Below are 57,489 nucleotides of genomic sequence, written 5' to 3'. Positions count from 1 at the left end.
GGACTTACCTACGTTCATCGCCTTTGCAGCTTCGATGATGCTATGGTTTTTATCGAGGACTAATTGGGCTGCTTCAAGTTTGAATTCAGCACTAAATGTTTTTCTGGTTGTCGATCTCATGTGTTCACCTAAGGTCATCTATGAGGCAATAATATCACCTCTATTTAGGTGGCCAAAATTAGTGTGCCACTACATACCAACTCCTTGCTCGCAGTACGATGAAGAAACATTAGAAAACGTCTTAAAACAACTTCTCGATATGCAGCAAGTTATTGATCTGCGGATAGAGCGATTAAACTTCTCGAAAAGGTTTGGCACTAAAGCAGAGCAATTTGTCATCGGTGTTTGTGATAGCCTCGTATGGAATGCAGGCATAAAGCCTACAAAGCCACTGACAGACAGCAAGCAAAAAACACCTATTCTTCGGTTTCTTGAGGTTTTTTACCCACTCGAAGCTATAGCTATTTTGTCAAAAATTTATGAGCAAGAACGGCACGCCCTAATAGATCAAAAAATTGGTGCAACTTTTATAAAACCTAAATAGGTGGGATTTCCAGCTACTAGCTTTAGCGTTTTTCCCACCCATACAGACCAGCCATAGTAATTTATTGTTATCTCATCATAATTAGTTGAGGTAAAAGAAATGAGCGAATGGTCTGAGTTAATATTTGCTTTAGCTTCCTTGCTGCGTGCCATAGCCACGTGCTATCAAATATTAAAAAAAGAAACATCAAGTAACGCTGCAAATGAACCACAATAAGCCCATCCAAGTTGACGCATTCTGCTGCTCTTTATAGAAGCGTTACGAACGAGAGCCACGGATGGCGAACTGGCAGTTAGACATGGACGTTGTTCGGCAAGGGAGCATTCAAGGAGGATAGGACGAGCAGTCCTCCTTGGTCGGGTGTGGGGTGAAGCCCCACGACTTTTTAACTAAAGCATTCAAACGGAGTTTGGAAAGTTTTAAAATTTCACTTTGGTGCCAATCAACTAAGTTCGAGTTGCAAAAATCTATTATGATCTCCGCGCTATAACAACTTATCTTGCTATAAGGATTACCGTGTCTCAGCCATCGGAACAACCTAAGTTAGAAACTGCGCAAATTTGCCCTTTGTGCCAAGGCGCGAATCAATGTGCGGTGATTGTTGGTAAGGGCATTGAGGATTGTTGGTGTGCGCAGCAGATGTTCCCGCCTTTGGCTGCCTTGCAAGCGCAAGCATCAGATTCACTGCAAGGGGCAATCAGCCCCATTTTACCGTCTGCCGATGCGTGTATTTGCCAAACCTGTCTTAGCCAACTCAAGCAGAGTTTAAGTCAGGGGCAGATTACAATGCAGGATGAAAAAAGCCCATCGAGTGTGAGCGATGGGCTAGGTTATGAGGTGAAATAACGGGCTGAAGTAATGAGCTATCGATTTACGATGTAATCCAGTTGCACAGTGGTTTGTGCCTCAACGGCTTTACCATTTTCAAACTTGGGTGCGTAACGCCATTTCTCTAAGGTTTCAATACTCTCTTTTTCAAATAAAGCCCCCCCCTTAGAAGCTAAAATTTCAGGATTTTTGACGAAGCCATGCTCATCGATAGTAAATTTAAGCTGAACCCAGCCATTTTTACCTCGCTGCGCATATGACATTGGATAGTCTGGTAGAGTACGGAAAATAGGTTGTTGTTCCTGCGTGTCGGCCCAAGGGCGCATTTTGCCGATAGCAATACAGTGAGCGGTGGATGCGTCACGCTTTCCTTGGCGCTCATACAGTTCGACTAAATATGCATGGGCACTCAAGGCATAGGGGTGACTAAAATTGAGTGCGTCGAATTGTTTAACCACTTCCAGCAGTAAAGGTTCGGCTTTACCATCGTGTTTGTCTGCAAATTCAACGGCGCCAACAGTAAAGGTTGCCTTGACTCTGTCTATGGCGTTCTCTGGCAAAATCTCTTTATAAATATCATAGGCATCGAAGGCATAGCGTCTTACGCTACTGGTGTATAGCTCAGTATTGGATAAGCGGTTAAAGGCTGCCATTTTTACATCGGCGATCAGTTTCTTTTTATCGGATTTTTCAGCAATTGCGACAGCAGTAAGCAAATCCTCTTTCGCATCTTTGGCTTCGACGGCGGTTTGTGCTGCACCCAGTAAGGGATCGATAAGCTCAAGCGCTTTTTTGCCATAATGAACTTTATAGTTAGCCAGAGCGAGCTGATACAACTCATTCGCCTTAGCCGTTTTGGGCAAATTCTTTTCTGTAAATGGGTAAGGGGCGACTTGCTTCTCTATTGCACTGGCCCAATTCAAGGCGAGATTAGCTAAGTCGACACTGTCTTTGGCATATTGAGCTTCGCCGAGTTGATAAGCGGTTTTTGCACTCGCTTCAATATTTGCAGCATCGCCTTTTTCTACGGCGGCTTGATAGTCACTATAGGCTTTGGTAAAGCTATTTTCTGAGGCGTGCACGCTAAGAGATGTGCCTAAAGTGAGGGCAAGAAGACAGGCGATGGGCAACATTTTTCCGTGCGACATTCTATATATCCTTATTACTGATGAATTTAGATGATACATAGATGTGCATTATGGGACAAGTCGGTTTGGCTTTTGTTAATAATGCTGGGGGAGTGCTGATAACTGAGAATTGAGAGTTGAGATTAAAAATAAGCGAGCCCAGTTGAAACCGAGTTCGCTTATTTATCAGTGCTTTGTCGCTTTATTAGCCGCAAGTGCTTTACTCGCCACCATCACTTCGCAGTGAAAGTCACGGCAAACTGCCCGAGCGCGCCGTATTCAAAGTCACAAACCTGCGCCAATGGCAGATCGAGGACGCCAGCGTAGGAGCCTGTGATCACATATTGCCCTTGAGTTAAGCCAATGCCTTGGGCGGATAAAAAGTTCACTAACCAGTAGAGTCCCGCTTTAGGGAAACCATTAGGATGAATGGCGGATTTTTGCAGTGTTTCGCCATCCTGAATATTAACGCTGAGTTCGAAATGGCTGGTCTCTAAACCTGCTAGCGGGTTTAGCACTGGCCCTAACCATAATCCTTGATTGACTAAACCATCGGCGAGGGCATCGAAATGCGTCGCTTCACTGGGCGTATGGTAGCGGCTTTTGATCAATTCCAAGGCTAAGCGAGTGTGGCCTAAGGCCGCGTCGATTTCAGCCTCTGTGTAAGGCGTGGTTCTTGGCGGTAAATCGCGAGCAATCTCGAAGGCGAGTTCAGGTTCGACGCGGGCCAGATCTTTAGTCGATGGATAGAGTGGGCAAGTGGCCGATTGTTGATACACATCAGCTTGATAAATAGGCGCTACGACGTTTTTTTCCGCCGAGGGTACTAGGCATTTCCACGCCGCGATAGGATTACTGTTAGCCTTATAGATGGCAGCCACGGTTTGCTGAATGGCGAAGGCCTGTTCGAAGCTCGTTGGTCTCAGCTCTGGGATCAGTAAATCGCCGCAGGTGCCTGCGGCGCGGCGCTCGGCGAGTTCCTTTGCTGCGGCATGAATCTGCATTTGAACTGGTTCGAGCGGGGCGGTAGATGACATTAACTTTCCTATTTAAAGAGTGAGCCTAGAAAGACGTGACGTAGAAACAGTGTGGCAGAGAAGCCATTTAATCGGCCAAATATACTCGGTTATTGCCATCGCTGGAAATGCCAATGTTGGCTTTCGGGGTAAATCAGCTGCAGTTGAATCAAGAGTGCGGCCAATATTCCAATCATCGTAAGATGCTGATACTTGCCCCACATAAGTGTCAGCTAAAGTATCCATGCTAACGCGAATGTTTCCATTATGTGCTGCTAGATATTGTGCTGACTCAGTGCCAGAATGACGCTCCATTTTGCGGTCTCTACTGGACATTTCCGTGAACCTTAGCCATAACGCCCCTCAGGCAAATAATCATGCTCAACTCGGGCTTATCTTCATCTCAGTTGCAATTGTATTTTGGGGTATGTTACCCATAGCCTTGAAGCTTTCGGGGGCTTTTATCGATCCTGTCACTTTGACATGGTTTCGTTTTTTAGTCGCGCTTGTGGTTAGCATACTGATCCAATGGAGCGCGGGTAGCCTTAAACAATTTGCGGCGCTCGATGCCAAAGTCTGGTTAAGGTTAGTGCTTGCGGGCGTGTTTTTGATGCTCAATTATGTTTCTTTTGTTTACTCACTCGATTATCTCGCGCCGGGTGCTGCCCAGCTGAATTTCCAGACTTCGCCCTTTTTCCTTGCCTTCGGTGGCGTGCTGTTTTTTAAAGAACGGCTGAATGCGGTGCAGCTCAGTTGTTTTGCGACACTGGCCTTAGGCATGTTGATGTTTTTCCATCCGTATTTGGATTTATCTGGCGCCAATAATCATCAGGTTTGGATTGGAGTGATGATTATCCAGTTCTCGGCGTTGTCGTGGACTAGCTATGCCTTGTTGCAAAAATCATTACTCAATCGTTTATCGCCCGCGAACGTGCTTTTAGTGATCTATGGCTTAGGTATTTTCGTAATGGCTCCCTTTAGCGACTTTAGTCAGTTTGCCAGTATGGACAGCTTCGAGTGGCAGATTGCGCTGTTTTGCGCCGCCAATACCTTGATCGCCTATGGCTGTTTTGGGCAGTCGATGAAGTACTGGCCGACGGCACAGGTGAGCGCCATGTTGGCCCTCACGCCAGTATTTAGCTTTAGCGCCACTGCTTTGGTAGTGAGCATTGGCTGGTGGCCAGAAGTCTTCCATGCCGATGAATTAGATGGATTATCTCTGCTGGGGATTGGCGTCATTATTGTGTCTGTGATGGTGGTACAATTACTGCCTCTGTATCGTAATCGTCAGGCGAAGCGTTTGCAGGCTGCCTAATACCCATGGTATTTGATTAGCCCAATGGTATTTAATTAGCGTATGAAACATACATTTTCACCCATGGGAAAGGCCAGTGATCACTAGACTTAGCGATTTAAAACTTAAGGATATCCGTGGGGTCATCTTCGATCTCGACGGCACTTTAGCGCATTCCAATCCGGATTTTGCTGGTCTGCGGCGTGAGTTGGGGATTCATTCTGGTACGGATATCTTGGCCCATGTCGATAGCCTGAGTGCGGGTGAAGCACAGGCTCAGGCGCTGGAAATCATCCATGAGTACGAGAGACAAAGCTCACTCAATGCCAGTTGGATTGATGGCGCGCGTGAGCTTATCGAATGCCTACGGGCTAAGTCGCTGCCCTTGGCTATTTTGACCCGCAATATGCCGGAAGCGGCGCAAATCACTATCGATAAGCTTGGCATAGATATCGAACTAGTATTAACCCGCTACGACGCGCAGCCTAAGCCGCATCCCGAAGGTATTCATCTTATTTGCCAGCAGTGGCAACTCGCGCCCGCAGAGATCTTGTATGTGGGCGATTATCTGTTTGATCTGCAAACCGCGCGCAATGCGGGTAGCCACTGTGCCCTCTATTGTCCTGAGGATATTCCCGATTATGCCCACGACGCCGACATGCTAGTGGCTTGCTACCATAGCTTTATCGAAGCGTGGACAGTGGGTGACTAAGCATTGTTTGGGGCTGCATCTTGCTTATCTTGCTTCAGTCCCAAGCGTACACTATCCAATAAGGCAATCAGCCAGCAGAGGATAAAGCCGTACATCAGTTTGTCTGCACCATCCCGAATGGTTGCCGTGGTTTGTTTGGTCACTTCGGCCGCAATTACGCCCATATCCAGCGGCAAAACGCCAGTTTGAATATCCAGCGAGATAAGCTGCGCCACTTGCATGACTTGTTGCAGTAACAGGCCGAGACTCAGTATTGCCAGCACAAAAAACACTAGAGCGCTGCGTTTATGTTGCAGATAAAAATGGCCGCTGCCAGGGGCGACGAAGGCGGATAATAGTCCAGCGGTAAGGGCTTTTTTCATGGGGAAACTCTCAAAGGGAACGCTTAGCGTTTGGATGACATTGTTAAGCGAATAAGCGTTAGAGTCAATCTTGAGCCATGGCTGCTCGTTAAGGAGTCTGTTTTTGTCGATATTGCGTCTTTGCGCTGCCTATTTGTCGTTTATTTATTAACATCAGTCTACACAGAGCGTATTCTTCCACTGCTTGCATGGCAGCTTCTGGAGGAAAAGGAATAAAAATGCAGATGTCTTTAAAGAAACGTGTTCAAGGGTTTACCTTAATTGAATTGGTCGTCGTGATCATTATTTTAGGCATTTTGGCTGTTATCGCCGCGCCTAAATTTATGAACTTGCAAAGAGATGCCAAAGTGAATGCCGTAAAAGGGTATTTGGGGCAGATGCAAGATATGACCAAGATGCTGCATATGAAAGCACAAATCGTCAACACCACTGGCGACGATGTTACTATCGCGACCCAATACGGTGATTATCAGTTCTATGCAGGTTTTCCTGAAACTAAGAGTGAATCTACGTCACCTAATTTGTATTTCTTAGAGACTTTTATGGATTTAGGCGTGCCTAAACAACAGACTAAAGATAATACTAAAAGGCAGGCTGATTACGGCGATATACAAGCATTTGAAGATAATGACTATTCGCGGTTGGGTTATGGAACGGGAGATTTAACTGCCGGCCAGTGCTATGCCGAATATCACCATACCTCAACTGGACACTCGTTTTTATTCGAAACAGATGGATGCTAGTTTTAGCAGTTAGCAAACTCGTTATCTGAGGCTTGTATTCATGTTGTAAATGGTCGTAGGCTCTCTTCGTTAGAGACAGATTACTGATTTTAAGCCAACAAAAAAGGAGCCTAGGCTCCTTTTTTAGTCTCTAGCTTAAGCTAGATTAGTCTTCACGTGGTTTACGTGGCTTACGCTCACCGGCAGGTTTGTCTGCACGTGGTTTGCGGTCAGCAAATGGCTTGTCACCAGTAGACGCAGAGCGTGGCTTACGGTCACCAGCTGGGCGGTCACCCGTTGGACGATCGCCACGTGGTTTACGGTCACCAGCAGGGCGGTCTGAACGAGCACTACGGCCTGAATCAACAAATACTTGATCGCCAGCTTCGCGGATGTTCAATGGCTTGCCACAAACACGTACTTTACGTAGGTGCTGTAACACGTCTTTTGGCATGCCGTCTGGCAGGTCAACAGTGGTCACTGCATCGTAAAGTTGGATTGCGCCAATGTAACGGCTGTCGATGTTAGCTTCGTTCGCGATAGCGCCAACGATGTTACCCACACCTACACCATTCTCACGACCTACGTCGATCACGTAACGGCACATTTTCAAATCTGGGTTGTCTTTCAACGCTTCAGCTGAGCCTAAGCTTGCTGGCATTGGACGCGGTTCGCGACTTCTGCGTTCACCACGTTCACCACCACGGTCATTACGATCACTTCCGCGGTCGCTACGTTCAGTACGCTCACTGCGTTCATCACGAACACGTTCTTGAATTGCTGGCAATTGCAAAGGACGTTCTTGCTGAACTTGCTGTAATAATGCAGCGGCTAGCAGATCAGTATCGACTTCTAACTGTTGGCATAATTGAGCAACAGCTTCTTTCATGAAATCTAAATCACCGTTGATTGTTTCAGCCAATTGCTCACCTAAGCGAGACAGACGACGTTCTGCAACAGTCTCTGGGCTTGGGATTTTCATTGGTGAAATGCGGCTGTTAGTTGAACGCTCGATGGTGCGCAGCATGCGCATTTCACGGCTAGTTACAAACAGGATCGCCATACCAGTACGGCCAGCACGGCCTGTACGGCCAATACGGTGTACATAAGCTTCGGCATCATACGGAATATCGTAGTTCACAACGTGACCGATACGCTCAACGTCAAGACCACGGGCCGCAACGTCAGTCGCGATCAGAATGTCTAACTTGCCACGTTTCAGTTGGTCAACTGCACGCTCACGGGCTTGCTGGTTCATATCACCGTGTAGTGGTGATGAAGCATAACCGCGGGCTTCTAACTTCTCAGCTAACTCAACACATGAGTTACGAGTACGCACGAATATGATCACACCTTCAGTGTTTTCAACTTCTAATACACGTACTAAAGCTTCAAGTTTATTGTGTTGTGATACTTGTACGAAACGCTGTTCGATTGACTCAACCGTAGTTTGGCTTGATTCGATACGAACATGTACAGGATTACGTAAATGCTGGTTAGCTACACGCTTAATTTGCTCTGGCATAGTGGCAGAGAATAACGCCAGTTGGCGTTCGCTTGGCGTGTGCTCAAGGATCCATTCGATATCATCGATGAAGCCCATTTTTAACATTTCATCGGCTTCATCAAGCACTAAAGCTTGTAATGAGTCGAGTTTCAAGGTGCCGCGACGCATATGGTCCATAACACGACCTGGCGTACCAACGATAACTTGTGGGCCACGTTTCAGGGCATTCAACTGTTGTTGCATGCTTTGGCCGCCATAGATAGGAAGAACGTGGAAATTCTTCATAAATTTGGCATAGCTACTGAACGCTTCAGCAACCTGCACGGCTAATTCACGTGTTGGTGCTAAGACTAAAATTTGCGGTGTAGTTTGGCTGGTAACTTTGTTTAATAGTGGTAAAGCGAAGGCGCCAGTTTTACCTGTACCTGTTTGCGCTTGACCTAAAATATCTTTGCCAGCCATAAGTGGATCAATACTGGCTGATTGGATTGGCGTCGGTTTTTCATAACCTAGCTCGTCAAGAGCACGCAACAAATTCTCGGATAGGCCGAGTTCACGGAAAGTTCTTTCATCGGATGACATTGGGTTGTAGCCTTGTGGATGCGCGCGCGAAATGGCGCTAAAGTTTCACAGACAGAAAATCAACCCCGTGTCGATTTCCCGCGAACGACGGATTATAGCAGCATGGACGGCACTTTACCAATCAGAGTCACGCTATTTAACCTGTTTTCTGCATTTTTTTCGCTAAAACTGAGCAAGAAACGCGCCACTTCCCATTAATTCTTTAAATATTCGGCATTTAATTGAAGTAACTCAAATGCTGACTCAGTCACGGCCGCCAGAAAAGTGATGTCGATTGTCGCGACGGTATCCTCAGGGGTGTGATATTGGGGATGGGTCGGCACGCCAAAATACAGCCAAGGGATATTGGCTTTGTGGAAGGGATAATGATCCGACGCCCGCAGCCAGTCGGTACTTTGTATGCTACGGCCAACGGGTTTTGGGTGCGTGAGCTTAATGCACAGTCGGTTTTGTTGATTCAATAGGGATTTAAATTGATTGAACTGAGTGAAGTTTCGACTGCCTTCAAGGTAAATCCCATAGGGCCTACCGGGATGACTCACCATGTCGAGGTTAATCATTAATTCAAATGTCGCCTCTGGTAGGCGGGTTTTGAGTTGTTCAACCAAGGCGATGCTGCCATAGAGTCCCGGTTCTTCGGCATCGGTTGCCACAAACATTAGATTCACCTTAGGCAAGGTATTGGGTTGCAGGGCAAATTGCTGCTGCCAATGTTTGGCAATGGCGAGCATAGCGGCGACGCCGGAGGCGTTATCATCGGCGCCGTGGTAAATCTTGCTGCCGCTCATGCCTAAGTGATCATTGTGAGCGACGATAATACGCCATCGATTCGTCGGCTCTGGCGCCATCGCGGTGGCGACCACATTGGCGCCGGTTTCTTGGGTGAAGAAGGTTTGATATTCAAAGGGCACGATAAAGTCCGCTCCCCAAGGCTGTAAATTGAGACTCTCAAATTGCTGCTTTATATAGTCACGACTTTTTGCTGCACCTTGAGTTTGGGTTTTGCGGCCTTCAAATTCATCCGAGCTTAATATTGTCACTGTCGCTTGTAACTCTGCGGGCTCGGCCCAAGTGAGTTTAAGCTCAGTGCGCGCACAGGTTTCTAGTGAGTTAGCGCAACCGCTGAGAGTCGCTGCCACAAAGCAGGCCAGTGCGAATATGCTAAATCGTTGGGATTGATGTTTTATAGGACGTGGGATTTGGAACTTGGCGAGCCGCTGGCTAAGCCGTGTATGGCGGAATAAGGTCGATGGGCCTAGGTTTATACTGCTTGGGCTTATACCGCTGAGATTTATGCCGCTGAGGTTTTGGCTGCTTAGGATTAGGCAGATTGACTGATATAGGCTCGGTAACATACGGCGGGTAACAGGGAGCTGAGTACTATCACGCATGGATATTCCTTGTCCTTATTGCTGATGCCTTCGCCTGAAGATAACTGTCATCTTTGCTTAAAGCCGATCCGAATTCAACCTAAGTCGAGTTTAACCAGCGCCGTATTCAACGAGGGGCGAATATAAGCCAAGGCGACATGCTGCGTGAGTCGACTGTTCTTATGTCTGTGGCTGATGTGGTTGATTTTGATTGTGCCATTACAGAGAGTGGCTAGATGTTGAAAGCTTAGGCCTTATTCGCCAGCTTGTCTTATATCGCAGCTTATATAGAAGCTTAGGCTTATTGGAATACAGAATCGTCAGCATTGGAGCTTAAAACGAGCACTAGAATTAGCACTATGCACTTAACATGCTGAACTAAAAAAAAGAAGCGCAGTGCTTATGCGACTGCGCTTCTACTGTACTCAGACCAAGGGCTCGAAACTTATGCCTTGGCTTTATTGGCCTTTGCCATTTCAATATCCCGTTTTAGCAGTGGCTTTAAGAAGCGTGCCGTGTGGGAGGTTGGATGCTCGGCGACGTCTTCCGGTGTGCCTGTGGCTAAAATCATACCACCACCACCGCCGCCTTCTGGACCTAAGTCGATAATCCAGTCCGCGGTTTTGATCACGTCCAGATTATGCTCAATCACCACAATCGTGTTGCCGTGGGATTTAAGACGATGCAATACATCGAGCAGTAATTGGATATCGGCAAAGTGTAAGCCCGTGGTCGGTTCATCCAAGATATACAAGGTTTGGCCCGTGTCACGCTTAGACAGCTCTTTGGCAAGTTTCACCCTTTGGGCTTCGCCGCCCGAAAGTGTGGTCGCACTTTGGCCGAGGCGCACATAGGACAAACCCACATCCATCAAGGTTTGCAGCTTACGGGCAATGGCAGGTACGGCATCGAAGAAAGTGCGCGCATCTTCCACTGTCATCTGCAGTACTTCGTGAATATTCTTGCCTTTATAGCGTACTTCTAAGGTTTCGCGGTTATAGCGCTTACCTTTACAGGAATCGCAGGGTACATACACATCGGGCAGGAAGTGCATTTCGACCTTGATCAAGCCGTCGCCTTGGCAAGCCTCACAGCGGCCACCTTTTACGTTAAAGGAGAAGCGGCCGACTTGATAACCGCGAGTACGTGACTCTTGGGTTCCGGCAAAAATTTCGCGAATTGGGGTGAAGATGCCAGTATAAGTGGCAGGATTAGAGCGCGGCGTGCGGCCAATCGGGCTTTGATCGATATCGACTACTTTGTCGCACAGCTCCATCCCTTCGATACGATCATAGGGTGATGGCTCATCCACAGTCGCCCCGTTGAGCATTCTATGGGCGATCTTGAAGAAGGTATCGTTGATTAAGGTTGATTTACCTGAACCCGATACACCCGTCACACAAGTGAAGAGGCCAATGGGAATGGTTAAATCCACATTACGCAGGTTGTTGCCGCGCGCGCCAAACAACTCAATCACTTGAGTTTTGTCGAACGGAATACGCGGCGTATCGATATGAATGCAGCGCTTGCCGGAAATATATTGTCCGGTGACTGATTCTTCACAGGCGATGATTTTCTCAATCGGGCCGTCGCAAATCACTTCGCCGCCATGAACACCTGCGCCAGGGCCTATGTCGATCACGTGATCCGCCATGCGGATCGCATCTTCATCGTGCTCAACCACAATTACTGTGTTGCCCAAATCCCGGAGGTGGATCAGGGTTTGCAGCAGACGTTCGTTATCCCTTTGATGCAGGCCAATTGAAGGTTCGTCGAGCACATACATCACGCCGACAAGTCCGGCACCAATTTGGCTGGCGAGTCGAATTCGTTGGGCTTCACCGCCCGAGAGGGTTTCTGCCGAGCGAGATAGGCTCAAATAATTGAGGCCCACGTTAACGAGGAAACCTAAGCGATCGCGGATTTCTTTTAAAATTTTCTCGGCGATCTGCGCCTTTTGGCCGCTAAATTCGACTTTCTCGAAGTAATCTAAGGCTTCGCCAATCGACCAAGTGGTGAGTTGCGGCAGATTGATATCGCCTAAAAACACATTACGAGCTTCTTCGCGTAGACGCGAACCACCACAGCTTTGGCAGGCTTGGGTATTGATAAACTTGGCTAATTCGTCACGTACCGAGTTGCTTTCGGTTTCGCGATAGCGCCTGTCCATGTTGTTGAGAATGCCTTCGAAGGGATGATTACGCACCACCACATCGCCGCGATCGTTGATGTACTTAAAGGCAATGCTATCTTTGCCTGAACCGTACAGGACGATTTTGCGAACTTTTTCGCTGAGCTGCTCATAGGGCACTTCGACGTCGAACTTATAGTGTTCGGCGAGTGAACTGAGCATTTGGAAATAGTAGAAGTTGCGTCTATCCCAGCCGCGAATCGCGCCGCCAGCCAGTGACAGCTCTGTGTTGCTGATCACGCGCTCAGGATCGAAAAATTGTTGTACCCCTAAACCATCACAGGTTTGGCACGCGCCGGCTGGATTGTTAAAGGAGAAGATCCTTGGCTCTAATTCTGCCATCGAATAACCGCAATGCGGACAGGCGAAGTTGGCCGAGAAGATCAGCTCTTCGCCTTTTGCTTTACCAGTACCTGTGTCGTCATCCATGGTGGCAACGGTCGCGATGCCGCCGGAGAGTTCCAGTGCGGTTTCAAAGGATTCAGCTAAGCGTTGCTTGATATCGTCACGCACTTTAAAACGGTCGACGACCACTTCAATCGTATGCTTAACGTGTAAGTCTAAGGTTGGCGGATCGGTTAAATCACACACTTCACCGTCGATACGCGCACGGATATAACCCTGCGCCGATAGACCTTCGAGCAATTTAACGTGTTCACCCTTACGGGCGTTGACCACAGGCGCGAGCAGCATCAAGCGGCTGTCTTGGGGCATTTCTAACACTTTATCTACCATCTGGCTGACGGTTTGCGCCGCCAAGGGTTGATTGTGTGTCGGACAACGCGGCTCACCCACGCGGGCAAACATCAAACGCAGGTAATCGTAAATTTCGGTAATCGTGCCCACGGTTGAGCGTGGGTTATGGGAGGTGGATTTTTGCTCTATGGATATCGCTGGGCTTAAGCCTTCAATATGGTCCACATCGGGCTTTTCCATCAAACTCAAAAATTGGCGAGCATAGGCTGACAGGGACTCGACGTAACGTCGCTGGCCTTCGGCATATAAAGTATCGAAAGCAAGGGAGGATTTGCCAGATCCCGATAAGCCCGTGATGACAATCAGTTTATCCCTTGGGATAGTCAGGTTGATATTCTTGAGATTGTGGGTGCGTGCGCCGCGTATTTCAATCTTATCCATCTATCGCTCTAATGCCATATGCTTAAAAAAATGAGCATAAGTATCGCACAGTTCCGCGGCTGAGTTTAGTTGATTCTGTGATCGGCACCAATCCTAGGGCTGGCACTGGCTTTTAATCACCTTGCTGACAGTGGCAGTTATGTACCGAGTGGATTAACTAAGATTAATGCGGTTGTTGTGTACTGACTCACAGGACAAATGTGAACACTATGTTAGACTCGTTTCCCTGTGCCTGAGCGTTAAATAGGGCAGAAAAATAAACATGTTAACCCGAGCACGGCCAATATAGGTCTGTGATAATCGGGATAAAAGTTAACTGTACAGGCAGTGGTTTAGGCCACTATTTCCTTTTGAGCAAATCCTTTTGGGTGTGGTAACATGCGCCCCTTAAAAGACTTCAATCCAGGGCAAAATCATGGGTAACAACGGACTTTCGGGTACTGAGAAAAAAGTCGCGTTTTCTTTAGCCAGTGTATTTGGTTTACGCATGATGGGCTTGTTTATGATCATGCCCGTCTTTGCACTTTATGGTCAGCACCTCGAAGGCTTCTCGCCGCTGTGGGTCGGTATTGCTATCGGCGCCTACGGTCTGACTCAAGCTGTGCTGCAAATCCCCATGGGGATTTTATCTGACAAATATGGTCGCAAGCCGATTATCCTTATCGGTCTGGTGCTTTTTGCCATTGGTAGCTTGATTGCCGCCAACGCTGATTCGATTTACGGCGTGGTGTTTGGTCGAGCAGTGCAGGGCATGGGGGCGATTGCCGCTGCTGTGTTGGCGCTGGCGGCGGATTTAACCCGTGATGAACAACGTACTAAGGTCATGGCGATTATCGGCATGTGTATCGGCGGCTCTTTTGCGCTGTCCTTATTGGTCGGGCCGATTGTGGCACAACATGTGGGCTTATCAGGCCTGTTCTTCCTCACGGCGATTCTCGCTGTGACGGGCATGTTGATCGTGCAATTTTTAGTACCGAATCCGATTTCCCACGCGCCTAAGGGCGACACCTTAGCCACGCCTGCCAGACTCAAGCGTATGTTGACCGATCCCCAGCTGTTTAGACTCGATGCGGGGATCTTTATTCTGCATTTAGTGTTAACCGCAGTATTCGTGGCCTTGCCGCTGGATCTGGTGGATGCGGGGCTCGTGAAAGAAAAACACTGGATGCTGTATTTCCCCGCTTTTGTGGGCGCGTTTTTCCTGATGGTGCCGTTAATCATCATTGGGGTTAAACGTAAGAATACTAAAGCTATGTTCCAAATCGCCTTAGTGATCATGATAGTGGCGCTGCTGGCGATGGCTTTATTCTCTAACAACTTATGGGTGTTGAGCTTTGCCGTGGTGCTGTTTTTCACTGGCTTTAACTATTTAGAAGCCTCATTGCCCAGTTTGATTGCCAAATTTTGCCCCGTCGGTGAAAAAGGCTCGGCCATGGGCGTGTATTCCACTAGCCAGTTTTTAGGGGCCTTTTGTGGTGGTATGCTGGGCGGTGGCGCCTTCCAATTAGTGGGCGCGGTCGGGGTGTTTATTGTTGCTGTGATCTTAATGTCTATCTGGTTATTTCTGACATTGGGCATGGAAAATCCCGTGCTGTTAAAGAGTTACACCTTAGAAGCCGAAGTCAAAGACAAGGCGCAAGCGCGGGATATGGCGGCTCAGTTATCACAGCTGATGGGCGTCGTCGAAGCGATCGTCGTGCTGGACGAGAAAGTGGCTTACTTAAAGGTTGATGAGCATTTCGATTTAAGAGAAGCACGAGCTGTGTTAGGCTCTGCTCAATAATATCTGGGTCTGCCGTGTGGTATTTGGGGAAGCTGATTTTCCTCTATGGCGACACAGATAAACAACATACTGAATTAATAGATTATTTAAAGAATCGCAGGAGATTTCAATGGCCAGTCGTGGTGTTAACAAGGTAATTTTGGTTGGCAATTTGGGACAAGATCCAGAAGTGCGTTATATGCCAAACGGTAATGCAGTCGCTAACATCACAGTTGCGACCAGCGAATCGTGGAAAGACCAACAAGGTCAACAGCAAGAGCGTACTGAATGGCACCGTGTGGTTCTGTTCGGCAAATTAGCTGAAATTACAGGTGAATACCTGCGTAAAGGTTCACAAGTTTACCTCGAAGGTAAACTGCAAACTCGTAAGTGGAAAGACCAAAGTGGTCAAGACCGTTACAGCACTGAAGTGGTTATCGACCAAAGCGGTAGCATGCAAATGCTAGGTAGCCGTGGTCAAGGTGGCCAAGCACAAGGCGCGCCAATGGGCGGCGGCATGCCACAAAACGCAGGTTACCAATCTGCACCACAACAAGCGGCTCCAGCGCAAAATCAATATGCACCAGCGCCTCAAGCTGCACCTGCTTACCAAGCGCCAGCTCAGCAACAATATGCTGCGCCAGCACCTGCTCAGCAGCAATATGGACAGCAACAAGCTCAACCACAACAAGGTGGTTATGCGCCTAAGCCACAAGCCGCTCCAGCGCCTGCTTACCAAGCGCCAGCAGCTCCGGCACAACGTCCAGCACCACAACCACAGCAAAACTTCACTCCAGATTTGGATGATGGCTGGGATGACGATATTCCGTTCTAATTTAGAACGTATCGAAGTGTAAAGACGGTATCGTCTTAAATGAACAAAGCCACGCGAGTCGTGGCTTTGTTGTTTCTGGTCTTTATGTTTTTAGTCTTTATGCAGTGAGACCGTTAAACCCTTCACTCACATGACTATACGCTTGAGATAAAACCTAGAACGTGTAATCGAAGTTATAACGCATGCCCAGCATGATCTGGTCATTGGTTTCGCGGTATTCAAAATCTGTCTTTTGATATTCGATGAAGGTGCTGAATTGCGGTGTTTTATGCCACTCCAGCGTAGTGTTATAGGCGTTGTATTTAGCAGAGGTGATGTCATTGCCACCATCGTCGTATCTGGACACGCCCAGCTTGATTTTATAGCTGTCAGTGATGGGGTAGCTGGCGACCACATCTAATGTTGAGCCATCCAATGTGGTTCCATCAATGTCGTCTTTTTCAATGTTTTGATAGGCCGCCGCGAGGTACAAGGCATTGAAACTTTTTGCTAGGGTGACACCGAATGTATTTTCATCCTTGTTGTCTTCTAACTCTTTGTTATAAAACGCCGCGGCTATATAGATTAGGTCAGTTTTATAACGGATACCCGCGTTAACGAAGTCACTGCCGCCACTGCCTTTATTGCCGTCGAATTGCGCATCGGCCGAAAATAACAGGTCGCCAAATTCTTTACGATAGGTCACTAGGTTATTGAGTCTGAAGGGGCTCGCACTGTCATAGGCGAGTGGGGTTCCTGAGCGGTTAAAGATGTCGACGGGATCGGAAATGATTTCCTGGGTGACGGCTTGTTTACCTATGGCTACGCTACCAAAAAATCCCTTTAATCCGACATAGGCTTTGCGTGCATCGCCAAAGTCGCCGTCATCTTTGATATCGACCTTAAATTCTCCTTTCGCAAACCCGACTAAGCCATTGCCAAGTTGGTGTTCTGCGGCAAAGCCAATTCGCGAGTTCGCATCGCCCACATCCCACACATCGTCCGAGTTAGTGTGGGTCAGGCCGAAAGTCGGGCGTAAAGAACCATAAAAATTAAACTGAGTATCCGATAAAACCGATGCCTCTTTTTCTTGGGCTTCGAGCATGGCGAGTCTTTGCTGAATTTGTTGTAATTCAGTGCGTAACTCGTCATTGGTTGCAGCGGTATCATTGGCTTGAACAGCAAAGATAGGTGTGGCAAAGCTCAGCACAAGCACGGCTGATGTTAGTTTGAACTGCTTCATTTATGTTTCCTTACATAACAACTACTAGCGTGCCGTTAATGGATTTTGTTGCCGATGGAACAGTACTGCTAGTAGTAAGGATCTGCACTTGTGATAGTGCTCAAGGAGGCGTCTCGCTCAGAGGCAAGGCGTCGCATATCTGCAGCGGGCAGATATGATTTGCCCGCTGGTTTGGGAAAGGTGTTGCCCTAAAACCCCGCTAACGCAGCGGGACTTTAGGTTAAGGAAAACTAGAGTATGCTTGCGGCCATTTTGCGGCGCAGGTAAGCAATCTGCTGCATGTGCGGCAAATCTTTAGGGCAGTTATCTTGGCAGCCGAGTAGCGTCATACAACCGAAGACGCCGTCTTGATTGCCAATCACATGGTAGAAATCATCCGCACTGCGGCTGTCTCTGCTATCCATTTCGAAGCGGGCAATTTTCATCATGCCAACCGCGCCAACAAAGGTGTCACGCATTTGTTTGGTGGCGCAGGCTGACACGCAAACGCCACATTCGACGCAGCGTTCTAGCTCATAGATCCGCGCGGCTTCTTCGGGTGCCATTGGATTTTCGAGGCGATGAATGTCCTGATCATCGGGTTTAGGATGCAGCCAGAGTTTTAAGCGTTCGGCTAATTCGCGCATAAATTTGCCCGTGTTCACCGACAAATCGCCAATCAGTTCGAAGCCGGGCAGCGGCATTAGGGTGATTTCACCATTGGGATAATTCGCTGTTAACGTGCGACAGGCCAATGTGGGGAAACCATTGATCACCATGGCGCAACTGCCACAGATGCCCGCGCGGCAGACAAAGTCGAACTGCAGTGAGGGATCTTGTTGTTCACGCAATTGATTTAAGGCGATAAACACTGTCATGCCCGGTGTTTCAGTCAACTGATAACGTTCCATCTTTGGCTTGTCTTGGCCATCTTGCGGATCGTAGCGGAAGATATTAAAGCTGATTTGACGGCTCATAGTGGTTTATTCCCTACCGGTTGGGCTGGAGTGATCGCTAAGGTATCGCTGAGGCGTCCATTGGGAGCCTGCAGATGACTTGGCAGCTCGTATGGCATTAGGGCTCGCTGCAGTGTGTTTCTATCGGGATCGTCACCTAAGCGCGCGAGCACTTGATTGATTTCTTGTACGCGTTTTTCGGTATCAGGATGGGCGATAGTGTTATCGTTGCCGTAGCCTCGGTATCCCGGTGGTAGCTCCATTTTCATCACATCTAACGCTTCATAACGCAGCACAGGTTCCAGTGACTCGGCATCTGGCCAAGTTGCCAGCGTGCGGTTAAGCCAATCTTTATCATTGCGTTGTGGGTAATCTTCCCGTGAATGGGCGCCGCGACTTTCAGTGCGAGCCTCTGCGCCACAGGCGACGGTGAGGGCCACTTTCAACATACGAGTGACGCGTAGCGCTTCGACTAACTCAGGATTAGCGTGACGTTTTTTACATTTAAGACCGAGATTTTTTGCCCGCAGCAGTAAGTCTTTCAAGCCTTTGATGGCTTTATCTAACTCGGGTCCATTACGGAAGATCCCGACGTAGTTCATCATGATGCGTTGCATTTCTTTCTTTATTTGGAAGGGGTTTTCTGTGCCATTGCCTTCGACCAGCCCATCGATTTCTTGCTGTAATTTATCGATGAATTTTTGAGTCAGCGCGGTATCAATTTCTAAATCGTTATTCTCACAAAAATCAGCCACATATTTGCCGATGATCATGCCGCCGACCACAGTTTCTGCCACCGAATTACCGCCTAAACGGTTAAAGCCGTGCATGTCCCAACAGGCCGCTTCTCCGACGCTGAACAGCCCCTTGAGTTGTGGACTCTCGCCAGTGGCATTGGTGCGTACGCCGCCCATAGAGTAATGCTGGGTAGGGCGAACGGGGATCCAATCTTTGCAAGGATCGATACCGAGGAAGTAATCACAAATCTCTTTCACTTCGCGCAGGTTAGTTTCGATATGTTCACGGCCCAGCTGCGTAATATCCAGCCACAGATGCGGGCCGTAAGGGCTTTCGACCCCATTGCCTTTACGCATGTGCTCTGTCATGCGGCGGGAAACCACATCGCGGGAGGCGAGTTCTTTTTTCTCTGGCTCGTAATCTGGCATAAAGCGATGACCGTCTTTATCGCGCAGAATACCGCCATCACCACGACACCCTTCAGTTGTGAGGATCCCCGCGGGCACTATGGCGGTGGGGTGAAACTGCACCGCTTCCATATTGCCTAAGGTGGCGACACCTGTGTCGAGTGCTAACGCTTGGCCTATGCCTTCGCAGATGGTGGCATTGGTCGATATTTCATAAATCTTGCCATAACCGCCGGTGGCGATAGTGGTGGATTTGGCTACATAAGCGCGCAGTTCACCTGTGACTAAACAGCGGGCAATCACCCCATGGCAACGCTTACCGTCATGGATAAGCGACAGGGCTTCAATCCGTTCGTGTACTGGAATGCCCATAGAAATGGCTTGGTTATCGACGGCATACAGTAAAGAGTGGCCAGTGCCGTCGGCGGTGTAACAGGTACGCCATTTTTTAGTGCCACCAAAATCGCGGGCATTGATTAGGCCGTGAGCTTCTTCGGCCTCATTGAGCGTTACCCTTTGCGCATTCATGATGACTTCACGTGGGCCAGCGTAAATCCTCGACCAAGGCACGCCCCAGTTGGTGAGTTCGCGGATCGCTTTCGGTGCAACGTGGGCAAACATGCGGGCGACGTCTTGATCGCAACCCCAGTCAGAACCTTTGACTGTGTCTTGAAAGTGAATGTCTTCGTTATCGCCCATGCCTTTAACGGTATTGCCTAGGCTGGCTTGCATTCCGCCCTGTGCGGCGGCCGAATGTGAACGTTTTGCGGGAATTAACGATAGTACTAAGGTATCTAGGCCTCGCTCTTTGGTGGCAATTGCGACTCTGAGGCCTGCCAATCCTGCGCCAATGACTAATGAGTCTGTATAAATGATTTTCAAATCAGATCCTTATCTAATAATTTAGATAACATTTCATGGATTTATCATTGCACTCCTCGGGTATAGTTGCGCGGCAACTATGTATCAGAGGAGGATCCGTATGTTGTTTGTCTTGCTATACAGGCTAAGTGCGCCGATAGCGTCATGCCCATTGCTGAGGAATAAACGGTTGTACTGGCAGAACTAATTCGATACCAATATTGATATAGGTCACTAGGCTTAATGTGCCTAAACACAATAAATAGACGATCAATACTTGCGCTATAGTGCGGATAAGTGGGCGGTTACTACTCACACCCCACTTTAATATCACTCGGTATAAACCAACGATGCCGTGGAATAACACGATAGGTAAAAACACCACGTATAAGAGCCAAGCGTTATCGTGGTAAACCCGTTCGGCCGAAAGGTGAGGGCCAATATCAGGGTTTAAAATCATAGTGGCAAGATGGGCTGACACTAAGAAAAACAGTAAGAACCCGGTGATCATCTGCCAAAACCATGCTTGGGTATCTCTATGCTTGATACTCGACATGAAGCCACGCATCGCTCGCCATTGGCCTAATTGCACTGGAAAACGACGTAGTGCGGTGGCGGCATGTACTGCAACAATCACCAGCATAATGACTGAAATGATCTTGGTCACTATGGGGAAGCCATGACCCGTCGAGCTAAACATACTGCCTTCTAAGAATTGCACCATGTGAAAGAAGGTTTCTTTACCAAATAAAATGCTCGCCTCGAAATGCATATGAAATAACAGGAAAATACCCAATATAAGCCCTGTCGCACTTTGTAAGCAGTCTGCTTTAGCCGACCAGGCTTGGCCAAATGGTCCGCCGTTAATGGCGGTAGGAACACGCGTTTTCGCTGACATTAATTCACCTCTTACCAGGTTTGTGGTGGCGTGAATGTACCTGCATCACGCCAACACAAAGTCTTTAGATCCAGATTAAAAGAAGAAGGTTAATCCAATTATTGGCATTAGCCCTTAGAACACTTTGGGTAAAGTTGCGCTACAGCATCATGCCGCCAAACAGGAAGGCCAATGCCACGCTGGTGGCAATCGTTACTACGCCAGGGACCAGGAACGGATGGTTAAATACCGCCTTACCAATCCGCGTCGAGCCGGTATCATCCATCTCAACCGCAGCCAGTAGTGTGGGATAAGTAGGCAATACAAACAGCGCGCTGACGGCGGCGAAAGAGGCTACGGCAGTTAAAGGACTCACGCCAATGGCTAAGGCCGCAGGCATCAGTGCCTTAGTGGTTGCGCCTTGGGAGTAGAGCAACATGGAGGCAAAGAACAGGGTTACCGACAATAACCAAGGCTGACTTTGCAGTAAGGTGCCTGCTAAATCTTTGATTTCCTCGATATGATTGGACACTAAGGTATCGCCTAACCAAGCCACACCTAACACACAAACACAGGCAGACATGCCCGATTTAAAGGTGGCCGCATTGGAGATTTCACTTGCGTCTAACTTACAGAAAATCGTGATAGCTGCAGCTGCTGTGAGCATCAGCACCATAATGGCGGCATCGCGTGGCAATACAGGGTCAACAATCAAGCCGACTTTGTCAGATATCGCAGTGGCGTAGGCCATCACAGCCGCAATCGCCAGTAAGAAAATCATCACAGATCGTTTTGCGCCGGCTTTAATCTTGATCTCCGTTTTACCGCGTGTTTTGACTAAGCCCTTAGCTAAACGGTCTTGATAAATAGGATCATCAGCCAGCTCTTTACCCATTAAATTAGCAACAACGGCGCCGACCATACAGGCTAAGAAAGTTGAAGGAATACATACGGCTAACAGTACTAAATAGTCCACGCCAAAGGGTTCTAGAATGCCTGAGAAGAACACGACTGCCGCTGAAATTGGTGAAGCGGTAATGGCGACTTGAGACGCAACAACGGCGATAGAAAGAGGACGAGAGGGACGAATACCTTGCTCTTTTGCGACTTCGGCAATAACAGGTAAGGTTGAGAATGCTGTGTGGCCTGTTCCTGCAAAGAGTGTCATGAAATAAGTGACTACAGGTGCCAGAAAAGTGATTTGTTTTGGATGCTTACGTAATAATTTTTCTGCCAGTGAGACTAAATAATCCATCCCTCCCGATACTTGCATGGCCGCAATCGCGGTGATAACCGACATAATGATGAGGATCACATCAATCGGAATATTGCCCGGTTTGAGTCCCATTCCTGCGGTCAGTATCAGTACCCCGACACCGCCCGCAAAGCCGACTCCCATGCTACCCATCCTTGCACCTAGGTAAATGGCCCCGAGTACGATAATTATCTCTAATATAATCATAGTGTTAACTCTATTTTGTTTTAATTTCAATAGCCTGCGCATATTCACTATGCGCTGGCTTATTCTTGAATCATCGAGTTTTGGGCTGGGGAAGGCTCCCCAGCCCCACTGAGTTACACTTTAGCTTTGCTACTGCGTTTAGCTTGGTACTTAGGATTCATCAGGTTTTCAACCGAGAGAATGTCATCGAGTTCTTCAACCGTTAACAAACCGCGTTCGAGTACCACTTCACGGACATTTTTACCTGTTTGGGCGCAAATCTTGCCGATGATGTCACCTTCATGGTGGCCGATGATGGGGTTAAGGTAGGTCACGATCCCGATGGAGTTCATCACATGGGCCATGCAGATCTCTGGGTTTGCAGTGATACCTTCAACGCATTTCTCACGTAGGGAGATACAGGCATTACCCATTAAACTGAGTGACTCAAACATCGCCTGACCAATCACAGGTTCCATGACGTTAAGCTGTAACTGGCCCGCTTCGGCGGCCATAGTGATAGTGATATCGTTGCCGACAATCTTAAAGGCAACCTGATTGACGACCTCAGGGATCACAGGGTTAACCTTAGCTGGCATGATAGAAGAACCCGCTTGTAATTCAGGCAGATTGATTTCCTTCAGACCTGTACGTGGACCCGATGACAGTAAGCGTAGGTCGTTACAAATCTTGGACATTTTAATCGCCATGCGCTTAATCGCACTGTGCAGCATGACGTAGGCGCCACAATCGGAGGTCGCTTCGATTAAATCTTCCGCTGGTACATAAGCGCGGCCAGTGATTTCAGCCAGATGTTTAATGGCGAGTGAGGAATAACCCACTGGCGTGTTAAGGCCGGTGCCGATGGCCGTTGCGCCTAAGTTCACTTCTAACAACAACTCTTGGCAACGCTTGATGGACTTAATTTCTTCTCGTAGTGTGACTGCAAAGGCATGAAACTCTTGGCCTAAGGTCATAGGCACGGCATCTTGTAACTGAGTGCGGCCCATTTTTAAGACGGTTTTAAACTCTGCGGCTTTAGTGTCGAAGGCACTGATAAGGTCAGTTAATGCATCTAACAGAATATCGGTACTGTTGATGACCGCAATACGGAAGCCTGTTGGATAGGCATCGTTGGTCGATTGGCACTTGTTGACATGATCATTAGGATTGATGACATCGTATCGGCCTTTTTCAAGCCCCATGATCTCCAGTGCAACGTTGGCTAATACCTCATTGGTATTCATGTTGACTGAAGTGCCTGCGCCTCCTTGATACACGTCGACTGGGAATTGATCCACAAATCGGCCCGTTGTGAGTATCAAATCGCACGCTTCAATAATCTTGTCAGCGATTTCAGGACTTACAGCGCCTAATTCGCTATTGGCCATGGCAGCTGCTTTCTTTGTTAGCATCATGCCACGGACTAATTCAGGTACATCGGAAATTTTTTGATTACTCAGCTTAAAGTTTTCGATGGCACGTAATGTATGTATGCCGTAATAAAATTCATTGGACACTTCTTTCGTTCCCAATAAATCTTCTTCGATCCGTACGCTATTAGTATCTTTCATTTCGATCCTATTAAATCCGGTTAATAGTAAGATATATCTCCGAGTATTGAGTTGTGGTGCGTACATAAGTATGCGTAACACTTCAAAAATAACTCATCGAAAACATGAAGGAGAATCGTCTCCTTGACTATCGACACAGATCTTAACGCTTTGGCAATAACAGGATTTAGATGGGGATCACTTAACTGTTTGAAATGGTAGATTTGTTTTGTTTATTAGATAAGCATCTCAACTCGGTTAGCTAGTGTGAGCTATTACTTTTTGATGCAAATTAGCTATAGATTTGTTATTCGTTAACCAATCGGCGACATATTTACTCAAGTGTTTTTGAATCTAAATAAACCGTACGCTATTTAATTTCCACTTTATCAATCGCGAATAATCATTGATTAGTTAAATCTACTCAATAATAAATGCATGGTGTTTTATTTAAGTTTTAAATAATCAATTAGATAACGCTAAATTTGTTATTTCATTTTAGTGAGAATTATCACGGTTAGACTTAAATAATAGTGCACACTGTGGAGCGTTTATTATTAATAAAAGGATGTAAGCATGAATTTTTCAATGCGTAAGCTCTTGCTCTCGGTCACCTTAGGATTAGTTCTCTCCTCTGCGGCGCAGGCGCTTCCACAGGTACGGATCATTGCCACGGGTGGCACTATTGCCGGAGTAGGGCAATCGGCCACTGAGTCTAACTATCAGGCTGGTGAAGTGGGCATTAGTAGCTTAATTGCGGCTGTGCCTGAAATGAAACAGCTTGCCGATATTCAAGGTGAGCAACTGGTTAAAATCGGTTCGCAGGACATGAACGATAAAGTTTGGCTAGCGTTAGCCAAGCGCATCAATCTGTTACTGGCCGATAAAGATGTCGACGGTATCGTCATCACCCACGGCACCGACACCTTAGAAGAAACCGCTTATTTTCTAAACCTCACCATCAAGAGCGATAAACCTGTGGTATTGGTTGGCGCTATGCGTCCATCAACCGCCATGAGCGCCGATGGTCCGATGAATCTGTATAACGCCGTCGCGACCGCCGCGAACCTTGAATCTAAAGGTCGAGGTGTATTAGTGGTGATGAACGATACCGTATTGAACGCCCGCGACGTCACTAAGACTAATACCACAGGTGTGCATACCTTTGCTGCGCCTAACTTTGGCCCGCTTGGCGTGATCCATAACAGCAAGATTGAGTACATGGGTAATACGGAGCGTCAACATACTACGCAAACGCCTTTTGATGTCAGCAAACTCGACAAGTTACCGCAGGTAGGCATAGTGTATAACTACGCCAATGCCAGTGATTTACCAGCCAAAGCCATGGTTGAAGCGGGTTTTGATGGCATAGTCAGTGCCGGTGTGGGTAACGGTAATATCTACCACTCTATATTCGATGTTTTAGCTAAAGCGAGTCAAAAAGGCACCTTAGTCGTTCGCTCTAGTCGAGTTCCCACAGGTGCAACGACTCTCGATGCCGAAATAGACGACGCTAAATACGGTTTTATTGCAGCAGGTAATCTTAACCCGCAAAAAGCCCGTATATTGTTGATGCTGTCGTTAACGAAAAGCAAAGATCCACAGCAGATCCAACGTTGGTTTCAACAGTTTTAGGATTTCAGTTGAGTGGCTAATACTCAATAAGATTGATGTTTGCTAGATAAGCCAGCGGCAAGGTCCGGCTGGCTTTTTTTATCGGCAGAGTTTGAGGTCTTAAGATAAAGAGGTGATGCCTCACAAAGTTTATCGTTAATTTAAACACACTAAGCTGACTCTTAGAACTGCAATCATAAGCTAGTTAAAATACTTAAAAGCTCTGCTCGACACGTCAAGATGAGTCTAAAGATATTGATTAAAAATGTTGGATACAGAGCCATCTTTAATGCTTAATTCAAGCCATGCATCAACATATTCTTTCCAAATAGGATCTCTGCCCATGAGAAATGCTTTAGCAGAATAATTTAAATTATTAGGCATGGTGGAGCATAATTCTGGATGCTTCTTAGTTTGTAATTGGACTTCAACTCTATCCGTGATCATAACATCGGCACGATTCGCGATGAGCTCTTGGAAAATAGTCACATTGCTACTGTGAACTGTGATTTTAGCTTGTTTAATATTGGCATCGACGAAGCGTTGATTAGTGCCGCCCTTATTCACGATCATTCGGGTATCTGGCTTATCTATTTTAGCGAGCGAATCATATCGTTCTTTTTTAGCACAAAGGCTAATCGGTGTTTTTCCATCCTCAAGGTAAATATCGGATTGTAGGCCAACACGTTGTCGAAATAATTGTTTAGAGATACCGCTCATCATGATGTCGAAGCGTTCGCTGCTGAGATCTGTAATTAAATTGCTCCAGCTGGTGGGTAAAAATACCGCTTGAGCACTTAAGGAATCAGCAAGTCGGTTAGCTAAATCTATATCAATACCTTTTATCTGGCCTGCTTCAAAATAAGAGAAAGGCTCGTAGTCACCCGTTGTGCCAACATAAAGTATCTTCTCCGCGATGATCTTATCCAATGTCGACAAATAGACTTTTGGCTTTATAAGACTGAGAGAGCGAAATAATACTGCTTTGTCTTCGATACTGACCAAAGGGGTATCGATGGCGAGATTAAACACGGAGAAATCATGTTGATCTTGATGTTCAGCAATCTGCTCGATAATGGTTTGGCCGAGGGTAGTCAATGCGGGACGGATCTTATCTAAACTAAGTTTAGTGTTTTGCTTAGTTTGCAATGTTTGAGGTAAGCCATGTTCACGCCATTGCTGGTGGTACTGTCTTTGAATTTTTTTGGCTAATTCTATCTGGACTTGAAAGAAATCGGTTATCGCTGCTGAGGTTATCCCGAGCGACTCTGCTGCCGTGACACTTTGTGCTAAGACTATTTTCTCGCGCGCGAGGTCTTCAATCGGTAACTGATGCTGCCATTTATGCAGCGCGACTTGCTGCATGTAACTCAGGCGCGTATTCATGTTCGCATAAAGTTCAGCATTTTCATCGGTATCAGCTAGGGCGGGTAAGGATAAAAGCGCGAACACGCTTAAGCATAAAAAAGCGTGTAATCGCATACTGTAATAGCGGAAAGTCATTAAGATCATAATAGGACAAGTGTCATAGAAAATAGCGCCTCAAAATATCAGCTAGGTTTAGCCCTGTAAAGGCTAGGGATCACGGACATTGTTGCTTAACGTGAGCATGACTTTGTAGAGATTGCTGACGATATCCATAGACTCGATGGGTAATTGTTGGTTTAACACGCCCAGTATCGCTTTCCTATTTCGGCTAATTTACACAGTAAAGTATTGATAGAGATTGTTAGCCTAAAAGCGGTGGGGATCTATCCTGTCATCATGTTATCCGTACACATCCTAGTGGCCTTAGTCTCAAACGAGGTTCTACAAGGGGCGTATTATTCTAAATACAGTAACCAATTGATTATATAGCTACTCATCGAGACCTTTACTGCTGTTCTGAGCCAGAGCATCCGTTGCTCTGGATGTATTGATGTCATGATGTGTGTTGGTGCTAATGCTGTGAAAGTTAAGCTTATTATTCTGCACTGATAATGGAAGTTTACTGCTCTTTTAGTACGGCATAAGGTATTGATTTTGTGACTTAAAGTGCTTTAGGTACTATAGTGAAAGCTTATTTTATCTGAAACTTAGGTGTGCGCTTCCTAGGTTTCTTATTTGATTTTGGGGGAAAAGTGCGAATTTTAATAAACAATTTCAAGGTGATTAGTTTGATGCGCCAATGGTTACTGCTGGCATTATTAAGTGTGGCGTTACCGCTACAGGCGAGCGAAGAGCCGCTGTGGATGGGGACGGCTGACTTGCCCATGAGTGGGCGAATCCATACCGGTGAACTTGCCAATGGCATGCGCTATTTATTAGTGAGCAATAAGACGCCAGAGCAGGCTGTCATAGTACGCATGCGGGTGGACGTGGGCTCAGTGGTGGAGTCTGATACCGAGCAGGGGTTAGTGCATTTTCTTGAACACATGGCCTTTAATGGCTCGACGGGTTTGGCTGCGGGGGAGATGATCCCGACATTGCAGCGTCTTGGTCTGAGTTTTGGCGCCGATACCAATGCTGTGACTGAGTTTCAGCAGACGGTTTATCAATTCAACTTGCCAAGTAATAGCCAAGATAAAGTCGATACCGCTTTGTTTTTAATGCGCGAAATTGGCAGTAATTTATTACTTGACCCGGCGCTTATCGAGCGTGAAAAAGCTGTGGTATTGGCTGAACTGCGTGAGCGTAGCGGTGCGGATCTGGAGAATTACCGCAATCAATTACAGTTTTTAATGCCAGATACACTGTTGTCAAAGCGCTTACCTGTAGGTGAGGCGAACAGCATCAAGAATGCTACTCGCGAGACGCTGCTGTCTTTATACCAAGGTTTTTACACGCCCTCACGCACCACCTTAATTGTGGTGGGTGATATCGAGGTAGCCGCAGTTGAACAAAAGATAAAACAACAGTTTGCCAGTTGGCAGGCCGCACCTTTGGCGGCGAAGGTTAAGCCGCAAGCGCTAGGCACTGTCGCAGAGCGTCAACGCGTCGAGGCGGCGGCATTTTTCGATCCTAGCCTATCGACCTCGGTTTCCCTCGGTATGCTCAAGCCTATGGCATATCCAGCCGACAGCCCTGCCGTGCGAGAGCAGGAAATACTGCTTGAACTCGCCCACGGCATCTTGTATCGCAGAATGGAGTCGCAGTTACTGCATAGCCAAGGTTTATCTGGCGTTAGCCTGCAGGTTGGGGATCAATTTGATATAGCCTATGGCACTCAAATGAGCTTAGGTACGCAGGAGAATAACTGGCAAGAGGGCATAGCAATATTGGAGCAAACCCTGCGCCAAGCACAAGAGTTTGGTTTTAGTCAGCAGGAAATTGACCAACAAATCAAACGTATGCACAAAGGGTATCAGCTCAGCGCAGCGGGTAGCACTACTATCCACAGTGTGAATATTGCCGAGGGGTTAGTGTATTCGGTCGCGGAAAATCGCGTGCCTGTAGAGCCTGAGTGGCAGCTGGCATTTTTTGAAAAAATACTGCCGACAGTGACGCCGCAAAAGCTAAAGCAAGTGTTTAATCAGACATGGAATGCTACGCCGTATCTGTATCTGACGAGCAATAAGCCCATCGAAAATGTTGAAAAACAGCTTATCGCTAGCTATGAGAAAAGCCGCAAAAAAGCTGTGAGTGCGCCAGCAACTAAGGCGATTGACGAGTTTGCATACACTCAATTTGGCGATCAAGGCAAGTTAGTGGCCGATAGTCGCGATGCCGAAACGGGCATTCGCCAGCTACAGTTTGCCAATGGCGTACGCCTTAATCTTAAGCCTACTGACTTTAATAAAGGCACTACTTTGGTCAGCCTCAACATAGGCTTTGGTGAAGTGCCATTCCCTGAGTTAGATGGCTTATCTACTCTGTTTAACAGTGCGTTTGTGCAGGGTGGACTCAAGGCCCATGATTATGAAAGCCTGCAGGAGATTTTTGCTGGGCAAGATATTTCCATCAACCTAGGCGTGCGTGAGCAGAGTTTTGGCGGTGAGATTAGTACCAATGCTGCAGAACTGCGCACGCAGCTCGGTTTAATGACGGCCTTTTTGATTGAACCCGGCATGAATAAGCAGGCCGAGCAATTGTTCCGCGAGCAAGTGATTGCCGAGCAGCAAAGTCTCCATAGCAACCCGCAAACTGAGTTTTCTAATCAGTTTGACCGTATCTCCCACAGTGGTGATAAACGTTATGGTTATGGTGAACCGGAAGACATTTTAAAACGTCAGTTTGCAGAGCTGGCGCCGAGTTTCCATTCAGCCGTCGAGCAAGGAGCAATTGAAATCGCCATAGTGGGGGATTTCGACGAAGCCAGCGCCATTACTGCTGTGGCTGAAACTCTCGGAGCAATCAAACGCAGCCCCACTGAAAATGGCCAATCGCTAGTGCCTGTGTTCCCGAAAGTACCCGCTAAGATGACGTTAACACACTATGGTCATCCAGATTCAGCGGCGCTGGCCATGGTGTGGCCAACAACGGATATGACTCACCTAAGCCAACACGCTGGACTGGGATTGTTGGAGCAAGTGCTCAGCATCCTATTAACGGAAAATGTGAGAGAAAAAGCGGGCGCGAGTTATTCGCCATCGGCCTTTTCTTACAATGATCTCAATGCCAGCGGATATGGTTATCTCGGTCTATTTAGCGTGACGACTCAAGCCATGTTGCCAACGGTTTCCGAGTATTTCACCGCTGCAGTTAACCAAGTGAAGCAGCCGCAGGGGATTCGCGAAGACTTACTTAACCGAGCCCGCCAACCTGTGCTTGAATGGATGCAAGCCGCGCCGCAGAGCAATGGTTTTTGGTTAGATTTGGCATCAAATGCCCAGAGTTATCCTGGACGCTTTGCCACCTTTAAACAAAGACAAGCGTTGGCACAGAAGATGACACCGGCAGAGCTCAGTAAACTGGCACAGCAATATTTGCCAGCTGATGGCAGTTTAACCATCCAAGTCCTTCCTGCACCACTTGAACCCCAGCAATGAGTGTTGGTGCATAGAATAGAAGATTGATCATTCACCGCCATATCCCCTGTGCTAGCCAGTGCAGGGGATATTTTGTTCTAACTCCAACGTTCCGTCTTGGCCTATTTCATCGGTCGTCAACGGGGATGTCATCCGTGAGATGCTTATTGTTTAATTCGAGTGTTCTAGCTTAAATTGATTGCAGATTTGTTGGATACACAGTTCCCGCTGCTGACACCAAAGCCCATAGCTCACGGGGATAAGTTTAATGCCTGCGCGCTGTAAGAGTTTATATAGTTCAATATCGAAAAAGTCCGCCCAAGGTCCTGGGTAACCGATTAAATCTATCGCTAAATATTGGTCACCATAGCGACATAAAATATCCAGTTCCAGCCCCGCCATATGGTAGGCGCGCCAGACTGTTATCCCTTTTTCTTCAATCGCCTGTGCCACCGACTGGCCAAAGGTATCGAGTGCATCGACATAATTGTGTGCCGCTTGAAATTGGCCCGCCGATGCTAAGTAAGTTGCCAGTAAATTATTGTTGGGGAGTTCATGCTCTTGTACCGATAAAAATAGCCATTGCGCCTGTTTGGCTCGGGTAATCGCGACGTTGAACATATCGGCTCGATTTAAATACACCGCAGCTCGGCTGTCGTTGGCCGTAATGCTAAAAGATATCAGCATGATATCGCGCTCTTCCCCTTGAAAACCAAAGGGCGTGGCAATCCTCAATTGATGACGTTCTATTTGTTGTGCGCTAAAGCGCGCCATGATTTGCTGGGATAAATACTCAGTTTGATTGCGAAAACAGGAGAGCACACCAATGCTGGAAGGCACTAATGTATTCATTTGTTCATCAATCAGTTGTGATAACTTTTGAATTAATGCCTCCGCTTCTAGTCTGTTAACTCCCTTGCTATCCCGCGCGCCTGTCACTTGTATTCTATGTAAGTGTCCTGAACTCGTGCAGGGTCTGTGCTGCATAATTTTCAGTATGCCTTGATAAAACTGCTGATTACTAAATTGGATCAGCTCAGGTTTGCTACGGAAATGCTCATTTAAAAATACCACTTGGGACTGGCTCGTGAGGGATTGTGATACTAAGTCGAGCATGCTCGCATCACGGTAGCTCATTAACCCGCGACAATCCTGCGCGAGTCCTAACTGAGTGTGGATTTGGGTTTGCTTCGCGCGGGATAAAAACGAGAAATGTCGTAATTGTTTGTTATCACCAACAACCAGTGCCGCCTTTGCCCGCTGCAATGCAGGTAAGCATTCGGCAATATTGGCTTGAGTGGCTTCATCAATAATCACTAAATCAAACATTTGCTGCTCCATAGGGAGCACTTTATGTAAGCTGGCAAGGCTAGATAACCAAATAGGAAAGGTTTGTTTTAGGGCATCAAAATCCGTTTTGTAGAAACCTTCGAGTTGCTTAGCGGACTGCCGAGCGCGAAGTGCACTGGCAAAACTCACCAGCGTACTGCGCTTATGTTTGAGTAATTGGTTTAATCGATAGTGAGTGGCCAATTGTAAGTATTTGAGACTTAAGCTTTCTTTTTGCGCTATCAGTGTCGTTAATTTATCAAGCACATTCCATTGCTGGGCAAATTGTTTGATCCCCGCATGGTATGCCCAATTATAAAATCCTAAGCGCCAGCGCGATTGTCCTTGTTGTAAGGTCGCCAGTTTTTGGCCGCGACGTATGGCATGGCGGCAATGGTGTATAAAACTGGCTTCCATTTTGGTTTGCTCACGGGCCACAGTATTAAGTTGCTGTTTTGCATTGAGTAGTAAGATATCTGAAATGGTTTCATCAGTCGCTGGGTGCTGACCATGGAGCATTTCATCTATCTGGTTTTTAAGGACTTTAATAAACTGCGGCGAGCCGGCTCGGATAAGACTGCTACCTAGCTGGAATTGTTGCTCTAACTTATCGGCAATCACATCAACGGCAACATCGGTATGGGCGACGATGAGGACAGATTTCCCCCTTAATACCTGCTCCGCCGCCACTATGGCTATGGTGTAACTTTTACCTGTTCCGGGTGGGCCTGAGATCTGCCCCAAAGTTTGATTGGCCGCTATCTTTAACGCCTGAATTTGGGCGCGGCTTAACAGCCCTGGAAGATAAGCCTCTTGCGTGTCTGCATTGTCGCTTGCTGATATTTTTTGTTGGGTTTCTGCGAATAGCGCTTTAAGCGGCGCAGAGTGTGAGGGCGCTGTTATTAGCTTGTCGAGTTCGTGCAAAATGCCCCGACTAGCGAGCGAACGCTCTGCAAGAATAATTTGGCTCCGACTGACCATAAACTGCCCACGTTTACGGCATAAACTAGTGAATTCAGCTTCATCGATCAGTTTGGGAAAATGCAATAAATGACTGGTATCAACATCGGCTTGACCCGCCCGCAGCCAAGCTATCCAGCCACTGACATCTGTTGGATTATCGCGTAACTCTTGACTTAAGCTGTGACCTTCAACGACTAATTTTTCTAATAGTGCTTCATTGATGGTGAATGGCCCTTGGCCAGAAAATGTGTCATTGCCCTGCAGGTAAATGTTATCGCCATCTGCCTGTAATTGGCATTCGCGGTAAAGGAGTGGTGTCACGACTTTACGTTTTTCGCCATTAAGTTCGACTGTGCCGCAGAAAAATAAACAACAGTGCAATAGTACTTTTTCACGTAGATACAAGGCACTACGCGCCATTAATGCAGAGGCTTGGGCAAATGGCACGGGTAAACGGGGTAGGAAGCCACTGCTTAACTCGTCTTCATGTTGGAGTAATAGCTTTTCTTGCTCAGCAAGCTTGTGGCTAGACCAGAGGTTGATTTCGGCACTATCGTGTTGAAAACATTGTTTGTAGTAGTTGAGAATCCCTTGCAAATCCTATCCATCCCAAAGGCTTAATTGGCGATGCGAGAGTAACCCAATCGCATAAGTCGAACAAGGTTTGTACCGTCTGTGGATGGTTTATCCATAGTCGCAATAAGCCTAAAAGAGAGCTGTTCGATAGACCAGCCATTTTCCACCGCAGTAGAAGCGTTTTTGAGATGTGAGCAAAAGTATCGGCAAATGCATTTGTATCAATTAAGAGGCCAAAAAGTGTGGTTTGTATCACTATTTGCAGTGTTATTGAAATGTTTGTTAAGTGTTTGAGTTTGTGAAATATTTGTTTTTGTTTTTAAGGTAAAAAGGCATTGTTGTCATTGGATATCTGGGTAGACTGAACTGAATTTTATGTCAGTCAATGAGGGAAACAATGATAAAAAGTAAGCTAAAGGGATTCGCTGCGGTGACTGTTGCCTGTTTAGCGGTAACGGCATGTGGCTCAGACAGCAATAATGAAGATGGCACAGATCAGAATGCCACCTATGTGCAATTCTATAACGCTTCGGCCGGAAGCACAGCGACGGCACTCAAAGTCGCCGATAAAACCTATGAAAGCGTGATCTATGGGGACACTATGCCGCGCTTTACGTCGACGGCGGGCGTGAGTGCGATTGAAGTGATGGCTAAGGACGCCTCTAACAAAGATATCTCCATCTATAAAGAAGATATCGATTTGAAAGTCGCTACAGATCATTTCTTTGTATTGCATGGTGATTTTGCCGAACCTAAATTACTCAATATCAACTATTCCCGCACTGAACTCGATAAGCTTAATGAAGTGGCAGAAAACAGTAAAATGCAGCTTTTGATTGCGAATACAGCTGTGCATGCCCAAGCCTTTGATGCCTATGTTTCTAAGTCGACACAAACCTTTGCCGATGCCGTGATGTTTGGCAGTGTGGCCTACGGTGAAGCGTCGCAGCCGCAAGTGATGGATACTGGGGAATATAAGGTTTACCTCACTCCTGCGGGAACGACCAATGTGTCTTACACGACTGCGAACATTAAATTCAGTGCTAAGGTGCCTTATAAGCTGATCATCCGTGAAGGTTTTGGCGCTTCGGATTCAAAAATCACCTTAGACAGCGTCGATTCAACCACTAATGTTCGTAACCATGTGGCGCTAGAAGCGAGTGTCGATTATCGCGTCTTTAACGGTTTAGGCTCGCACATTATCGATGTGAAAGTGGCCAGCAGTAAGCAAGAAACCCTGTTTAGCGAAGTGCCATCTTTTGGGGTGACTAGTTATCAAGGCGCCGAGTTTAATGACTTTGGTGTGAGCGTGTTCGATCACGGTACGCAAAATAAATTGCTCGATAATGTGCTGATCACCCTTAATCAAGATGATATTAAAACCATCTTCATTTACGAGCAGGCGAGTGAGCAGGGCAGCCAAGTGAAGGCGATGGAGATGAAGCAAACTCAGACTCCAAGTCCCTATAGCTTTAAGTTCGACATTGTGAGTTTTGCCGATAAAAGCAATCTCACTGTGTATTTCTTAAAAGCAAATGACACGATTGAAACTGCGGTAAATAAAATCACTGCGGTCAATCCAGCTAGCCCTCAGTCAGTGACTGTACCTGCAGGCGAATATTCTATTAAAGTCATCGCAGTCGAAAACGGCACTAAAACCGTTGTCTATGCATCCGATTTAATGGATTTCAGCAATGAAGACAATGTCACTATGGTGCTGAATAAAGATCCTGCGACTAGTTTTGGTTATAACTTGATTAAGATCTAACCGCTAAGGTGAGTAAACTTAGCTAATACAAGAGCGCTACTTAGGTAGCGCTTTTTTTTGGCCGTTTTTTAGGTGTTCATTTTAGAGAGGCTTAATAGATTCAGCATTATTCTCTTAGCGTGCGCTTTTTATTGATTGTGGCAGTGAGGTTAATGTAGGCTAATCGGCAAAAATTAAGCTGAGTGATTGTTGTGTGAATAGCGCTGTTGTGTGGATAACGCGAGCAACAATAGGAAAAGGAGTTCACTGTGATGAGTAAAGGATTTAAAGACGGCCATTTCCAAATTGGTGAAGGCAGTATTAGCGGCACCATAGCGTGTATGTTAGCCATATTATCGTTTCTAGGTGTATTGGCATTTCATTTCCCCGAATATCTCACCACTCCCGAATTACGCCAAAGCTATAACGTCGATGTTATTCGTAGTTTGATATTTGTCGCCTTAGTGGTGTCGGGCAGCTTAGGTTTATTGAATTTTATTCGAAATAAAAATAAGCGTTTCGGCTTTGTGGCTTGGGTATTTGTGAGTTTAGCGATCGCCTTTGGTGGCCATCAAGTCGAGGTTGAGCCTTTTGCAAATCATAAGGTCTCACTGGGGTTAGATTGGTTTATTTTAGACTTATTAGGCTCAACCTTAATTTTCATTTTTATCGAGAAATGGTTACCCCATAAACCAGAACAGGCAATATTGAGACCCGAGTGGCAAGGGGATTTAAATCATTTTCTGGTGAATCATTTAGCGATTGGATTTGTATTATTGGTCGCAAACCAATTTGTGCAGTCGAGCTTTTCTTGGGCCATTTCCAGCACAGTGCAAAGCTTTATCGCGGGTCTTCCCTTTGTGTTGCAACTGCTGTTGATCCTATTGGTCGCCGATTTAATGCAATATGCGGCGCACCGTGCCTACCATGAAATTCCTTTCCTGTGGCGCTTCCATTCGGTGCACCATAGCGCGAAACATTTAGATTGGTTGGCTGGTTCAAGGCAACATATGTTTGAGTTGATTGCTACCCGTTGTTTAGTGCTCACGCCGATTTTTATCTTGGGATTCTCTAAAGACATCATCAGTATTTATGTGATTATCGTTGGCGTGCAGGCGGTCTTTAATCATGCCAATGTCCAAGTTAACTTCGGTTGGTTACGTTACTTAATCGTCAGCCCGCAGTTCCACCATTGGCATCATGCTTCCGATAAGGCGGCTATCGATCGTAACTATGCTGCCCACTTTTCATTTTTAGATTACTTATTTGGAACCGCCGTTCGAGGTCAGAAAGAGTGGCCTGAGCAATATGGTGTCGTTGGCGATTACATGCCCGTTGGCATGTTTAAGCAGCAATTGTATCCCCTCGGTTTAGCGAAGAAAGACACAAAATAGCAGCGTTGTATTTGAAGTGACTTATTTTAAAAGATGGGTTTGAAGTGACTGTTCGCAAGTGACTCTTCGCAAGTCGCAAGTCGCAAGTCGCAAGTCACAAGCCACTCTTCCTGTAAGCGTGGGACAGAAAAAAGCCCAACACAGCGTTTTTAATTTGCGCTTTGCTGGGCTTTTTGCTGTTAACGCCGTAAGCGTTATTCGCTGATTTTCAGTTCTTGGCCTGGCTTAATAATGCTCTTGCCATTGAGCTGGTTCCACTTCATTAAATCAGCCAGTTTGACCTTATTCTTACGGGCGATTTTATCCAGTGAATCGCCGGATTTCACTTTATAGGTTTTCGCTTTTGCCGCTGGTTTGTCGGCCGATTTTGAGCTGGTGGCTTTAGTGCTACTGGCATTTGCTTTAGTCGATGACTTGCTGCTGACTTTGCTATCGGCCTTAGTGTTGGCTTTAGCGGGTTCAGGCGCATTGTCATTGGCCGCCATTGGCGTTAATAGTGTGAGCTCTTGGCCGACTTTGAGGCGGTCGGAGGTCAGATTATTAGCCTGTTTTAATGCCTTGACTGACGTATCAAACTTGGCCGCGATTGTGCCTAGGCTGTCGCCGGATTTAACTATGTAGCTTTGGCTGTCATAGCGTTTTTGGGCGTAGAGTTTGTCGTGGTTTTCCTGATATTGACCTATGTTTTCCAGCGGTAAGGCGATTTGATATTTGCCTTTGCTCGGGATCACGCCTTGGCGAAAGCCGGGGTTATAGGTTTTAAATTCTGCCTTGCTCAGCCCAGCCGCATTGGCGATTTGGCCGATATCCACGCCATTGGGCGCAGGCACTCTATCCAAGAAAGGGCGGTTAGCTATCGGCCGTACTTTTAGATTGTAATGATTAGGGGCGCGAATAATTTGAATAAAGGCCAGCCACTTAGGCACAGTCTGTACGCGCTTAGCGGGAATGCCCAACGACCAAAAGTCCGTCGGTTTGCCCTTGGCTTTGTTCTTGTCGATGGCGGCTTTAATCACCAATTCACCGGTATTGTAGGCGGCGACGGCGTTGATCCAGTCGTGATCTAAGGTGTCGTATAAATGCTGTAGATAGTCGAGCACGGCATCGGTTGAGGCCAGCGCATCTTTGCGACCGTCGTAGGCAGAGTTAACCGTTAAGCCAAAATTACGCCCTGTGGCGGGGATCATCTGCCACAGTCCAGCCGGGCCGTTTGCCTGTGCCAGTGGATTGTAACCACTTTCGACTATGGGTAATAACGCCAATTCTAATGGCATGTTACGGGCTTCGAGCTGGCTGACGATGTAATACAAAAAGGGCTCGGCGCGTTCGCCGACTTGATTCATAAATTTCTGTTTATCATCGAAAAAGTTACGCTGTTTGCGCACTTCGGCATCGTCATGTACGTCAATGGTATTGGCGTGTTGGATCTTTTCCCAAACGTCGCTGTACTGCTCAACCACAGCGGGTGGCGTGTGCTGCTGGTGTTGTGGCGAGTGGTCGCTACCGTTACTCACATCATTTGCAGGGGCACTGAATTCTGTGGTCGATGGACTTGCCGACGTGGTCGCGCAACCGCTCAATTGGGCCACGAACATGGCCAGCATTAGCACTGTAAAAGAGTGCGTTTGGCGAAAATGTTTCCGCATGATTGTCCTGTGATGAGTTAACTGGGCATTCCATATTGGTGCACATGCTAATCTGTTTTCGCGTTTCTGGATAGCTCCCCACGGTTTCCCCCTATTTGCAATGCCCGCTTAACGTCCGTTTAGCGCCGATCGCGCCGCCCTTTGGCTGTATATCTTGCGTTTAGCTTTAATCATTAATGCGCTACCATAGCGGCGATTTTTCATTGACTTGGGTAGCAAAGTGCAGACGTTAGCGCAGTTAAGAGCAGGGCAGTTACAAGGGATCACGCGTTTACAATTGGTCGAGGAGTTAACCGAGTTTCCGCGGGAGATTTTTGACTTAGCCGATAGCCTCGAAATCCTCGATTTGTCGAATAATCAACTGAGTACTCTGCCCGAGGACTTGCACCGTTTATCGCGCTTAAGGATCCTCTTTGCTTCTAATAACCGCTTCGAACACTTACCCGAGGCATTAGGGCGCTGTGCGAATTTAGAGATGATTGGCTTTAAGGCGAATCAAATCCGCACTGTGACTGCCGCCGCGTTACCGCTACAAACCCGCTGGCTCATTCTTACCGATAACCAAATCGAAACCTTGCCTGCGGCTATGGGCGATTTACCTCGTCTACAAAAATTAGCACTAGCGGGCAACCGGTTAACGGCTTTGCCCGAGTCGATGGTCAATTGCCGTAACTTAGAATTAGTGCGTCTATCGGCCAATCAACTGCAAGCGCTGCCAGCTTGGCTATTGGGTTTGCCTAAGCTGACTTGGCTCGCTTTTGCGGGTAATCCGTTCAGCCATACCTTGGTCGATCCCCATGCCGATGTGGCCACAGTGGCAAACGTGACTCTGCATGATATCAAGTTGGCAGAAAAACTGGGCGAAGGCGCCTCTGGGGTGATTTACCGTGGTGATTGGTTGAATCAGGCCATGATAGCCGCGACGGGTTCATCGCAGATTGCGGTAAAACTCTTTAAGGGGGAGGTGACGAGCGATGGTTATCCCGCCGACGAGTTAGATTGCTGCCTCACAACGGGAGATCACCCGAGCCTTATTAAGGTGGTGGCGCACATCAGCCATAAGGATCAATTGGGCTTAGTGATGGAGCTCATCCCGCCCGGGTTTAGCAATTTAGGTTTACCGCCCAGTTTGGCAACCTGCACCCGCGATACTTTTAATACCAATACCCAGTTTAGCCTTGATGACGTGACTAAGATTGCACTCCAATTGGCCGATGCAATGGCGCACATGCACGCCAAGCAAGTGAGCCACGGCGATGTCTACGCCCATAACATTATGGTTAATCAACAGATGAACCTGTTGTTTGGTGATTTTGGTGCGGCATCCAATTTACGCAATCTGTCTACAGTAGAGCGCTTGGCAATGGAAGCGATTGAAGTGCGCGCGCTGGGCTGCTTGATTGAGGATCTGTTGGCCTATGTGGATGCATCGGCCTATGTGAGTGCCTCGATTGGCCCTGAACACTATAGAAAGTTGAGTGCGATTAAGGATGAGTGCATGCAGTTAGATGTGACTCAGCGCCCCTGTTTTGCAGAGGTGAAAAAGGCCATCGAAGCCCTGCTAAAAGGCAAATAGTGGCTTGCTAACAGGCTGACTTTACATCTGTTTCTAGTTTGTTGTGTTTTATATGTCCTTGTGTGATTTAAGTTCGCTCTATTGGATTTAGCGTTAACTCATTGTTTTGTTTGGTTGTGTAGCCGAGTTTTTACTGGCACTGACTGGGATTATGCCTATAGGCTGTATACCCAAATAACCTCAAATTGCTGAAACAGGCATTTGGGGGACTTGGTATTAGTCTTGGGTTCAATCCGGTTTGCTGTTGTCGGATAGGATGTCCGTTGAATAGTAAGAACGATAGGTTTGCATACTATGTTTACACGAACGCTGTTTACACAAACGATGTTTATACAAAGAGTGACTGAACGAGCACGCAGTGAATGCGATATTTCATTAAAAAGCCCCCATCATTTCCCAAAGGCGCCCTTATTCGCGCCTTTGACGTTTCTACTGGCGAGTCTTTTCACCTTAACCCCTATAGCCGTATCTGCGGCGGACAAGGTCGACGTTATCCCTGTGACGGTCGAGGCCATTAAAGAAACCTCCTTTGCCGATGTCGTCAATGAAGTCGGTAAAATTAACGCCATCGATTCGGCGATACTCAACTTCAACGCCAGCGAAAAAATCAGCGCCATCCATTTTAGTAACGGCGACAAAGTGACGAAAGGCCAAGTGATTGCCGAGCAAGATAACACTAAGGCCAAGGCCGATTTAGACAAGGCCAAGAGCACCTTAGCACTGGCGAAAACTAAGCTTGAGCGTATTGAAGACCTGCTGATCAAAGAGCCTTTCGCACTCGCCAAGCAAGATGTAGATGAGCTGCGGGAAAATGTGAATCTGGCCGATGCCGATTTTCGCCAGAAACAAGCGACCATGAACGACTACTTGATCAAGGCGCCCTTCGACGGTCAACTAACAAGCTTTAGCCAGTCCATCGGCAGCCAAATTGGCGCAGGTACAGCTTTAGTCACTCTCTATAGTTTAAATCCCGTCGAAGTCCGTTATGCCATCAGCCAAAATGATTTTGGCAAGGCGCAAAAAGGTCAGAAGGTAAATGTAACTGTCGAAGCCTATGGCAATAAGGTGTTCAAAGGATTAGTTAACTATGTGGCTCCAGCGGTGGATGAAAGCTCAGGACGAGTTGAAGTGCACGCCGCCCTCGACAACCCAGAGTTCAAACTAGCGCCCGGCATGTTCGCCAATATTAAGCAGTTCTATAGCCGTGGGATTAAACGCTTATTAGTGCCGCAAAATTCGATTATCGCCAATAACGACGAACGCTTTGTCTGGTTAGTGCGGGGCGATAGCGCCGTAAAACAAGTGGTTAAACTCGCGCAAAACACTAATGACGGTTATGCGGTCGTGACTGAGGGTTTAGCCGAAGGCGATCTCGTGGTTAAGACGGGCATGCAAAACCTCAAGTCTGATAGCAAGATCAAAGTCATTCAGGATAAAAACACGGCAGATAAAGCGGCAGCCTCCAGTTCCAACTCAGGTGCGGGTGCTACTCCAAGTCCTGAACCTAGCACTGAGGGGGCCGAATAATGCGTTTACCCGAAGTTTGTATTCGTCATCCTATCTTCGCCTCCGTACTCAGCATTATGGCTGTGTTACTGGGCTTGATTGCCTTTCAAAAACTCGATATTCAATATTTTCCTGAGCACACCACCCACTCGGCATCTGTGAATGCATCGATTGCAGGGGCGAGCGCCGATTTTATGTCGAGCAACGTGGCCGATAAGTTGATTGCTGCGGCTTCGGGCATAGATAAGGTCGATACTATGTCGACTGACTGTAGCGAGGGGCGCTGCTCGTTAACCATTAAATTCAATGACGATACCAGCGATATTGAATACACCAACTTAATGAATAAGTTGCGTAGCAGCGTTGAAGGGATTAACGATTTTCCCCAGAGCATGATAGATAAGCCAACGGTCACCGACGATACCTCGGCCACAGATTCTGCCAGTAATATCATTACCTTTGTGAACGCGGGCGGCATGGAAAAGCAGGCCATGTACGATTACATTAGCCAGCAACTAGTGCCGCAGCTCAAGCAAGTGCAAGGCGTTGGCGCTGTGTGGGGGCCCTATGGCGGCTCACAAAAGGCGGTTAGAGTCTGGCTCAACCCCGAGCAGATGAAGGCGCTGAACATTAAGGCCGCCGATGTGGTGGGCACGTTAGGCTCCTATAATGCCAGCTTCACCTCGGGCGCGATTAAAGGTAAATCGCGGGATTTCTCGATTAACCCATTGAATCAAGTTGAAACACTCGAAGATGTGAAGGACTTAGTGATCAAGGTCAGCGAAGGCAAGATCATCCGAGTGGCCGACGTCGCCGATGTGGTGATGGGCGAAGAAAGTCTGTCGCCGAGTATCTTGTTTATCGGTGGTCATAGCGCGATGTCGCTGCAAATTTTACCGCTGAGCAATGCTAATCCTGTGACTGTGGCCTCGAACATTAAGGCCGAAATTGCGCGCATGCAGCAGCATTTACCCCAAGGGTTAGAAATGACCTTGGCCTACAATCAGGCCGACTTTATTGAGGCTTCCATCGACGAAGGCTTTTCCGCGCTGATTGAGGCGGTGATCTTAGTGTCGCTGATTGTGGTGTTATTTTTGGGCAGCCTGCGGGCGGCATCAATTCCTATCATTACCATTCCCGTGTGTGTGATTGGGGTGTTTGCCGTAATGTCGGCCCTCGGTTTTAGCATCAATGTGTTGACCATTCTAGCGATTATTTTGGCCATCGGTCTGGTTGTTGATGATGCTATTGTGGTGGTGGAGAACTGTTATCGCCACATCGAAAACGGTGAAACGCCTTTTAACGCGGCGATTAAAGGCTGTCAGGAAATCATCTTCCCGATCATTGCCATGACCTTAACGCTCGCGGCCGTGTATCTGCCGATAGGATTAATGTCGGGGTTAACCGCCGATCTGTTTAGGCAATTCTCCTTCACCTTGGCCGCCGCCGTGATGATCTCTGGCGTAGTGGCGTTGACTTTGTCGCCTATGATGAGCGCCTATCTTATCAATACTACTGAGCAGCAGCCGAAATGGTTTAGCCGAGTCGAGCATGCGCTGCAGCAGTTAAACGATTTGTATATCAAAGAGCTGGATAAGTGGTTTACCCGTAAGCGCTTAATGCTAGGCGCGGCTGTGGTGCTTATCGGTCTTGCGGGCATCGCCTACTGGCAGTTGCCGAAAATACTTTTACCCGCAGAAGATTCAGGCTTTATCGATGTGGCGTCCAATGGTCCAACCGGTGTGGGTCGCCAGTATCATCTGAACCATAATGCTGAGCTTAATGGCGTGATGGATGAGCATCCCGCCGTTGGGGCGAACCTGTCTTACATCGAGGGCGAGCCAGTAAACCATGTGCTGCTTAAACCTTGGGGTGAGCGCAGCGAGGGCATAGATGAGGTGATCAGCGACTTGATGAGCAAATCAAAGGAAAGCGTTTCTGCCTATAACATGTCCTTTAGCATTCGCTCGGCGAATAATCTCAGTATTGCCAATAACCTGCGATTAGAACTGACGACCTTAGACCGCAATAAGGACGAACTCAATGACACTGCCGCCAAAGTGCAAAAGTTACTCGAGGATTATCCTGGGCTGAACAACGTAGGTAACTCAGTGCTGAGGGATCAGCTGCGCTACGACCTATCTATCGATCGCAACGCCATTATCCTTTCGGGCGTCAGCTATGGTGATGTGACGAATGCGCTGTCGACCTTCCTTGGCTCAGTCAAGGCGGCGGATTTACATGCCACCGATGGCTTTACTTATCCGATTCAAGTGCAAGTGAACTTAGATAAGCTCAGTGATTTCAAAGTATTGAATAAGCTGTACGTCACTTCAGAATCTGGACAAGCCCTGCCGTTATCGCAGTTTGTGTCGATTAAGCAGACCACGGCAGAATCGAACATTAAGACCTTTATGGGCCTTGATAGCGCCGAGCTGACGGCGGACGTTATGCCCGGCTATTCCACCGATGAAATCAAAGCCTACTTAGACGAGCAACTGCCAACGCTGCTCAACGATGCCCAAGGCTTTAGATACAATGGGGTAGTGAAAGATTTAATGGATTCACAGGCGGGCACTCAGTCGCTATTTTTGCTGGCTCTGGTGTTTATCTATTTGATTTTGGCCGCGCAGTTTGAAAGCTTCGTCGATCCCTTAATCATCTTACTGACTGTACCTTTGTGTATTGTTGGCGCGCTGTTGACCTTAACCTTGTTTGGCCAGAGCGTGAACATCTACTCGCAGATAGGGTTATTAACCTTAGTGGGGTTAGTGACCAAGCACGGCATCTTGCTGGTGGAGTTTGCCAATAAGCAACAAGACCAAGGCTTGAGTGCGATTGAGGCGGCGCGAAGCAGTGCTAAATCTCGCTTAAGACCGATTCTAATGACGTCTTTAACCATGATTTTAAGTGCTATTCCTTTAGCGCTGGCTTCTGGGCCGGGCTCATTAGGGTTAGCCAACATAGGGTTAGTCTTAGTCGGTGGCCTATTGGCGGGGACCTTCTTCTCGTTATTTGTAGTGCCTGTGGCCTATGTCGCTATGGCCGAACTCAAAGCTAAGGATGTACTTGCAAGGCTGCGTAGCGCCAAAGCTTAGTTCTAGATTCGTTGGGGTTTATCGAGACTAGATCGACAGCATGGGTTCAACTTGCCCGCAAATACGTTATGATCTAAGCCAATAGCTAAGCGCGTTGGCTTAATTTTTTCGATAACTTAATGATCTTTTTTTGTATTTAAGCGAGTGTTTTAGTGCGAGTGGATTTGCCTCATCAGCGACGGAGAGCTGGCATTATGAGTTTGTTACAGTGCTTTCACAGGGCGCCCCTGTATTTGGCTTGTTCGGCTGGGCTGATGTTTGCCTCTCCGGTCATGGCCTCTTTTTGGGAGTCCTTGTTTCGCAGTGAGTTGCCAGTCGATCAAGTGACGGCGCCGGCGGACAGCCAGCGTTTCGAGTTTGTCGGTGTGTTGCCCGCCAATACGCAATTAGAACTCGTCGGTTATTACGCCTCATCGATTTGTACCCGCAAGGAAATCCGTTTTCCCAGTGGCGATCTTGCTAATCCCTACCGCGCGACACTCGAAGAAACCTCAGTGCTAAGACAAGTCATCAGTAGCGGCAGTGAAGCGAGTGAGTTTTCGCTGCCCTTAGCCTTAAATGGTGGCGGTGATTGTCAGTGGCATCTCGAGGATTTAATGCTCGATGTGACGATACTGCCGAACCACCCGCTGTGGCAGAGAGCTAAAACGCTGCAACGGGATTACCTCGCCAAGTTGCAGGGCACCTCGGTAGATGCGGCTCAGCTTGCCAGCCAAACTGCGTTGCCGACTCAAGTGTCATCCCACGATGATTTTTATTTAAGTCATGAGCTTAATATCGATCCTATTCATGCGGGCAGCGAGGCAGATAATTCTCTGTTGGCGACCACGCCGTTATCGTTAGCACCAGTTTACTATCCGGTTTTTATTCATTATCCAGAAGAAGACAAACCCTTCGAAGCACGGCTGAAGAGTAGCCTGCAGCGCACTTCTAGCCTGTGGGCCAGCCCGTATACTCAAGCGGTTCGGCGCGGTGAGGAGGCGGTAATGCGGGTGAACTTTAATCCACAGATTGCCGAGCATTACGAGGTCGATGTTTGGTATCAGCCCGATACGGTTGAGGTGAAGTATCCCGACGGCACTCAATATGCTTATGCTAACAGTGAAGTAAAACTGTATGCCTATGGTAAACCTGAATCACAAATCAAGACCTTAGCTCAAAGTGCCAAGGCCGAAGATAAGCGCTTATTGGCGCGTATCTATGAGTTGGGCCACGCCTTACCTAAGGACGAGGCTAAGGCACAAGAGTATTACCGTGAAGCCGCAGAGGCGGGCGATATTGAAGCCTTGCACTGGATGCTAGACCAAGCCGGTTACGCGGGGCTAATTGATGAAAAAACCTATTGGCTCGGACGCGCCGCGAGCTTTGGTGACAAAGAGGCAAAGCTTGAGTTAATCCATTTGCCTTTATCTGCCATCGAACGTGGCCTCGTTAATACGGGTGAAGATAAGGTCAGAGAAACGCAAGCGTGGCAGCAGTTAAATCAATTAGTTGACCAAGGATTGCCAGAGGCAAGCAGCCTTATGGCTTTCTATCAACTGTTACCTTATTCGCCGTATTTTAATGCTAATGCCGCGCTGGAAAATTATCGTCTGAGCGTGAAGGCTAAGCCTGAACTGGCCCATGCGGCGGCCAGCGATTACTACTATTTGGCGGATAATTTTGCTGCGGGTGAGGAGTTTTGGCAGATTGCCGCCGAGCGGGATCTCTATGCCGCAGCCGAACTTGCCAATATCTTGTTATCGGAAACCCATCGAGATGCGGTTAACGCGCGTTACTGGTTAGCAAGAGTGACGACGCTGGGTGCCAAGCAAGGTTTGCAGGCGGACATTTTAGGCAATGCATACTTCCAGCTAGCAACCTTATTAGATAAAGGCGAGGGCGGCGCGGTCGATGCGAAAACAGCGTTAACGCTTTATCAGCAGAGCATTGAAATTGCAGAGCGATTTTCAAATGACTATGAAGCAAGGGCTAAGGACAGAGTGCAAGTGCTTGAAGAGATGCGCTTATAACTTCATGTTTATATAAAAGAGTATTCGTTAGCATTTAGCCAATAAAAATCCCTGCCATGGCAGGGATTTTGCTATTTATTCAACTGCTTGATTTAAGCCTCTAGTGTTAGGTGGCTAGAGTTCAAAAGCTGATTTAAACGATCTGGCTTAAACAACGACAGCCAACTAGCGTAAATCAACCTGCAGTGCGACACCCGAACTCTGGGGTTCACTCTGCACTGTGATGTAATACCAACCCAGGCTTGGTGCATCGACTGTGATACTTTCTTGAGTGTTAGCAGGCGTGACAGACGCTGCATCGAAGTGTTGAGCATTGGCCCACGTTGTCCCCGAAAACAGGCTCACATCACCACTGCCGTGGGCCGAGTTGATGCTTAACTGACTCGTACCTTCTGGCACCCAAAGATAGTAATCGCTGCGACCATCGGCGGTGCAGATGGCTTTGCCTGAACTCAGTTCACCATGACTCAAGGGCGATTGCGTTGCGCAGGCATTGGCGATTAGAGCCGGCGTAGGTGTGTTGCTCGCGCCTGTGTTGAGGGTGAGTGTGACACCGCTAAACTCAGTGGCAGTGTCCACTGTGATATAACGCCAGCCGCGATTGGCACTAAAACTTAGCGACTCTTGATTACCCACTTGAGTGCTCTTGGCATCGGCATTATCGGCGTCGGCCCACTGACTGGCATTGAAGTAGAGATTGGCATCCCCAGAGCCGCCCTTAGTGGTGACGGTGAACTGAGTATTATCTTCCTCAACCCAGAAGTAGAAGCTGTTGCGTCCACCACTGATACACTCGTTTTTGCCCAGTGTGAGCTGGCCGTAATCTAAGGTCACTGCACCGCAATTTGCTGGTGGCTCAGGATCTACGCCGCCATCTCCCAGATCGGGATCAACATCAGCGAACAGCTCAGTGGTGCTAACTTGCATATCGACGCCGCCAAAATCCCCCGACAAGGTAATGTAGTGCCAATATTCGTCAGGGTTTAACTGCACTTTAATGACTTGATAGTTACCGTTGCCGATCCCCGCGCCTTGGTTTTGTTCTGGGCTTGCCCAACTTTTAGAATTGAAATAAATGTCGGCATCACCCCAACCGCCGCCAATCTTGATCCACAGATCTTGGGCCGAGCGCTCGGTATTAGTAAAACTGAAACTGGCGCGACCGAGTTTGGAATCAATACATTCCATCGGCACATCGATTTTAAGGCTGGCCGATTCTGTGTAACGGTAGGCTTCGTTCGTCACTTGGCAAGGCGAGTAATCCTTACTGATAGTGCCCGCAGGGCCAGTCCAATTACCTTCACGGCCACTGGGCTCAGCATCGACATCACTTGGGCCTTTATCGACTATGCCATCGTCAGCCGTGCTCAAGCCGCTGGCGAGCCAACCTTGCCACTCGTTGTCGTAACGTGTGCCAATACCATCCATAAAGGTTTGATATTCCGCGTATTGGTCGTTACGTAGGTAGGCGAGAATCTGTCTTACATCGTCCCTGTGATGCTCAAACATAAAGCGCACCGCCAGATAACCCCAACGGTAGATACGGTCTTGGCCCGATTCATAGTTGTTTTTGAATATGGTCGACAACATAAACTCACCGGTTTCGCCCATGGCAATGGCCGCGGTATTGGCGTCACGGTAAGAAATGTATTCTGCGAGGCCTTCAATCCACCAAATGGTATTGGCCGACGTGCCGCGGCTAAAGTCACCAAACAGGTTATAGCGCCCGTCGAGGTAGTGCACATATTCGTGTTGTAGGTTCCAAACATGGAAATCCGGCGTGCGCCATTCGGCTTCATAGGCGATAAAACGCGCCTGATTTTTGAGTCCGGCGGGCGAGCCCTCAAGGTACATGCCGCCGTTGTCGGTATTGATACCAAAGATACTGTTGGCTAAGGATTTATACTCAGACGAGCTGCCAAATATCACTAGCTCTAAATCATCGTTGTTATCTTGCCCTACAGGTTGCATGCCCGTTTCAAGTTTGCTGTGGAAATAGCTTTCTTGGCTGGTCAGCACATCACAGGCCCACTTGGCTTGATCTTGATAGAGATCTTGGGCGCGGATCTTGAGACTGTCGGAGCATTTCCAGTTGAACGGTAGGGTATCGGCCTCTAACTGCGCCTTAAAGCCACAGATATTGTAATCGTTACAATGGCTGCGATCGTAATAGTCGGCCATTTCTGCCGCCGCGTACCAAAGCACCTTACTCGGTTCGGTTTTGCTGGTGCTGCTGAGGATGTTTTTAACTAGCTGAGTCACTCGCGGGCGCATGGCATCAATGTAATACAGCCGAGATAACTCTTTGACTGAGTTGACTAACAGATACTCTGCATTGGTGCCTAACAAGTCACGATGTTCGAGTTGGAAGTTATTCAGCGCATCTAAAATGCCTTGGTCACGAGCGAACAGCGCCTGCATGTCATCATTCCACTGGGCGCGGAATAAGGTGGTAAACACTGAGTTTGCAGCGGCGTTCATGGCGAAACTGGCTTGCCAGTTAGCGTCGTAGTCCGTTAGCACTTTTATGGTGACATGATTGAAATCGGCGCCGAGCTCGGCAGAGTCAATCAGGATTAAGGCTTCTTTCAACACGCCAGCATTGTCATCGGAAACAGTCCAAATCGCAGCGTTCGCAAATAAAGCGTTGAGGGCCGATTTTAAGCTGGCCTTAGCGGCGCTGCTGTAAGCGGGTACATCATTTGGGCTGTAAAACTGCACATAGAGAGCGGCGCGGACAAAATAAATATGCGATTCAAGATGCTGAACATCGACCCCAGTGTAGTCCTTGGCTTTAGTGGCAATGGCGTTGGCGACACTGATCACATTGGCCTCGCTAAACAGCGCGGTCGCAGCACTGCCTTTGAGGCTATAGAGCTTACCGACGCACTCGGGTGTCGATTGGCTCAATTGATCCACTAGGGCTTGGCCCGATTTACCGACAAAGTCACTGCAGTCATCACTTTGCAGTGCGGCGCTGCGACTCTGTAACTTAAGTGGCGGTTGCTCAGATACTTCTCGCTTCTTGCGTGAATGCATCTTAGGCGGTTCTGTCATTGTCTGTTCTGTCATAGTTGGCTCATTCGGGGATGCCATCAATGGCGTCTCCCGCAGTAGCGGTCTATGGGATTCTATTTGGCTAATGGGCGCCGAGGGTGGTCGTGGTGCGGGTTGCGCTTGTGGATTGCTGGGTGTGTTGCTGCCTAATGGGTGACTCGTATGAGTGTCATGGGCGAGAGCGGGAGTCGCAAAAGCTAAGCTAATAGCTGCGAAGAGCAGTGTGTTTTTCATTGTGTATCCGTAGTTATCTAGTCTGCAAAGCAGATCTTCCTTGGGCGTTATTTGATGCGTGGAACCTAAGCTTGCATCAAACCTCATTGGATTATTTGCGTGATAACAATAGCGCGACAAACATCGCAGCTAGCAAATAATGCGTTCAAATGATGGCTGTAAGTTTTTAATATATCTAGTATTTACCTGTAAATTTGTTTGATACATCTTTTCTGTTCAGCTTAGGTTCAGCTTATTGCTCAAAGGACTCGTGCCAGAAGCTGAGTCTGTGGGACTCCACGGCTTAGAAAGGCCAGATTGAATGCCTTATGAAATACCTGATTGAATACCTTGTGGAATAAGAGTGGCTATTTGGCTTGAATTCGCGCTAGCTTAGCCGCATTAAGGTTAGATGCACTTTTCCGCAGTTAGCACTCGACCCCTGAGATGCTAAGCCATCTGTGATGAGGTCGATGCCATTCCCAAAGGAGCTTTTATGTCAGCTTTACCAAGCGAATACACCCATATCCATGTTGAGCAACCCGGGGCGCCCGAGGTGATGCAGCTATCGCGCTCGCCTTTACCTGTGCCAGCGGCTGGCCAAGTGTTGATCCGCGTGCATGCAGCAGGAGTAAATGGCCCCGATGTCAAACAAAGGGTAGGCGCTTATCCGCCACCACCGGGTGCATCACCGATTGTTGGGCTTGAAGTCGCGGGTGATATTTGTGCCCTCGGTGAAGGCGTGAGCCAATGGCAAATCGGCGACAAGGTTTGCGCCTTAGTTCCGGGCGGGGGTTATGGCGAGTATGCGCTCACCTATGCTGCCCACTGTTTGCCTATCCCAACGGGCTTTAGTTATGTGCAGGCCGCCGCGCTGCCAGAAACCTTCTTCACCGTATGGGGCAACCTGTTTATGCGTGCGGGACTGAAAGCGGGCGAGACTGTGCTGATCCACGGCGGCTCGGGCGGTATCGGCAGTACGGCCATTCAACTTGCCAGCGCCTTAGGTTCAAAAGTCATTGCCACAACGGGGCAAGATGAGAAGCGCGATTATTGCTTGAGCCTTGGCGCCGCTGAAGTCATCAACTATCGCACCCACAACTTTGTTGAGCCCGTCATGGCGCTCACCCAAGATAAGGGGGTGAACGTGGTCTTTGATATTGCGGGTGGCGATTTTATTAACCTCGATTTACAAGCCCTAGCGATGGACGGCCGTATGGTGTCGGTGGCGATGCAGCGTGGCCCTAAGGCCGAAGTGGAGATTTTCCGCCTAATGGCAAAACGTATTATGTGGACAGGGTCGACTTTAAGGCCGCAAAGCGTGGAGGCTAAAGCCGCCATTGCCGCCGAATTATTTGAGAACGTCTGGCCGCTGTTAAACGCCCATAAAATTGTGCCCAATATTTTTGCGACCTTCCCATTAGGCGAAGCTGCGAAAGCCCATGTGCTGATGGAGTCGGGTGAGCACAGGGGCAAGGTGGTACTGACGGTGATTTAGGCTCGGCACGTTGGTTTGGCTGCGTGCATCGTTTAGGTCGCGGCCATTTGAGGCAAGTCTGAGAGCGTTCAGGCAAAAGAGTGGCTGAGTAACGTAGGGGTAAATAGTCGTTTGCGCTACTGTCGTTAAATCGTCATGGTTAAACCTGATGCTTAACCTTGCAGTAACCTCGAACGGCAACTTCGAATCGTAAAGTTTATACCCATCGAACATAGTCGATATGATTGCTTTTTATTGGGAATAAAACTTGCCGCGTCGATTTTTTAGACTAAAGTCGTTAATGATTAAACTTTTTGGGTACTTTGGCAGAAATTAATACGTAATTAGTGAAAATTTCATGGTATGAGGCATTGATTATCGGAAATATTCTGTAAAAATACCCAGTTGAAAACGTCAGAGACTTTCCGGCGCTATTCGTGGATCAAAGCAAGCGATGCTTCGCTTATTCAGGCTAAAAAACTCATAGTGTATGTGTTGATTTAAGGGTATTAGCATATATGTATAACACAGCAAAGAAACAGGTTTGGTATGGTGAGCTGAGAACATCGAAAGGCAACGCGATTGTCGTCCATGACAACCAGCTGCCCGATGCCTCCCCAGGACGTATCTACCTATACAATTCCGATCGCGATGCGATCATTGAGTATGTGGAAGATATCGTCAAAGTGAACCTATACGACTTAGATGAGGCTGCGTTAAAAGCTGCTGAGGCTAAGTTTAGTGGTGCATGGAAGGCGGCTAGAGCTCAATTCATGAGTAAGCATCAAGCTCGTATTGACCTAAACAACGTGAAGGAAACTGCGCCTGTTCGTAAGGCGAAGCCTGAAGTTGAACCAGAAGTGGAATCCGATGCCGTAGGCGTCGATTTTGACGATGATTGGGTCGATGATTTTGATGATTAACACAGTGTCGGCTTAAGGGCTAACACTGTGAGTGTAAGGAATAAAATAGTGCTTATTTTATTCCTTATCGCTTTATTTCCTTCCGCGAAACCGCGCGTTAACCTCAATTCATCGCTATTTTATCGCGACTCGATTTACCCGTTAATATACCGCTAATTTATAGCTAATGTTACGCATCGGCATCGAACTGATATCGGCTGATGTGGTGATAAACCTTGCCTGGCACTAACCAAACATCATCACCAAAGCGCTCGCCTTGATTCGGTGAGTCTGGCAGCATCTGCGGTTCTAAACACACGCCATGATGTTGATTTAATACCTGTTGATTGCGACCCACTGTGCCATCTAAAAAGTTAGCGCAGTAGAGCTGCACGCTCGGTTGATTGGTATAAACCGTCATAGCGCGGCCACTCACAGGACTACTTAAACAGCCAAAGCGGGCGAGTGAACCGTCGGGGTCATTCATCATATAACAGTGATCATAACCGCGCGTGTTCGCCAATTCAGCGGCATGCAGTTTGTCGCCTAAGCGTATCGGCTGACTCAAGTCGAAAATCGATCCTGCAGTCTCGGCAATCCCAGTGGGAACACTGACATCATTCATGGTGAGATAACGCTTGGCATCGATTTGCATCAAATGCTCGTGATTGGTCTCTGAACCATCGAGGTTGAAATAACTGTGCTGGGTTAAGCTCACGGGACAGGCTTTATCCACCGAAGCTAAAATTTCCACATAGAGATTATTACCTGCGAGACGGTAATCTAGCTGAACCGTGCAATTACCGGGGAAACCCATGTCGCCGTCTGGACTCATTAAGGTCAAGCGCACACCATCGGGCAGTTGGCCTAAGTGCCAGTTTTTACGATTAAACCCTTCACGGCCGCCGTGTAAACAGTTAGTCGCTTGGTTGACATCGAGTTGATAATCTTGGCCTTGATAGTGCATTTTGCCGTTAGCTATACGATTTGCAAAACGGCCAGCAATGGCGCCTAAGTGAGCCGATTGCGTCAGGTAGTCTTCGGCGCTGTCGCAACCAAGGACGATATTGGCACGTTCGCCGTGTTTATCTGGGGTCCACAGAGCACGGATAATTCCGCCTAAGCTGATGACTTCTAATGCGAGTATGCCATTGTCGATCCGAACCCGTTCGATTTCGCCGCCGCGGGGATCGGTCCAAGGATCCAAAACACTGAAACGTACCATTTAGCTTCCCTCTGTGTTGAAAATGCTCACTGCTTATTGTGTTAAATGAGTATGTTAACCCTATTATTTGCCATCAACACCATAAAGTTCAGCGATGAATTCGTATGTTATCGACGGCCTTGTCACTGTATTGGTTTTCTTTGTTTTAAGCGCGTTCTGGCTAATTGTCTATGCGGCCCGCGCCAGCGCTGGCGGAACATAAATAGACAGTGGCATCAATTGCGGTTTTGTCGAAAAACTCATGTTCAACGGCGGCTACGACAGCATCGGTCAGTTCATGATCGACTAAAGCGACCACGCAGCCGTCGGTCATGCGGATGCCGCCACGCTCGCCAATCACTCGGCTGACAATCTCAACTAAGGTATCAAATTCGGGCAGTGTCACTTCAAAATCATCCCGCAGTGAAGCATGGGATTCCGCCATTAAGCGACTGAATTTTTGAATGTTATTTTGCTCTAATGCGCGGGCAGCACTCTGGGTTCTTTGGTTTTCTGTGACGACGTGTTTCGCTCTGCGATATAACACTTCATCTAAATCGGCTTTTGCGCTTTCTAATCGACGTAAATCGAGGTGACGCAGCGCATCTAAGCCAAAGTATTCTGCCGCTTGGGCGCATTCGTTGCGACGTTGTTGATTGGTGGCGGCTAAACGTTGTTTCTCAATATGGGCATCTATGATGATAAGGCTTAGGTTTTCTGGGATGGGAATGGCTTCGCTGTCCAGATCTAAGCAGTCAATCAGCAGCGCGTGGTCTTGCTCACCCATGGCGCTGCACATTTGATCCATGATGCCACAGGCCGATTCGACATATCTGTGCTCACCACGTTGGGCCAGTTGCGCTACCGCCATTGGCGATAAATGCAATTGGCTGGTATCACTGATGGCAGTGCCGAAGGCGACAACGAGGGCGCCCGATGAGGATAAACCTGCTGCAAGTGGTACATCGCCCACAATGGCTAAGTCTAAGCCCTTGGCTAATAAACCTGTTTGCGCCATAGCCGCAGTAAAACCTTTGAGGTAATTCACCCAGCCATCTTGCGGGTCCATGTCGTTTTCTTGACCGAAGGTCCACTCTTTAATTTGTCCGGGAAAGGCATCGGCAACGGCACGAAACTTAGTGTCGTCACGGCGTTTTACCGCAATCACTGTATGAAAATTAATGGCTGCCGGGAGTACAAAACCGTCGTTGTAATCCGTGTATTCACCGATCAGATTGACGCGCCCAGGGGCTTGATATAAATCGTCGGCTTTAGTGCCAAAGGTTTGGACAAATAACTTTGTGGCGCGCTGCGCAGGGTTTGACATGCTGTAAAAAATTCCAAAAAAGCTGAGCTAATTTCGTTACCGTCATCGATTTATATCACGACTGAGTCGGTGATGTAACTGAGATTTTTTGCTGAAATGGCGATGGGCGGCAATGAGAAAATCGATACTGTGATAGGAAGTCAAAATAACGTATTCAGTGCGTTATCTAGTCGATTGATTTGTAAAGATTAGTCAGTAGTTAGTTGGAGGACGCACAAACTTGCAGAGGAGGTTACTGCTCGTTTGTGCGGCTTGTTATGGCGTGATTTTAATTCAATGCAGCATTAGCAGGCACTTAACTATTGGACTCTGCATTAATTTTAGGATCAGCCACTTGCGCTGTTTCTTCCGCTTGCGCGGCGTTTTTTTCTGAGTCTTGCAACAGCTCGTAAATCACATGATCCACAAAACCGGCACCCGCAGCTTCGTACAGGTTGTAAACACTGTGTACGCCCGATTCGCGAAGTGCCGCGGCATCGTCACTGTACTGCACAATCGCACTGATCTTGCCTTGATAATTCAGTTTTTTAAGTTGCTCAACTGCAAACATATTTCCCGCGTGGTGCGGCATGGCCAGCAGCACTAACTCAAGGTTAGGGGCTCTATCGAGTTTCTCCCAAAAGTCGGTATCCGCGGCGTCACCTTGCACTACGTTGCGGCCCTTGGCTTTGTGTAAATCGACTAAGTCTTGCTTGTGCTCAATGCCGAGAATTTCGCCGTCAAATTGTTCCCTGAGTTCATCGTAGGCGCCGCTACCAATGCGGCCCATACCTAAGATTAAGAAGCGTGGGTTGCCAATGGCGATCGGTCTGTCTTCTGGGTGCAATGGGCGTTTTTCAAGCTTGATTAAACGCTGCTGGAATCGTTGATAGATGTTACCTACGGTGGCGTTAAGCGGCGCGGCGAGTAAAAAGCTAAAGCTTAATGCCACGGCGATGATCACTAGCCACTCGGGAGGCAACCAACCTTTATAGGTGGCGACGGCGGCGACAATCAAACCGAATTCACTGAAGTTACCTAGGTTGAACGAGCCCAACATAGAGGTACGTGAACGCAGCTTAAAGCGGGTAAGAATATAAACAAATAGCAGGATTTTAAGTGGCACTAACAGCACTAACAGCGCTGCGAGTACGATATCCGATACCGTAGGTAAGCCGTTGAGCCCTATGGTTAAGAAGAAGGCAACGAGGAAGAGTTCTTTAAAATAGAACAGGGATTTTGCCAGCTCTGAGGACTTTTTGTGGCCCGCCAACAAGATACCTATGATCAGTGCGCCGAGATCGGGTTTCAGACCAACAGATTCAAATAACCAAGCGCCAACCACAAGTGCCATCACTAGGCCGAAAAGGACTAACAGTTCACCGTGGCCGACACGGTCGAAGGCTTTATAAATAAGCGGCTTAGCCAGTGGCAGTAAGAGTAATGCGAAGGCCCATACCGAAGGTACATCGCCCTTAGAAATCGTTAAAAACAGTACGGCGAAGATATCCTGCATAATCAAGATACCAATGGCGACCCGGCCGTAGAGGGATTGGACGTCGCCCTTATCTTCTAACACTTTGACCGCAAATACGGTACTGGAGAAGCTTAACGCGAAGGCGATTAACGTCAGTTGCTCAAGGTTAAGACTCGTGAGTTGGCTTAAACCCAGTAAGCCGAAGAGTTTCAGAATCGGCACAAAAACCACGATTGAGAGTACTAAGTGCACACTCGAACCCGCCCACACTTCGGCCTTGAACAGGCTACGAATATCGAGTTTCAAACCAATAGCAAACAGCAGCAAAGTCACGCCTAGGCTGGCGAGTTCTTGCAGCAATGGCAGGCTTTCTTTATCTATCCCGAGGACGAATAGTACAAAGCCCGCCACTAAGTAGCCGATGAGCGGTGGTAGTCCTATACGGCTGACGAGCATGCCGCAGATGAGTGTGATAATGAGGATACCGGGTTCCATGATGCTCCAATCTAAAAAGTCCAAAATTATGAGTGATTGTATAAGAAATCTATGACACTGGAACAAAAAAGCGGACTTTTAATGAAAAAAGTCCGCTTTCTATTGGTGTTGCGGCAAATACACTTGCCGGTTAAAACTGGCGCGGGTGAAATCGCTTTAGTGGTCTAAGTCTAAATCGTGACTATTTCACCAGATGATCTAAATGGGCGGCAAAATCTTTAGGGCCCATAAAACCAGTCACACGTAAATCTTCCCTTTGCTCACCTTGTTCGTTAAACATCAACAACGTAGGTAAACCGAGCACATTGTATTTTTCGAGTAAGGCCACATCGACCTTGTCACTCTTAGTCACATCGGCTTGCAGCAGCACGATTTTATTCATGCGGGCTAACACGTCGGCATCCTTAAAGGTGATGGCTTCAAACTCTTTACAGGCAACACACCAATCAGCATAGAGATCCAGCATCACAGGCTTACCTTGGGCGGCAGCGGCAGCGATTTCTTGCTCAAGATCTTCAATGGATTTAATTCGTTTAAAGCCATGGGCTTCTTCGGTCGTCGCCGCAGTGCCTACGGGATTGTGATTAAAACCAAAGTGGCCCATCACAGCTTGGAATCCGTAGGAGAAACTCGCCAGTAGCGTCAGAGTTAATAGCACTGAACGGACAGTTTGTTTCCAGTTGAAGGGACTGAGTTTGTTCTGATGCATCAAGTAGCCAGTGAAGCTCACGCCCCACAGTGACCAAAGCACATCGGATACCACGCCCGTCCAAATACGACCGAGCATTACGATAGACACAGCGATCAACAGGAAGCCGAAGACGGTTTTGATGATGTCCATCCAAGCGCCCGCTCTCGGTAATAATTTACCGCCTGAGGTGCCGATAATCAGTAGCGGTAAACCCATGCCCATACTCAGCACATACAG

At 47.8% G+C, this 57,489-nt stretch carries 38 protein-coding genes (1 of these 38 only partly in view); 17 read left to right on the top strand and 21 right to left on the bottom strand.

Annotated elements, in window-relative coordinates; genetic code table 11:
* Nucleotides 1-120, bottom strand: a 120-nt coding sequence (locus tag KV201_RS10190) for a transposase (protein ID WP_226059242.1), incomplete at its 3' end; no start/stop codon positions are given.
* 61 nt (nt 121-181) lie between these two features.
* Between KV201_RS10190 and KV201_RS10185 the strand changes: the two genes are divergently transcribed.
* On the top strand, nt 182-544 hold the full coding sequence (locus KV201_RS10185; protein ID WP_226059241.1) for a hypothetical protein: 363 nt from the start codon (nt 182-184) through the stop codon (nt 542-544).
* Between the two features lie 516 nt (nt 545-1,060).
* On the top strand, nt 1,061-1,390 hold the full coding sequence (locus tag KV201_RS10180) for a cysteine-rich CWC family protein (protein ID WP_226059240.1): 330 nt from the start codon (nt 1,061-1,063) through the stop codon (nt 1,388-1,390).
* A 17-nt stretch (nt 1,391-1,407) separates the two neighbouring features.
* Here KV201_RS10180 and KV201_RS10175 read toward each other — a convergent pair whose 3' ends face one another.
* Together KV201_RS10175 and KV201_RS10170 are read right to left on the bottom strand one after the other, a co-directional pair.
* Nucleotides 1,408-2,520: an energy transducer TonB gene (locus tag KV201_RS10175; protein ID WP_226059239.1), complete on the bottom strand. Its 1,113-nt coding sequence runs from the start codon at nt 2,518-2,520 to the stop codon at nt 1,408-1,410.
* A 212-nt stretch (nt 2,521-2,732) separates the two neighbouring features.
* Entirely contained in the window at nt 2,733-3,536 is an 804-nt protein-coding gene (locus KV201_RS10170) for a hydratase (RefSeq protein WP_226059238.1), read from the bottom strand.
* Nucleotides 3,537-3,855: 319 nt separating this feature from the next.
* On the opposite strand from KV201_RS10170, the gene KV201_RS10165 reads away from it, so the two are divergent.
* Together KV201_RS10165 and KV201_RS10160 are read left to right on the top strand one after the other, a co-directional pair.
* The gene (locus KV201_RS10165; protein ID WP_006086990.1) at nt 3,856-4,830 is read left to right on the top strand and encodes a DMT family transporter; all 975 of its coding nucleotides are present in this window, start codon (nt 3,856-3,858) and stop codon (nt 4,828-4,830) included.
* Between the two features lie 76 nt (nt 4,831-4,906).
* Nucleotides 4,907-5,521, top strand: a complete 615-nt coding sequence (locus tag KV201_RS10160; protein WP_226059237.1) for an HAD family hydrolase — start codon at nt 4,907-4,909, stop codon at nt 5,519-5,521.
* Here KV201_RS10160 and KV201_RS10155 read toward each other — a convergent pair.
* The gene (locus KV201_RS10155) at nt 5,518-5,883 is read right to left on the bottom strand and encodes a DUF6677 family protein (protein ID WP_011847890.1); all 366 of its coding nucleotides are present in this window, start codon (nt 5,881-5,883) and stop codon (nt 5,518-5,520) included. The two genes, KV201_RS10160 and KV201_RS10155, sit on opposite strands and share 4 nt — an antisense overlap.
* Nucleotides 5,884-6,101: 218 nt before the next feature.
* Between KV201_RS10155 and KV201_RS10150 the strand changes: the two genes are divergently transcribed.
* Complete coding sequence (locus tag KV201_RS10150; RefSeq protein ID WP_006083197.1) at nt 6,102-6,626, top strand: type II secretion system protein; 525 nt, start codon at nt 6,102-6,104, stop codon at nt 6,624-6,626.
* Between the two features lie 145 nt (nt 6,627-6,771).
* Here the strand turns inward: KV201_RS10150 and KV201_RS10145 are convergent, their stop codons facing one another.
* The 3 genes from KV201_RS10145 to uvrA form a co-directional block, all read right to left on the bottom strand.
* On the bottom strand, nt 6,772-8,694 hold the full coding sequence (locus KV201_RS10145; RefSeq protein WP_226059236.1) for a DEAD/DEAH box helicase: 1,923 nt from the start codon (nt 8,692-8,694) through the stop codon (nt 6,772-6,774).
* Between the two features lie 194 nt (nt 8,695-8,888).
* Nucleotides 8,889-10,085: a M20/M25/M40 family metallo-hydrolase gene (locus KV201_RS10140; RefSeq protein WP_226059235.1), complete on the bottom strand. Its 1,197-nt coding sequence runs from the start codon at nt 10,083-10,085 to the stop codon at nt 8,889-8,891.
* A 424-nt stretch (nt 10,086-10,509) separates the two neighbouring features.
* A complete protein-coding gene (uvrA, locus tag KV201_RS10135) occupies nt 10,510-13,392 on the bottom strand; it encodes an excinuclease ABC subunit UvrA (RefSeq protein ID WP_011847887.1) in 2,883 nt (960 codons plus the stop codon).
* 415 nt (nt 13,393-13,807) lie between these two features.
* Between uvrA and KV201_RS10130 the strand changes: the two genes are divergently transcribed.
* On the top strand, nt 13,808-15,175 hold the full coding sequence (locus tag KV201_RS10130) for an MFS transporter (RefSeq protein ID WP_006083193.1): 1,368 nt from the start codon (nt 13,808-13,810) through the stop codon (nt 15,173-15,175).
* Nucleotides 15,176-15,284: 109 nt separating this feature from the next.
* A complete protein-coding gene (gene ssb / locus KV201_RS10125; RefSeq protein WP_006083192.1) occupies nt 15,285-15,989 on the top strand; it encodes a single-stranded DNA-binding protein in 705 nt (234 codons plus the stop codon).
* A 154-nt stretch (nt 15,990-16,143) separates the two neighbouring features.
* Here ssb and KV201_RS10120 read toward each other — a convergent pair whose 3' ends face one another.
* The 6 genes from KV201_RS10120 to aspA all read right to left on the bottom strand — a co-directional run bounded on the left by KV201_RS10120 (nt 16,144) and on the right by aspA (nt 24,044).
* Nucleotides 16,144-17,211 (bottom strand): porin, encoded by a 1,068-nt coding sequence (locus KV201_RS10120; protein WP_226059234.1) that lies wholly within the window; start codon nt 17,209-17,211, stop codon nt 16,144-16,146.
* Nucleotides 17,212-17,441: 230 nt separating this feature from the next.
* Nucleotides 17,442-18,167: a fumarate reductase iron-sulfur subunit gene (locus KV201_RS10115; RefSeq protein ID WP_006083150.1), complete on the bottom strand. Its 726-nt coding sequence runs from the start codon at nt 18,165-18,167 to the stop codon at nt 17,442-17,444.
* A complete protein-coding gene (locus KV201_RS10110; RefSeq protein WP_126491124.1) occupies nt 18,164-20,173 on the bottom strand; it encodes a fumarate reductase flavoprotein subunit in 2,010 nt (669 codons plus the stop codon). Before KV201_RS10110 ends, KV201_RS10115 begins: the two co-directional genes overlap by 4 nt.
* Nucleotides 20,174-20,315: 142 nt before the next feature.
* Nucleotides 20,316-21,050, bottom strand: a complete 735-nt coding sequence (locus tag KV201_RS10105; protein ID WP_226059233.1) for a fumarate reductase cytochrome b subunit — start codon at nt 21,048-21,050, stop codon at nt 20,316-20,318.
* 139 nt (nt 21,051-21,189) lie between these two features.
* Nucleotides 21,190-22,491 carry an anaerobic C4-dicarboxylate transporter gene (locus tag KV201_RS10100; protein WP_006083147.1) on the bottom strand — a complete coding sequence of 434 codons (1,302 nt, stop codon included), beginning with the start codon at nt 22,489-22,491 and terminating at the stop codon, nt 21,190-21,192.
* A 113-nt stretch (nt 22,492-22,604) separates the two neighbouring features.
* Nucleotides 22,605-24,044 (bottom strand): aspartate ammonia-lyase, encoded by a 1,440-nt coding sequence (aspA, locus tag KV201_RS10095; protein WP_006083146.1) that lies wholly within the window; start codon nt 24,042-24,044, stop codon nt 22,605-22,607.
* A gap of 555 nt (nt 24,045-24,599) precedes the next feature.
* On the opposite strand from aspA, the gene ansB reads away from it, so the two are divergent.
* Entirely contained in the window at nt 24,600-25,658 is a 1,059-nt protein-coding gene (ansB, locus tag KV201_RS10090) for an L-asparaginase 2 (protein WP_226059232.1), read from the top strand.
* A gap of 225 nt (nt 25,659-25,883) precedes the next feature.
* Here the strand turns inward: ansB and aroQ are convergent, their stop codons facing one another.
* A complete protein-coding gene (gene aroQ, locus KV201_RS10085; protein WP_226059231.1) occupies nt 25,884-27,089 on the bottom strand; it encodes a gamma subclass chorismate mutase AroQ in 1,206 nt (401 codons plus the stop codon).
* Between the two features lie 707 nt (nt 27,090-27,796).
* On the opposite strand from aroQ, the gene KV201_RS10080 reads away from it, so the two are divergent.
* A complete protein-coding gene (locus KV201_RS10080; protein WP_226059230.1) occupies nt 27,797-30,604 on the top strand; it encodes a pitrilysin family protein in 2,808 nt (935 codons plus the stop codon).
* Between the two features lie 150 nt (nt 30,605-30,754).
* On the opposite strand, the gene KV201_RS10075 is transcribed toward KV201_RS10080, so the two are convergent.
* Nucleotides 30,755-33,472: a DEAD/DEAH box helicase gene (locus KV201_RS10075; protein ID WP_226059229.1), complete on the bottom strand. Its 2,718-nt coding sequence runs from the start codon at nt 33,470-33,472 to the stop codon at nt 30,755-30,757.
* A gap of 376 nt (nt 33,473-33,848) precedes the next feature.
* Here KV201_RS10075 and KV201_RS10070 point away from each other — a divergent pair, with 376 nt between their 5' ends.
* The gene (locus KV201_RS10070; RefSeq protein ID WP_226059228.1) at nt 33,849-35,219 is read left to right on the top strand and encodes a DUF4397 domain-containing protein; all 1,371 of its coding nucleotides are present in this window, start codon (nt 33,849-33,851) and stop codon (nt 35,217-35,219) included.
* 251 nt (nt 35,220-35,470) lie between these two features.
* Entirely contained in the window at nt 35,471-36,592 is a 1,122-nt protein-coding gene (locus KV201_RS10065; RefSeq protein WP_006083140.1) for a sterol desaturase family protein, read from the top strand.
* 194 nt (nt 36,593-36,786) lie between these two features.
* Here the strand turns inward: KV201_RS10065 and KV201_RS10060 are convergent, their stop codons facing one another.
* Complete coding sequence (locus tag KV201_RS10060) at nt 36,787-38,238, bottom strand: LysM peptidoglycan-binding domain-containing protein (protein ID WP_226059227.1); 1,452 nt, start codon at nt 38,236-38,238, stop codon at nt 36,787-36,789.
* 220 nt (nt 38,239-38,458) lie between these two features.
* Between KV201_RS10060 and KV201_RS10055 the strand changes: the two genes are divergently transcribed.
* The 4 genes from KV201_RS10055 (at nt 38,459) to KV201_RS10040 (ending at nt 46,430) form a co-directional block, all read left to right on the top strand.
* Nucleotides 38,459-39,814, top strand: coding sequence for a leucine-rich repeat-containing protein kinase family protein (locus tag KV201_RS10055; protein WP_226059226.1), 1,356 nt, complete (start codon nt 38,459-38,461; stop codon nt 39,812-39,814).
* Nucleotides 39,815-40,108: 294 nt separating this feature from the next.
* Nucleotides 40,109-41,341 (top strand): efflux RND transporter periplasmic adaptor subunit, encoded by a 1,233-nt coding sequence (locus KV201_RS10050; RefSeq protein ID WP_226059225.1) that lies wholly within the window; start codon nt 40,109-40,111, stop codon nt 41,339-41,341.
* Nucleotides 41,341-44,418, top strand: coding sequence for an efflux RND transporter permease subunit (locus tag KV201_RS10045; RefSeq protein WP_226059224.1), 3,078 nt, complete (start codon nt 41,341-41,343; stop codon nt 44,416-44,418). Before KV201_RS10050 ends, KV201_RS10045 begins: the two co-directional genes overlap by 1 nt.
* Nucleotides 44,419-44,612: 194 nt before the next feature.
* Entirely contained in the window at nt 44,613-46,430 is a 1,818-nt protein-coding gene (locus KV201_RS10040) for a sel1 repeat family protein (protein ID WP_063883599.1), read from the top strand.
* 165 nt (nt 46,431-46,595) lie between these two features.
* Here the strand turns inward: KV201_RS10040 and KV201_RS10035 are convergent, their stop codons facing one another.
* Nucleotides 46,596-49,721 (bottom strand): M9 family metallopeptidase, encoded by a 3,126-nt coding sequence (locus tag KV201_RS10035; RefSeq protein ID WP_226059223.1) that lies wholly within the window; start codon nt 49,719-49,721, stop codon nt 46,596-46,598.
* Between the two features lie 475 nt (nt 49,722-50,196).
* On the opposite strand from KV201_RS10035, the gene KV201_RS10030 reads away from it, so the two are divergent.
* Both KV201_RS10030 and KV201_RS10025 read left to right on the top strand, forming a co-directional pair.
* Nucleotides 50,197-51,198, top strand: a complete 1,002-nt coding sequence (locus KV201_RS10030; RefSeq protein WP_226059222.1) for an NAD(P)H-quinone oxidoreductase — start codon at nt 50,197-50,199, stop codon at nt 51,196-51,198.
* Nucleotides 51,199-51,695: 497 nt separating this feature from the next.
* On the top strand, nt 51,696-52,100 hold the full coding sequence (locus tag KV201_RS10025; RefSeq protein ID WP_006083132.1) for a hypothetical protein: 405 nt from the start codon (nt 51,696-51,698) through the stop codon (nt 52,098-52,100).
* Nucleotides 52,101-52,269: 169 nt separating this feature from the next.
* Here KV201_RS10025 and KV201_RS10020 read toward each other — a convergent pair whose 3' ends face one another.
* The 4 genes from KV201_RS10020 to KV201_RS10005 form a co-directional block, all read right to left on the bottom strand.
* Nucleotides 52,270-53,304, bottom strand: a complete 1,035-nt coding sequence (locus KV201_RS10020) for an aldose epimerase family protein (protein WP_006086124.1) — start codon at nt 53,302-53,304, stop codon at nt 52,270-52,272.
* 160 nt (nt 53,305-53,464) lie between these two features.
* Nucleotides 53,465-54,610, bottom strand: a complete 1,146-nt coding sequence (gene galK, locus KV201_RS10015) for a galactokinase (protein ID WP_226059221.1) — start codon at nt 54,608-54,610, stop codon at nt 53,465-53,467.
* Between the two features lie 295 nt (nt 54,611-54,905).
* Complete coding sequence (locus KV201_RS10010; protein WP_063883603.1) at nt 54,906-56,561, bottom strand: cation:proton antiporter family protein; 1,656 nt, start codon at nt 56,559-56,561, stop codon at nt 54,906-54,908.
* Nucleotides 56,562-56,742: 181 nt separating this feature from the next.
* Nucleotides 56,743-57,489 carry the 3' portion of a protein-disulfide reductase DsbD gene (locus KV201_RS10005; protein ID WP_226059220.1) on the bottom strand. Its footprint extends 1,113 nt past the window's final position, so 747 of the gene's 1,860 nt are visible here — the last part of the coding sequence; its start codon lies off the right edge, out of view — the gene reads right to left on this strand; it ends in the stop codon at nt 56,743-56,745.

Origin of the sequence: Shewanella sp. SR1 (genome assembly GCF_020447145.1) — a bacterium.
Lineage (GTDB): Bacteria > Pseudomonadota > Gammaproteobacteria > Enterobacterales > Shewanellaceae > Shewanella > Shewanella baltica.
The sequence above is the reverse complement of the archived record's forward strand: the minus strand, read 5'-3'. Positions and strand labels throughout refer to the sequence as shown.

Bases quoted from the DNA above. Each gene is read 5' to 3' on its own strand.
- KV201_RS10175 (WP_226059239.1), bottom strand. From the start codon at position 2,520: ATGTCGCACGGAAAAATGTTGCCCATCGCCTGTCTTCTTGCCCTCACT.
- KV201_RS10170 (WP_226059238.1), bottom strand. From the start codon at position 3,536: ATGTCATCTACCGCCCCGCTCGAACCAGTTCAAATGCAGATTCATGCC.
- KV201_RS10155 (WP_011847890.1), bottom strand. From the start codon at position 5,883: ATGAAAAAAGCCCTTACCGCTGGACTATTATCCGCCTTCGTCGCCCCT.
- KV201_RS10150 (WP_006083197.1), top strand. From the start codon at position 6,102: ATGCAGATGTCTTTAAAGAAACGTGTTCAAGGGTTTACCTTAATTGAA.
- KV201_RS10145 (WP_226059236.1), bottom strand. From the start codon at position 8,694: ATGTCATCCGATGAAAGAACTTTCCGTGAACTCGGCCTATCCGAGAAT.
- KV201_RS10140 (WP_226059235.1), bottom strand. From the start codon at position 10,085: ATGCGTGATAGTACTCAGCTCCCTGTTACCCGCCGTATGTTACCGAGC.
- uvrA (WP_011847887.1), bottom strand. From the start codon at position 13,392: ATGGATAAGATTGAAATACGCGGCGCACGCACCCACAATCTCAAGAAT.
- KV201_RS10130 (WP_006083193.1), top strand. From the start codon at position 13,808: ATGGGTAACAACGGACTTTCGGGTACTGAGAAAAAAGTCGCGTTTTCT.
- ssb (WP_006083192.1), top strand. From the start codon at position 15,285: ATGGCCAGTCGTGGTGTTAACAAGGTAATTTTGGTTGGCAATTTGGGA.
- KV201_RS10120 (WP_226059234.1), bottom strand. From the start codon at position 17,211: ATGAAGCAGTTCAAACTAACATCAGCCGTGCTTGTGCTGAGCTTTGCC.
- KV201_RS10115 (WP_006083150.1), bottom strand. From the start codon at position 18,167: ATGAGCCGTCAAATCAGCTTTAATATCTTCCGCTACGATCCGCAAGAT.
- KV201_RS10105 (WP_226059233.1), bottom strand. From the start codon at position 21,050: ATGTCAGCGAAAACGCGTGTTCCTACCGCCATTAACGGCGGACCATTT.
- KV201_RS10100 (WP_006083147.1), bottom strand. From the start codon at position 22,491: ATGATTATATTAGAGATAATTATCGTACTCGGGGCCATTTACCTAGGT.
- aspA (WP_006083146.1), bottom strand. From the start codon at position 24,044: ATGAAAGATACTAATAGCGTACGGATCGAAGAAGATTTATTGGGAACG.
- ansB (WP_226059232.1), top strand. From the start codon at position 24,600: ATGAATTTTTCAATGCGTAAGCTCTTGCTCTCGGTCACCTTAGGATTA.
- KV201_RS10080 (WP_226059230.1), top strand. From the start codon at position 27,797: ATGCGCCAATGGTTACTGCTGGCATTATTAAGTGTGGCGTTACCGCTA.
- KV201_RS10070 (WP_226059228.1), top strand. From the start codon at position 33,849: ATGATAAAAAGTAAGCTAAAGGGATTCGCTGCGGTGACTGTTGCCTGT.
- KV201_RS10065 (WP_006083140.1), top strand. From the start codon at position 35,471: ATGAGTAAAGGATTTAAAGACGGCCATTTCCAAATTGGTGAAGGCAGT.
- KV201_RS10060 (WP_226059227.1), bottom strand. From the start codon at position 38,238: ATGCGGAAACATTTTCGCCAAACGCACTCTTTTACAGTGCTAATGCTG.
- KV201_RS10050 (WP_226059225.1), top strand. From the start codon at position 40,109: ATGTTTACACGAACGCTGTTTACACAAACGATGTTTATACAAAGAGTG.
- KV201_RS10045 (WP_226059224.1), top strand. From the start codon at position 41,341: ATGCGTTTACCCGAAGTTTGTATTCGTCATCCTATCTTCGCCTCCGTA.
- KV201_RS10040 (WP_063883599.1), top strand. From the start codon at position 44,613: ATGAGTTTGTTACAGTGCTTTCACAGGGCGCCCCTGTATTTGGCTTGT.
- KV201_RS10035 (WP_226059223.1), bottom strand. From the start codon at position 49,721: ATGAAAAACACACTGCTCTTCGCAGCTATTAGCTTAGCTTTTGCGACT.
- KV201_RS10030 (WP_226059222.1), top strand. From the start codon at position 50,197: ATGTCAGCTTTACCAAGCGAATACACCCATATCCATGTTGAGCAACCC.
- KV201_RS10025 (WP_006083132.1), top strand. From the start codon at position 51,696: ATGTATAACACAGCAAAGAAACAGGTTTGGTATGGTGAGCTGAGAACA.
- KV201_RS10020 (WP_006086124.1), bottom strand. From the start codon at position 53,304: ATGGTACGTTTCAGTGTTTTGGATCCTTGGACCGATCCCCGCGGCGGC.
- galK (WP_226059221.1), bottom strand. From the start codon at position 54,610: ATGTCAAACCCTGCGCAGCGCGCCACAAAGTTATTTGTCCAAACCTTT.
- KV201_RS10010 (WP_063883603.1), bottom strand. From the start codon at position 56,561: ATGGAACCCGGTATCCTCATTATCACACTCATCTGCGGCATGCTCGTC.